We start from the raw sequence: 57,671 nt of genomic DNA on the forward strand, positions 1-57,671 counted from the left end.
TTTACCGTGGCCGGCCTTCTTTAATTCATCCAGTTTGGCATCGGCGTCGATCGCCTGGCGATAGGCGACTTGCAGATTTTCTTTCAGTTGCTCTATTAGGTGACTATGTGGCATAACAGCCTCGTATTGAAAAATTTAGCCGAATTATAAGGGGCAAGCCTGATGGCAACAAGTCGACCGCGATTATTAACCATAGGGATGTTACTGCTGACAGGGATATTGTCACTCAATGCGCTGGCAGCTCCTGAAGATAAACCTCCTTTTTATAAAATCAGTTATCAAGGCAAACAGGCCTATTTGTTGGGCTCTGTCCATGTTGGGCTGGCTGACTTTTACCCCATGGCGCCTCAGATTGAGGCGGCGTTTGCCGAGGCGGGTGCCTTGGCGGTCGAGGCTGATACCAGCAAGGCTGATATCATGGGGCTTATCCGCCAATATGGGCTGACTCAGGTGACGGCCGATGCCAAGACTCAAGCGCGGATGCAGCGCTTTTGTCAAAACCGCGCCGAGCTTTGCAATCAGCTGCAGCCCTATGCGCCCTGGATGCAGGCGATGCAGCTGAGCGTGATGCGCTTTTCGGCGCTGGGATATCAGGCGCAGTGGGGCGTCGATCAGGTGTTACAGGGTAAGAATGGATCGCGCCCGGTTATAGAGCTGGAAAGTACAGAGTTTCAATTTCAGCTGATGGCATCTTTTAATGCCAACACTCAGTGGGAGATGGTGCTTGAGGCAATCGATGCGCCGGACGATGAGATGCAGCAGTTGATTAAGGCTTGGCGCAGTGGTGATGAAGCCGCTTTGGATGACTTGATGCAAGGACAGATGTTACACGATGGCGATCAAGCGCTTATCGATAAGATGCTCTGGCAACGTAACGAGCAGATGACGACCAAGATCCTGTCGCTGATGACGAATCAGACCACGCCGTCACCCTTGTTTGTGGTGGTGGGGGCTGGCCATGTGGTGGGTGACAAGGGGATTCCTGCTAAATTTTCCCGTATTGAGGGCGTTAAGGTACAAAACTGTTGGCAGCAAGCCTGTAATTAGGGCTCAGAGGAAACTCAGTCGCTTAGTCTGTGTTTGGCTATACTGTTAAGCAAGATTACCTTAAGCCGAGTTGTCGCTGAGCGCTTTTAGCTGACACTCAAGGATGCATGGAGGCAAGATGCAGGCTGAAGCGACCCTTTTCCCAGTACGCCCGGAGTTTCAGGCGATCCCCCGCCAATGGGATTCGCGCCATGACGCCGTGGTGGCCCGTGTCGATCCCGGTAGCTTCTACGTCACCGCCCACGATGAATTAATTTTTACTCGCTTGGGGTCCTGTGTGGCCGCCTGTATCTGGGATCCTTTGTTGGGGATTGGCGGTTTAAACCACTTTCTGCTGCCTGAGCGCCAACTGCACGAAGATTGGCATCAGCTTACCAGTTATAGCTGCCGCTATGGTAACTGGGCCATGGAGCAGTTGATCAACAATATATTGAGTCTGGGTGGAATGCGTAATCGACTGAAAGCCAAAGTTTTTGGCGGCGCGCAGATGACGCAGACCAGCGTGCTCAACGTCGGTGAATCTAATATCAGCTTCGTAAAAAACTACCTCAAGACAGAGGCGATAGAGATAGTGAGTGAAGATCTCGGTGGGCCTTGGCCGCGTAAGGTGCTGTTTCACCCCAACAGCGGCAAGGTCAAGTTGATGCGTCTGTCACCAGATCGCATCACCAAGATGATGTCCGAGGAGCAGCGTTATCTCAAGCAGATCGTTACCGCGCAAGAAGATAGCCAGGTGGAGCTGTTCGACTAGAGCCTGCGCATGATGAAGTGAACGTAGCGCCCCAGGCCTACATAGGCTGGATGAGTCGAGTATTGCAGCTCCATCTCCAGCAGCTGGCTAAAGTCGCTGTTGGGGGGCTGGTGGGTTTTGAGATAATCATGGATCACTCTTACCCCTGACTCTGACACCAGCTCCATCTGCCAATCCTCTACCCATTTTCTGACATCCTGGATATAAAGAGGATAACTGGGCGTGAGTCCAACCTTCTTCTTTACCTTAAAGTCGGCGGCCACATAATCAAAGTTGCCCGAGATTAGGCTGTGAAAACGCATCGCTTCCTTGTTGTAGAACATGAGCGAAAACAGGCCATCAGGTTTTAATAGCCCAGTGAGATCGCCTAGGGTCTGCTTGGCATCACTGAGCCATTCGGCAACCGCATGGCAGAGGATAAGATCGAACTGGCCAAGTGTCTCTTGGGTCAGGGATTGAATCGGCGCGTGAATCAGGCTGATATCCAAGGTCTCGCCACTGCTCTCTTCATAGGCTTCAATCTGCGCCTTGCCCAGAGCCAACATCTCACTGGAGATATCGCACAGGGTAACGCTATGGCCGAGTTTGGCCAGTTTCTGGCTGAAGAAGCCAAAACCACCGCCGGCGTCCAAAATACGCAATGGCCCCTTGGGCAGCTGTGCCATTGCCTGGGACAGATCGCGCCAGAGCACGGCGGCACGCACTTCGCCCTTTGGGGTACCATAGATATTTTTGGCAAATTTACCGGCTAATGCATCGAAGTTTTTGTCTTGCACTGGGTGACGTCTCATGGGAAAGCTGAGTGATAACAGGGAGGCTATTTTGCCATAGCGCCGTGCCACGCGCATTAAAGAGACTTAAGGTTTAGGTAAAAAGCGTGATTTTGGGGTATAATCGCGCGCTTGCAATTTTAGGCAGAGTAAAGTTTGAAGGGTTTGGATAGCGTGGATAAAGAAATTTGTGTTGAACTAAAGGCGATGCCGTCGTTGTTGTCGCTTTATCGCAAGATCTTTTTTGGCCGAAAGCCAGGCTGGGATGAGCAACCTCTACCCCATGTCAAAGTGACCTGTCCACAGGTGGCTGTGCGTGCCGATAAGGTCGCTCAATACGCTAAGGTCTGCGGTTTCGAATTTGATGGCCAGCAGCTTCCTCTGACCTATCTTTACGTCATGGTGTTTCGTCTGCATGCCAGCATCTTTACCTTAGATGCGATTACCTTTCCCTTGCTGGGAATGATCCACCTGAAGAACAGCATCACACAGTACCGCACCACTCGCGTGGACGAACAGTTCGATCTCGAGTGTGAGTTGACCAGTAGTCAGATGACAGATTCAGGTCTGGAGTTTGAACTGGTATCGCGCGCCTTTGTGGCTGGCGAACTGGTGTGGGAGTCGCTGTCGACCTATCTCTATCGTATCGAAGGTAATGGCAAGCGTGTCCGTCCGCCTAAGGCAAGCCCTATGAGTTGGGAAAATCCGATCAACTGGGAGCTGAGCGAAGATCTTGGTCGCCGTTATGCAAAGGCATCGGGCGACTATAACCTTATTCACCTTCACCCTGTGCTCTCTAAGCGTTTCGGTTTCGATCGCGTTCTGGCCCATGGCATGTGGTCCAAGGCAAGAAGTGTGGCCCAGCTGATGCCAAAGATAGGTGACAAGCCCTGTAGCGTCGAGGTGGCCTTTAAGTTGCCTCTGCTGATGCCAGCTAAGGTGAGCTTCGACTCTGAGACCGAAGAAGCCGGCGGCTTGATGTTTGAATTACGTGACGCTAAGGGGCGTAGACCTCACCTGACAGGTCAGGTGAAGTTTCACGACTAAGCTAGTATCTGAATCGTTAAAAGCCAGCATCTTGCTGGCTTTTTTGATCTTGCTTAGGGGACGCTATGGCCGGTGGAGGCTTGCCAGATGCTAAACCACTCCTGCCTGTCCAGGCTTATCTCGCTAGCGGCAACCGCAGCACTGATGCGGCTTAAGTTACCACTGCCAATGATGGGCTTAGGTTTGGCGGGCAGGGCCATTACCCAGGCATAGATGATCTGGCTGATATCATCGGTGCCATGATTCGCGGCAATCTGACTCAGGGTCTGACGTAGCCTTTGGGCACGTTCACTCTGGCTATTGAAGATCTCACCGCCCCCCAGACAAGACCAGGCCATAGGCGAGCAGCGGTACTGCTGGCATTGGTCCAGGGTGCCATCGCTTAGTGTGTGCATCGCGAGCGGCGAGATCTCTAGCTGATTGGTGACCAGAGGTCGCTCCAGCCTAGACTGCAATAGATCGAACTGGGATGGCGTAAAATTGGATACCCCAAAGTGTTGCACCTTACCGGTTTGATAGAGCTGCTCGAAGGCCTGTGCCACCTCGTCGGCATTCATCAGGGGATCGGGCCTGTGGATCAACAACAGGTCTATCTCCTCGACCTGCAGGGCGCGCAGTGAGTTGTCGACGCTCGAGAGGATATGCTGGTAGCTGGTGTCATAGTGATTGACGTAGCGATCGGGCGTCGAGGCAAAGGCGGGCTTGATACCGCACTTGGTGACTATCTGCATCTGTTGCCTTAGTGAAGGTTTGAGCGCCAGGGCGCGGCCAAACAGCTTTTCACAGCTGTATTCGCCATAGATGTCGGCGTGATCCATGCTGGTCACGCCTAGGCTGAGGTAGTGTTCAATCAGTGCCAGGGTCTGTTGTGGCGATTGCTGCCAGCTATCGAGACGCCAAAAACCGGCGATAAAGGGGGAAAGTGTAAAGCTTTGCTGACTCATCTGAGGCTCCGTTTGGATTAATTTTTTTCACTAATAATCATTTTATTGATTTAGATTCATAAATCCTTAATTAACGCTGACAGTGGCAATGAATAGGTTTGTTGCGAGCACTATTTGCTCTATATTCGCTTCAGCTCGCTTTTTTCCTCTCTTATTTATCGTAGGAGCCCATATGCTGACTGACATCGAAATCTCACGCCAAGCCAGCTTACAACCCATAGAAAATATCGCCCAGGCTTTCGGGATCTTGCCCAATGAATTAACCCCTTACGGCAAGACTAAGGCCAAGGTCGATCTGACCATCACCGACAGAATCAAAGATAACAAACAAGGTAAGTTAGTGATAGTCACCGCGGTGACGCCGACCCCTTTTGGTGAAGGTAAAACCGTAACCAGTATCGGCCTTACCCAAGGCCTCCAAGCCATAGGTAAGAAAAGCTGTGCCTGTATTCGCCAGCCGAGTATGGGCCCAGTGTTCGGCATTAAGGGCGGTGCCGCCGGTGGTGGCATGGCTCAGGTGGTGCCGATGGAAGACTTAAACTTGCACCTAACCGGCGACATTCATGCGGTGACCAGCGCCCATAACTTGGCGGCAGCCGCCATTGATGCGCGTCTCTATCATGAGCAGCGCTTGGGTTGTGATGCCTTTCGTGAGCAATCGGGGCTCGAGCCGCTAAATATCGATCCCGAGCAGATCCTGTGGCGCCGGGTGGTGGACCAGAATGAACGTAGCCTGCGTACCATCACTGTGGGTTTAGGTGAGGTCAATGGGCCTGTACACCAGGGAGGCTTCGATATCAGCGCCGCCTCTGAGCTCATGGCTATCTTGGCACTGAGCCGGGATCTCAAAGATCTGCGTGAACGAATCGGCCGCATTGTGCTGGCGCAAAATACCGAAGGTGACTATATCAGTGCCGAGGATCTTGGGGTAGCAGGTGCCATGACAGCCATCATGAGTCAGGCTATCTCACCGACCCTTATGCAAACGCTAAGCGGTGCCCCTTGTCTTATCCACGCAGGTCCTTTTGCTAATATCGCCCACGGTAACTCCTCGATCATTGCCGATGATATCGCCTTGAAGCTGGCAGATATCGTGGTGACCGAGGGGGGCTTTGGCTCCGACATGGGCTTTGAGAAGTTTTGTAATATCAAGGCGCGTCAGTCGGGCAAGGCGCCTGATGCTGCTGTATTGGTGGTGACCATTAAGGCGCTAAAGTCACACGTCAGTGATGAAGGCTTAAGCGAGATGGATAAGCTTGCTGCCGGTTATGCCAACCTCAGCTGGCATATCGCCAATGTGGGTAAGTATGGTTTACCTGTTGTGGTGGCGATCAACCGATTTGCCGACGATACAGAGCAAGAGCTTAACTGGTTAAGGGAGCGCGCGCTGCAAGAGGGTGTGTTTGCCTGTGAGATCTGTGAGGCCTTTGCTCAAGGTGCCGAGGGCGCTGTGGACTTGGCCCATGCGGTCGTGCGCGCCACCGAGCAGCCCAATCATTTCCATCATCTCTATGATACGGATCAGTCCATTGAAGCTAAGTTGCTGACCATTGCCGAGGCCGGTTATGGTGCCAGTGGCATTAGTTTATCCGATAAGGCCAAGTCGCAGCTGGCTCAGTTGCAGCACCAGGGTTATGACAAGCTGGCGCTTTGTATCGCCAAGACGCCTATGTCGGTTAGCCATGATCCTAAGCTTAAGGGCGCGCCGCAAGGCTTTGAGCTGCCCATCACTGAACTTAAGTTGAATGCCGGCGCAGGGTTTATCACGGCGTTAGTGGGTAAGGTGATGACTATGCCAGGTTTGGGGATCCGTCCCGGCTATTTGAATATCGATATCGATGAGCGCGGTGAGATAACCGGCCTAGCCTAATTAGGACAATAGAGTAAAAAAAGCGCCTGCATTGCAGGCGCTTTTGATTTTATTTGTCTGTCTGATAGATATGGACATCTCGCTGCGGGAACGGAATCGAGATCTTCTCCTCGTCGAAGCGCATCTTCACCGCTCGGGTAATATCCCAGTAAACATCCCAGTAATCTTCCGGTTTCACCCAAGGGCGCACCACAAAGTCCACCGAGGACTCGCCAAGCAGGTGTAACTTCACCGTTGGCTCAGGCTGCTTAAGCACCTTAGGATGCTTATCCACTATGCCACGCAGCACAGTTTCGGCCTTCTCTATGTTATCGCCGTAACCTATGCCGAAGGTCATGTCGACACGGCGTTGATGCTCAACGGTAATATTGTTGATGGTGTCACCCCAGATCTTGTTGTTGGGGATGATCAAACGCTGGTTGTCCAGAGTCTTGATGGTGGTCGATACCAGACTCATCTGACTTACCCTGCCCGTCACGCCGGCGGCATTGATCAGATCACCGACGTCATAGGGGCGATAGATGAGGATCATCATGCCCGAGGCGAAGTTTGATAGTGTGTCTTGCAGGGCAAAACCTATGATGACACCGGCAACCCCGAAACCTGCCAGTAATGGACCAATCTCAAAGCCTAGTTGTGACAGGGCGATCATCAGTCCCAGAGCAAATACCGTCTTGCTCGACAGTGAGATGAAGAAGTCTTGTAGTAGCTTGCTAAATTTAAGCTTGGAGTTGCTGACCATCTTCTTAACGATCCGCTGCACCACCTTGCCCGCTAGGTGAGCGAGGAAGAGGATAAGCAGAAAGATAAACAGCTTAAACAGCAGGCCTGGCCCATTGTCCAGTGCCTGACTTTTAGCCTTGCTCCACCACTGATCCAGCAGGTTGCTGGCGACATCGACATTGAGTACATCTTGGGTGATATCTCCCGAGATGCTAAACAGGGTCTGTTTTAGGTTGGCCGTATCCTGGTTGAGGCCATCAAGTAGTTCGATTGCCATCGACAGACTGGTGCTGGTGAGGCTGAGGCGCTCATTGAGATTGGTGACCAGTGCCTTTTGTTCGCTGGTGACATCCTTACCCGCCTTGGAGGCTTCGTCCACCGCTAGCTTGAGCTTGTCCTGGGTAAAATGAACCAGGCTGTTGAGCATGTCTGAACGTTTTAACAGCTGCTCGGTCAGTTTTGCCTTAGCTGCCTGGGTATCTTCGCCCAGGGTGCTTAACCAGGTCAGCGTCTCATACTTAACACTGAGGATCTCGTCGCGCTCCCGGTCACGCATCGCCAATTTATACATGACGTTGTTATCGTCATTTTTGCCAAGCTGCTGTTTAAATTGAGCGATATCATCGGCGTAGTAGTGACTCACCTTGTCGATAAAGGCCAGATGCTTTTGCACTAAAGGTAACAGCTGCTCTTTATCCAGTGGCTCTTGGGCCATCAATAACTTGAGCTTGTCGTGCAGCTGCTGGGCATGTTCCTTAATGCGGTACTCGATAAACTGCTTCATCTCACCATGTGTATTGGCAAGTTTAGCGATATCTGAATCTATGGTGTGTTGCAGTTGGGTCAGTTCGACAAAGGGTTGTGGGGGCTGGGTAGTCTCTTGGGCGTTGGCGGACAAGTTTGCCAGTGCCATTATCGCCATCAGAGCCAAGGCTAGGGTGCGTAACATAATATCCGTCCTGTGTTAGCTAGTGCAGCGATCATAATCTCTTCTACCTGCGCTGTAAATTGACAACTCGGCGCGGCGCAATCTGGTAGACTAGCACTCTTTAGCTTAATTCGAGAATTTGTTGTGTTGTGTCCTCATTGTAGTCACTCTTTTCGCGCCGATCGTGTTGCAGCCCAACGTGGCAAGGGGCTAGCGTCTCAGATCCAATGTCCTCATTGTGATGCATGGCTAGGGAAGAGTGCCATCTTGATGCGATTGAAGATCTTAGGGTTTTATCTGGGCCTATCGATGTTGCTCGTGGGCTACTTTATGCCCGAGTGGCGTAACCTCACGACAGCGGTAGCGATCTTTTCGGCAATGATACTCTTGGTAAGTCATATGATGGACCATCTCAAGGTGATGCAGGCGCCGCCACAAAAAGTGGTGGATGACAGTGAACACAGGCGGAAGTATCGTTAATCCCAGCACAATAACGTGAGTGCAATGACGTAAGTGCTGTTACGGCGTAAGTGCTGTTACGGTAAGTGTCATCGCGCATTGAGTGGTTTAGCAGAACGGGTGGGATCGCTGGCCGGGACCAGCGAAAAGCGATTTATTCGACGGCTTATTCAATCACCTGGACTTGGGCTTCGAGTGCTGACTCGACATAGTAGATGCCACCTAAGATGGCGATAAAGAAAATCGATGTCCAAAACAGGAGTTTGAAATTCTCACGAAAAAATTCTTTCATGCTGGTATTTTCCTTTAGCCGTCAATATTGTCTGGGGGCAGATTCCCCCTTCAGTTTATGACACTTATATTAGTGTGGGTAACTTAAGTCAGACTTAATTTTAGCCAGGCCACTGTGACAGGGAACACGCTTTGGCGCTACATGTAAGTAAAATATTAGAATAACTTTTGTTACATTCCACTCCGATGCGCTGCCACTTCTGGCTTGACTTCATTTCTCTTATCCCTAAACTTGGTCGCAATTTCAATGTTCACAGCATGAGCACATGGCAATGACGGTTAAAGGCAAAGTAAGAGGAGTAGCGATATGGCTTAGTGCCCTATTGTTCTGCTTGTCTGTCTTGGCTCCGGCTCATAGCCTAGAACATATAGATGATGATGGTGCGAAGACACACTGCACCTTATGTATCCAAAAACTGCAATTAAACAGTGCCTTACCTGTAGGTGAGTTCAGTTTTAGTCTGCCTAGTCTCTCGGTGGAAGCGCCGCAGCGTGAGCTGTTAGGTTCTGCTAGCGTCCATGTCGTTTATTTCCAGAGTCGCGCTCCGCCAGCGCATTCGTAATACCTAAAAAAATCAATATTTTATTACTCTGCGCCAATTGGCAGCAGAGTCGTTTGTGTATTTTTGGAGATATTATGATGAATTTGAATGCTCGCTATTCAGCAATCGCGCTTGCCTGTGCACTGGTCCCGAGCCTGAGTTTTGCTGCCGATCCTACTCTGACTAATCCGGCGATCAGCGCCGTGCTCGATGGCTACTATCAGAGCGGCGAACGTCCTATGGCTGAACGTGTCGAAGGCTTTGGCCTGGGCCATACTGAGTTAGCACTGAGTGCCAATATCGATGATATGTTTTATGGCAAGTTGACGGCTATTCTCGAGATACATGAAGGTGAAACTGAATTGGGGCTCGAAGAGGCCTTTATTCAGACGCTAGCTATGCCTGGTGGCTTCTCCATACGTGGCGGTCGTTTCCTGTCAGATATTGGTTACCTGAATAACCAGCATGTGCATACAGATGCCTTCTCTGATCGTCCTGCGGCTTACCGTGCCTTTTTAGGCAGCCATTACTTTGATGACGGTGTGCGCCTGGATTATGTGGCACCCACAGATCTTTATTGGACCTTGGGTATCGAGGCCTTTAAAGGTGATGGTATGCGCGCCGAAGATGAACATGGTGAGCGCGAATTTAAGAATGTGGGTGTGTATACGGCCTATACTAAGCTCGGTGGCGATATCGGTGTGAGCAGCTCATGGCTACTGGGCCTGAGCTACCTGCGCAATGAAAATGGCCGTTTGACCGCCGAGGAAGAGCATGAAGAGGTGGTGGTCGAAGAGGAGGGCCATGATCATAGCCATGTGGCCAAGTATACGGGTGAGAACACCTATATCGCTGATTTCGTTTATAAGTGGGCACCTCAAGGGAACTATAAGTATCAGCATCTGACCCTGAGCGGCGAGTATTTCCGTGTCAGTGATTATGCCCCTGCGGACGACCATGACCAAGAGATAGCCGAGGATCACGATACGTCAAAGCCCGATGCACACACAGGTTGGTATGTCAGTACTGTCTACCAGTTCTCGCCTAACTGGTCGGCGGGTCTGCGTTATGGTCAGGTCGATACTCACCTGCTGCATGATGAGCACTTCGATGCCCAAAAACTGAAAGAGACTGAGGTCAGCCTGGCCTGGCATCACAGTCATTTCTCAACGGTACGCCTGCAATATACCAATCAGCAAGGTACTAATTTTGAAGGTATTTCAGACGATAATATTATTACGCTTCAATATGTTATGACTCTGGGGGCTCACGGTGCGCATCAATTCTAACTATCTTAAGGCTGGCGCTGCGGCGCTGGCGCTGAGCTTTGCCTGCAGTGCGCAGGCAAAACTGAATATTTTTGCCTGCGAACCTGAATATGCCGCTTTGGCCAAGGAGTTGGCGCCAGATGCTAAGATCTACGCCGCGACGACGGCGATGCAAGATCCTCATCAGGTACAGGCAAGGCCTAGTTTGATTGCTAAGATGCGCCAGGCGGATCTTGCTGTGTGCGCCGGCGCCGATCTCGAAGTCGGTTGGTTGCCTATGCTGCAGATGAAATCGGCCAACGCCCAGGTGCGCTCAACCGATAAGGGACTCTTCTTTGCTGCAGAGCATACTCAGACCTTAGATCAACTCGATAAGGTGGATCGTAGCATGGGGGATGTGCATTCTCAGGGAAATCCTCATTTGCATTTTGACCCTGAGCGTCTGCTGGAAGTGGCGAGCGCGCTGTCGGCTAAAATGGTGCAACTTGACCCTGACAACCGTGCGGCCTATGAGTCGGCCTTGGCTGGTTTTAGCCAGCGTTGGCAGGAAGCTATTCCTCGTTGGCAATCTCTGGCGGCACCACTTAAGGACAAGAAGGTGATCGCTTATCACACTAGCTTCCGTTACTTGTTCAATTGGTTGGGTTTGGAGCAGGTTGGCGATCTCGAGCCTAAGCCTGGATTGCCGCCAAGCACAGGACACCTGGCGCACCTGCAGGGGCGAGCCCAGCAGGGAGATGTGATGGCGATTATTGTCGCCTCCTATCAGGATGAACGCGGTGCACACTGGTTAGGAGAGCGTACAGGCTTGCCTGTGGTAACCTTGCCTATGTCAGTTGGCGGCAACGATGACGCTCAGGATCTATTTGGCCTGTATGAGAGCGTGATCCATTTGCTACTCGGTGTGAACCACTAATCCAGAGCCAAGACGGCGCCGAGCAATCGGCGTCGTTGTCAGCTTTTATCGGTACCCAATCATGTTTGATCTCGATATCTTGTCTATTTTGTTACCCGCTCTGGCCGCGGGGATCTTGGTGCTTTCCACCCATGTGCTGCTGGGCAGTCAGGTATTAAAACGTGGCATCATCTTTATCGATCTGGCGATTGCTCAGGTGGCGGCTTTGGGGGCTATCATAGGCCACACTAATCATGAGCTGGAGCACCTGCCTTACGCCAATGTCTGGATGCCGGCACTGTTTGCCTTGCTTGGGGCGGGGTTTATCGCCTGGTTAGCAAAGCGTATGGCCGATGAACTGGAGGCGATTATCGGCTGTTTCTATGTGTTGTCGGCGGTGGCGGCCATGCTGCTGCTCTCCAATGACCCCCATGGGGCCGAGATGTTAAAACAGTTGATGTCGGGGCAGATCCTTTGGGTTACCTGGTCGCAATTGGCATTACCTGCCGTGGTGTCGGCGTTGGTATTGGCCGTGATTGCCATCAGGCCTGCGATACTCAATGGTGGTGGATTCTATCTCCTGTTTGCTCTGGTGATCACCCTGTCGGTGGAGTTGGTGGGGGTCTACCTGGTCTTCAGCTCGCTGATCTTGCCGGCGTTGGCGGTTAACAAGATGCAGGGCAAAATCAGATGGCCGATGGCTTATTTGGTTGGCCTATTAGGCTATGGGGTCGGTCTGTTTTTATCGGCCAGTTTTGACCTGCCAAGTGGCGCGGCGATTGTTGCCACCTTGGCGGTGAGTGCCGTGCTATTTCGTCTGCTGCAGCCTAAGTTGTTTCGAGAAAGCTCGATTACAAAGTAAAAGGCTAACGAGTAAATTCGATATAAAAAGCCCTTAGTATGAAATCAGCGGGAGTTGCCCATGGGGTGATTCTCGCTTTTTTTCCTCGAAGCCATTCGCTAATAATTTCTTTTTCGCTGATATTTCCAAGGCTTAATTGAGCAATAACCGCTGGGCGTGGCGCTGGGTGAATGTGAGCTTAAGACTACAGGTGTAAGTCAAAAAAGCTGCTGCTATAATGTCGCCACTGAAATCACAGGAGTAAGTTGTGCTGTTAATCTTCAGATCTCTGATCTTAGCCATCATGTTGTTGCTGGCTTTTGTCTTTGGTGGTCTCTATTGTCTGTTGCGTCCGCGCCATAGAGACAATGTGCACCTGTTTGCCAAGCTTTTTTCCTGGGCCGCACCGGTACTGGGTGTAAAAGTGGTAGTGCGTAAGCCTAAGGTGGAGCCCAGCGAGCCCTGTATCTTTCTGGCGAATCACCAGAATAATTTCGATATGTTTACCCATACGGCCGCTGTCCCTAAGGGGACAGTCAGTCTGGGCAAGAAGAGTCTGGCCTGGATACCGTTTTTCGGTCAGATCTATTGGCTGTCGGGCAATATTTTGATCGATCGTAATAACCGTAATCGCGCCTTCGAGACCATGGCGCAGACGGCGAAGAAGATTAAAGAAAAGTGCCTTTCAATCTGGATCTTCCCTGAGGGAACGCGCTCCCGTGGTAAGGGGCTGTTGCCTTTTAAGTCGGGCGCTTTCCACACTGCCATCGAAGCCGGTGTGGCTATGGTGCCAGTGCTGGCCTCTAACCAAGAGCATATCAAGCTTAATCGTTGGAACAATGGCGTAGTGATCATCGAGGTGATGGACCCGATAGAGACCAAGGGGCTTGCCAAGTCACAGGTCAAGGAGCTTTCTACTCGAATTCATGCCATGATGTCGGAAAAACTGGCTCAGCTTAATCAGGAAGCTGGCGCCTTGATGGCCAAGAAAGCTATTTAATTTAGAACACTATTTTATTCGGAGAGATCCATGTCTACAGAACGTCAGTTGCAGGAACAGAAGCAGGAAAATCAGGAGATCGTCGATGCGATTCTTGCCGATGGTTCTGAGCCAGATGCTGAATACACCATAGAACATCATTTTTCAGCGTCTAACTTCGACAGACTGGAGAAGGCTGCCGTTGAGGCCTTTAAGATGGGGTTTGAAGTTAACGATGCCGAAGAGATGGAGCTTGAAGATGGTTCTGTGATCTTCTGTTTCGACGCTATCGCCCATCATAAGTTGGATGTCGCTTTATTGGATAAGGCCTGTGAGGATTTGATCCAACTGGCAGCCAAATTAAAAGTCGATTATGACGGTTGGGGCACTTACTTCATCGGTGATGACGCCGAGCTGGATGACGATGAAGAGTATGAAGAGGAAGACTCTCGCTTCCACTAAGCATCGTCTTGCTCGTCTGCCACAAAAAAGCCCATCCTTGATGGGCTTTTTTGTGGATCATTTGGCTGGGTTATCGGCTGGATTATCGGGGGTGAAGATGACGCTGCAGTTACGTCCCTGTTGCTTGGCCTGGTAGAGGGCGTTGTCAGCCTGGGCGAGCCACTGGGCACTATTGCTCAGCTGATCATCTATGCCGCAAATCCCTATGCTTACCGTCACCTTGAGGATGACGCTTTCAAATCTGAGTTCGGATGCGGCAATTTTCTCACGCAGGCGATCGGCAAAGTAGAGTGCCGAGTCGGCATTGGTATTTGACAGCACCACGGAAAACTCTTCACCACCGTAACGTCCGGCACAATCGGTTTCGCGCAGTGACTGACGCAGTATGTGGGACACATGCTGGATAACTTTGTCACCGGCAATGTGACCATAGGTGTCATTGATCCGTTTGAAATGGTCAATATCTAACATCACTAGTGTTGTGGGATCACCGTAGCGGGTATGGCGGTCAAACTCCTTCTGCATACAGAGCTGCCAGTGACGGCGGTTATGCAGCTGGGTCAGGCCATCTGTCTGGCTCAGGTGTTCCAAGCGTTCGTTGGCCGCCTTGAGCTGCAACTTGTTGATCGCCACGTCGGTGACATCATAGATGATCATACTGATATGGGTGATCTGGCCGGTCAGCGAAGAGAGCGGCAGCAGGGTGACATTCTGGTACATAAAGTCGGCGCGGCCAGTGATGGGGCGGTAGTTACCGAACTGAAACACATAAGGGCGCTGCTCCCAGCTGATAAAGGCGCGGTTTTTGAGGAGAAATACCGATTCCATCTTCTGCTTTAGCCAAGTGGCGGGCAGGTAATCGAACTGATCAAACAGGTTTTTACCTTTGATCGAGTTGGGGGAGATACCGCTGTGGTTCTCCATGAATCCATTCCAAAGTTGGATGTTGTAGTTGCGATCAAGCACCACCAAGCCAACCTCTATGGTTTGCACCATATCGATTAGCCAGTGGAGCTCGTTCATCGCGCTTTGGTCATATGCCATGTTTAAAATCCAGCTTAATCCAGCAGATAGCCAAGCTTATAGTTAAGCGTTGGCAGTGACTCTTCGGTAAACAGCAGCAGAAGGTCGCATTGAATATCATGGCCTTCGATACGGTAGTTGATCTCCATCGCCAGGGTCCGTGCCCATTTTTCCGAATTGTCGTGAATAAGATCGTTTACCGTGCAGTGACGGCCCAGCACCACAGGATGGCTCTGGCTAAACTTCATGTGTAATTGTTCTGAGATGCCGCTAAGAAAAGCGCCGATCAACACATTGCCTGTGTCTATCATCACTTCGATTTCGGTATTGGTGTCTTCCGGGTTCGCCAGTCCCATCAGTTTGGCCATATCCTGGAAGGAGGAGTCGTGAAACAGCAGCAGTGCTTCCCCCGCGACGCCAGCGCCAATAAACCCTTGGCACAGGGCGGAGACAGTACCGTACTGCTCAGTGGCCTTGAGGGTCATGGTCAGCTCGCTGACTTCCAGTACATTGACATTGGGGATAGGCAAGAGCACAAAGACATCCAGCAGCTTGGCCAGGAGATCGGCGGCACGGCCCATAGCGACGTTCGCCACCTCCTGACAGGCATCACGCAGATCCACTTCTATCATGGGGGTGTCGCTGTCCAGATCGCCCAGGGCGATGGTGAGAATGCCATATTCTTGCAGTATGTTGCTGATGGCGTCGGCACTGACCGGCTTCTGGATAAAATCCAGCGCGCCTAGGGCTTTTACCTTTTCATGGGCCTTGATCTGTATGTCGCCTGACACCACGATCACTAAGGCGGGGAGATCTTCTTTTTGAATGGTTTCCAGTACCTCATAACCATCCATGACAGGCATGTTGAGATCCAGAAAGACGACTTCGCCTTTGCCGGCCCTGATCGCCTCAATACCTTCGGCACCGTTGTTGGCGAAGGTGATCTCGACATCCCACTCTTTTGGCAGGGTTCTGGCCATCTGCTTGCGGGCGAGAGCTGAGTCATCGCATATGAGTACGGGAATCGACATCTAGTTATAACATCCTCATCTGCCTTTACTCTTGAAGATAACACCAAATCGCTTACTTGGTATTTAAAAGCTTCATCCAGAGGCAGTATTTATTGGTTTGTCTGAGGTAAATATTGGGCTTACTGGGGGGCTCTGCCGATATATTTAGCCGAAGGATCTACCCGAGCTGTGACCATTTGAATCTTTCCGTGGCAACAGAAATGACACCTTCTGTCCTAATGTCATTATCTATCAGCTTGATTAGCTGACGTAAACTGCGGGGTGACATTTTTTTGACAATCGTCAAAAATTGTTGCCATGTTATAACTTTTAGGGATATTTGCCAAATGTGTTACATTCCTTCTGGACTGACCAGTAGCAGGTTTTGAGGAGTAAAGGAATGCAACATCCCCATGTCACACTGACCATAGAACAGGGCATCGCCTGGGTAGAGCTGTCACGGCCAGAAAAATACAACGCACTCAATTATGCTTTGTTTGAGTCTATCGTTAAGGTGCAGAAAATTATCGCGAAACGCCGTGATGTGCGGGCGGTGATCTTAACTGGCAGTGGCGGTAATTTCTGCTCAGGGCTCGATGTAGGCAGTGTAATGAAATCGCCTGTGCAGGCCATTAAACTCCTGTTCAAATGGCTACCGGGCAATGCCAACCTGGCTCAGCGGGTTTCTATTGGCTGGCGCCGACTGGCTGTACCTGTGATCTGTGTGCTCGAAGGGATCTGTTACGGCGGGGGAACCCAGATAGCCTTAGGCGCAGATATGCGTATCGCTGCGCCCGATTGCCGCCTCTCTATCATGGAAGCGAAATGGGGTCTGGTGCCCGATATGGCCGGATTGGTGGGGCTTAGGGATCTGGTGGGTAAGGATATCGCTATGCAACTGACCATGAGCGCCGAGGTGATCGATGCCGACCAGGCCAAGGCCTTTGGCCTGGTGACTCAGGTGAGCGAGTCGCCGCGAGAGGTCGCTAAGGCACTGGCCCAGCAACTGTCTACGACCTCTCCCGATGCCATTGCGGCGATTAAGTTGAGCATCAATAAGAGCTGGCGCGCCGGTGAGCGTAGCCTGTTGGCACGGGAGTCCTTAAGTCAGGTGCGTCTATTGCTGGGTAAGAACCGGGTTATTGCGGCCTTACGTCAGACCAAAGATCCCGACCGTCCTTACCGCATTCGCCAAGCTTGGTGGCGTTAAGGCTGTGATGTATAAGTTAATTTCACTGTGATCTGCTTCACACAACGCTGTGCCGGGCAAGACGAAGTTGCTGAGGGCCGCTAGTATCCCGCTGCCAAATTTTGATAAAGGATACAAGCATAATGCGACAAGGGTTTGAACGATTTCTCTGGAGTAGCCGCCTCTCTGTGATGATAGGGGTGTTTGCCTGCGTGTTGGCGGCCTTTGTGGTGTTTATCATGGGGATCAAGGATGCGGTCCATATGATTGATCTGCTATGGGAATATGTGCTGACGGGTAGCTACGATGTGCGCAACGATCTCGTGATGGTGGTGGTGGAGATTTTAGATACCTTCCTGCTGGGCTCTGTGTTGCTGATTTTTGCCTTCGGTCTGTATGAACTGTTTATCAGTAACCTGCAGGCGGCAGAAGATAGTGTCGCTGGTGGCAAGATCTTAGTGATTAGCAGCATAGATTCGCTTAAGAGCAAGCTGGGTAAAGTGATCCTTATGATGTTGATCATTAAGGTGTTCTCTTACTTTAGCGAGATGAAGCCCACCTCAATGCTCGAACTGCTCTATATGGGCGTCATCGTGGTGTTGATCGCGCTGGCCTTGATGCTGAGTAAAGATAAGAAATAATCTTAAGCCTTTAGGGATTTGCTCGCTGGATACGCTGGGCGAATCCCTGAACTAAGGTCAATACCTCCTGCCAGGCGGTGGGCTGATCGAGATTCAGCGCCAGCAGTTGCTGTTCATAGCGCAAAGGCTGTCCCATAGGTGAGAGGGCTTTGCGCACTTGCTGGGTCGTCAATGAGGCGGGAAAGGCATCGGGCGATTGAATGTCCAACACAGGCAGCTCAAGTTTGGCCAAGGTTGTGGGTAATTCGCGATTTTCCGCCTCTAGCTCAAGGTAAGGGTTGATCACTACTAATAGATCTGGGCTAGGCAGCGCCGCGCCTGCCAGCATTTCGATAACCAGTCCTGCACTCTGCCCATTAGCGATCAAAATTCGCTTCCCCGGATAGGCCTGACCTAAGCTGTCGAGTTGGTTCAGGGTCTGACTCAACTGTTGTTTCTGCTTCTCTCTGAGTGCTGCCCAGGCTTGCTGGCTGTATTTAGGCAGGCTTTGATTGCCCTTTTCGCTGAGCTGCTGCTCACCCGGTTTGGGGATCTCACCGGCATCAGTAATATGGTTAGGCTGCACCGCATTCTCTGGCGCCTCAATGCTTAAGGTCGCCCAGCCCTTGGGGGCGAGTTGACGCCTGAGAAAGGCCACTAGCCCATCTGGGTCGGCATCTTCCCCCAAGTCTCCCAGCAATATTGCCGCGCCATGTTGATGGCGGCCCAGCCAGGGACGAATCAGTACCGCTTGCTCCTGCTCGCCCAGCTTAATCTTAGTCACCTCCTTGGGTGGCAGATAATCATAATCGGACGCGGCATTGCTTTGGGCAAGGACGAACAGGGGGAGTAGGCTTAGGAGTATGGTGCGTAGGTTCATCGGCGATTAGGCAATATGGCTAGGGTTAAATAGGGTTGGCTATGTCCTCAGTATAAGCCTAAGTGCTTGCCGTTGGCGATAAAATGAGGAGGAAAGAAGAGGGCACCGACCAGAAAGGTCAGTGCCATCAGTAGAGGCTTAGAGGCCCAATTAGGCGTGGCTGACCAGCACCAGACGCACGGCGTCCAGTTGTAGCAGACAGCCATCCAGGTAGTTGTTGAGCTCACTCATCTGATTTCTCAGGTGCTCAAGCTCCTCGTCACGAATGTTGGGGTTAACCGCTTTTAGCGCCTCAAGACGTTCTAGCTCGCCAGTGAGCTGCTGGGTCATCTTACTTCTGGCTTCGTCGGTCAGTTGTTGCAGCGCCGCTTGGGCAAACTCTTCACCCTTGGCAAATAAGGGGTGCAGCAGGGTTTGTGAGGCATTCACCAACTTGCTGGCGATATGACGATTGACCGCGCTGAGCTGCTTGTCGAAGTTTTCATAGCTGACATTCTCCGACAGGTTGTTGCCATTCTTATCCAGTAACACGCGCACCGGAGTCGGTGGCATGTAACGGTAAAGCTGGCTGGCCTTGGGCGCCGAGGCATCGGCCATATAGATCAGCTCCAGGAAGATGGTGCCTGCAGGTAGCGCCTTGTTCTTGAGCACCGCCACGCTGGTGGTGCCGGTTTCCGATGAGGTGATCAGATCCAGCCCCGTCTGTACCAGAGGGTGTTCCTGAGTGATCAGCGCAATATCGTCCCGAGACAGCGCCATCTCACGATCGAAGGTGACGGTAATGCCATCTTCGGGCAGACCCGGATAGGTAGGGAACATCATATGCTCGCTCGGGTGCAGTACTATAGCGTTTTCACCGCTATCTTCCTGCTCTACGCCGATAATATCCCACAGACGGATCACCGAGCCGATAAGCCCTGTGTCTTGATCCCGCGCCGCCAGGCTCTCCACTAACTTAAGCGCCTTGTCGCCGCCGTGAGAGTTGATCTCCAGCAGCTTGTCTCTGCCCTGTTCCATCGCCTTTTTCAGCGCCTTGTAACGTGTCTGAGTGTGGTTAAGCAACTGGGTAAACTGGTCATCGTCACGGTAGACCAGTTGGGTCAACAGCTCTTCGGAAAATTCGTTGAACAGTATGTGGCCGGTTGGGCAGGTCTGCTCGAAGGCATTGAGCCCCTTGTGATACCAATTCATCAGGTTTTCCTGCGCCGTATTGGCCAGGTAGGGCAGATGGATCTCGACATCGTTGGCCTGACCGATACGGTCAAGACGGCCGATGCGCTGCTCCAGCAGATCAGGGTTAAGCGGTAGATCGAACAGCACCAGATGGCTGGCAAACTGGAAGTTACGGCCTTCTGAGCCGATCTCGCTACAGATCAGTGCCTGGGCGCCGCCAGTTTCCTGAGCAAAGTAGGCGCCTGCCTTGTCGCGTTCAATGATCGACATGCCTTCGTGGAATACGGTGGCCTGAATCCCTTCGCGGGTACGCAGTGCTTCTTCCAGGCTCAGGGCGGTTTCTGCCTGGCTGGCGATGATCAGCACCTTCTTGCTGCGATGGTTCTTCAGGAAGTCTATTAACCAATCGACCCTAGGATCAAACTTCCACCAACTGGCGCTGTCGCTCTCGAACGCCTGGTAAAGCTTCTCTGGGCTCAGGGCCTGTTTCACCTTGGCGGTGAGATCAGTGTCTGCGCCCATCATGGCCGAGACTCTGGCAGCCGTCTCATATTGGGTTGGCATGGTCTGCGGGTGAGCATGGAAGAGTCGGGTCGGGAAGCCCTTCACCGAGGCACGGCTGTTGCGATAAAGCACGCGGCCGGTACCGTGTCTGTCTAACAGCTCCTGTAACAGCTCGCTGCGTGCCTGTTCGCGCAGTTCGTCATCGACACTCTCATCTTCAATCAGACGCAGCGCCGGGGTGATATCTTTCTCGTTGAGCAGTTCGGTCAGGCTGGCAACGGCTTCGTCGGGCAGACGCTTACCACTGGCGAGTGCATCGGCGGCGCTGGCCACCTCTTTATAGCTCTCCTCCTCTTTGAGGAAGGCCTGATAGTCGTAGAAACGATCCGGATCCAGCAGGCGCAGACGGGCGAAGTGACTCTGATGGCCCAGCTGATCTGGGGTCGCGGTCAGCAGCAGTACGCCGGGAACCACTTCACTCAGGGCCTCGACTACGCGGTAAGCGCGGCTCGGTGCCTCTTCGGTCCACTCCAGGTGGTGCGCTTCGTCGACCACCATAAGATCCCAGTCGGCATCCAGGGCTTGATCCAGGCGCTTCTTCTTGCGCAGTAGCTCGAGTGAACAGATCACCAGCTGCTCTGTGTAGAAGGGGTTGTCATGGTCGGCGTAGGCCTCGACACATCTGTCTTCGTCGAAGACTGAGAAGCGCAGGTTAAAGCGGCGCAGCATTTCGACTAACCACTGATGGCGCAATGTGTCTGGCACTATGATCAAGATACGTTCGGCGCGGCCGGTCAACAGCTGCTGATGTATGATGAGGCCCGCTTCGATGGTCTTACCTAGGCCCACCTCGTCGGCTAAAAGCACGCGCGGCGCAAAACGCTGGCCCACTTCATGGGCAATCCACTGCTGATGGGGGATAAGGCCAACACGCGGCCCTTGAAGTCCCAGCAGATCTGAGGTGGCTAGCTTGTGGCGCAGCAGCTGGCTCTGGTAGCGCACACCAAACCGGTCGAGACGATCGATCTGGCCGGCAAACAGTCTGTCCTGGGGCTTGTTGAAACGAATATTGTGGTTGAGCAGAGTCTCTCTCAGGCTGACCTGTTCACCAGTTTCACTGTGAATACCATGGTAGATCACCAGCTGGTCTTTCTCTTCCACCTGCTCGACTGTCAGGCTCCAGCCTTCGTGGCTTTCAACGGTATCGCCAGGGTTATAGATCACTCGGGTTAGCGGGGCATCGTCGCGGGCGAACATGCGGGTATCATCGGTGGCGGGAAACATCAGGGTAACCATACGGCCTTCTAATCCGACGACGGTACCTAAACCGAGTTCCGATTCGGTATCACTAATCCAACGTTGACCTAAGGAAAAGGGCATTTACAAATTCTCATCTACAGGGTGAATCACGAAAGGGCGCGTATGTTATCCAATCGGGGCTATGATGTCGAACATATCTGCCCCGTAATTGCCTCGTTAAAAATTCTAATTAGATTACAAATTACCCAATCAGAACCACTGCGCCCGCCTTGTCATCTTATTGTCATTTTAGGCCACCAGTCTCAAATTGGGTCGGGCGATTTTCTGGGCAAGTTTCCGTTGAAGCCGTGAGATTTTGGTGTCAGTATGGATTTAACCCCTATGTGCTTTGTTGCGCATCACCAGACTGATAGAAAAGGAGGCTAATGACCCACTGAGTTTGCCCGACTAAAAATATTATCCCCTACGCACAAGTGGAGGCGCCATGGAACAAAACGACAAGAAGTTGTTTGTACTGGATACCAATGTGTTACTGCATGAACCCTTAGCCATTTATTCGTTTAAGGAACATGATGTAGTTGTCCCCATGACTGTCCTTGAAGAGTTGGATCAGATCAAAGACAGAAAACGAGATGTTAGCCGAGATGCCCGAGTCGCCATTCGAGCATTGGAAGACATACTCGGCGGAAAGACCACCCCCGAAGAGATTATTAGCGGGGTGCCCCTGCCCAAACGTGAAGGACACGGTGACGCCATAGGTTCCCTCTCAATTTTCCCCGACCATCAACTCGAATTTACACAGGCATCCCTGCCTGGCGACAACAACGATAACCGCATCATTAACACCGCCCTGCATCTGCAAAAGCAGTTTGCCCCGCGCCACGTGGTGCTGGTCACTAAAGACATCAACATGCGCCTCAAGGCAAAAGGCGCTGGCATTAATCTGGTCGAAGACTATCGTACCGACCAACTGATCGATGATATCCGTTTTCTAACCAAGGGCTTCCATCAATTTGAGGGAGATTTCTGGGCGCGCAAAGAACATGTTAATACCGAGGGACAAGGCCGTCATACGGTACACCGAGTGCCTGTTAAAGAGGTGGGTGAAGAGAACTTCTATACCAACCAATATCTGATCGACGAAGACTCTAACTTCTGCGGCAGAGTGCTGAGCAATAACGACCAGGAGCTGGAGATTTTAGATCTCGGCCGAGATCGCCTGCTTAACTTAGATGCCTGGGGAATTAAACCTAAGAATATCTATCAGGGGATGGCGTTGCAGGCACTGCTGGATCCGGATATCGATCTGGTGATCCTCACAGGTCCCGCAGGTTGTGGTAAGACGCTACTGGCCATGGCGGCGGCACTGGAGATGGTAGTAGAGCGCGGTCTCTATGAAAAGGTTATCGTCACCCGTAATACACCTGAGATCGCCGAGTCTATCGGCTTCCTGCCCGGTACCGAAGAGGAGAAGATGGCGCCTTGGCTCGCGGCCATTACCGATACCTTAGAGGTACTGCATAAACATGATGTTAACCCAAGCGGCAGCATGAACTACATCATGGATAAGGCCAACATTCAGTTTAAATCGATTAACTTCATGCGCGGCCGCTCGATACAAAATTCCGTGGTATTACTGGATGAGTGTCAAAACCTGACGGCATCTCAGATCAAAACCATGATCACCCGTATGGGCGAGGGGACTAAGCTTATCTGTAGCGGTAACCTGGCGCAGATCGACTCTAACTATTTGACGGCGGTGACTTCAGGACTCACTTATATCGTCGAGCGTTTTAAAAACTTCGATGGCAGTGCCAACGTCTACCTCAATGGCGTGGTGCGTTCTCGTTTGGCAGAATTTGCCGAGGAAAACCTCTAGTGGGTGAAGACTAAAAGACTCCTTAATTGGAGTCTTTTGTCTAAATATAGGCAGCCGTTCCAAGCGGATTGAGGCTGAAATACTTTGGGGTGTTTGCAGCTAACTCTTTGGCGGACTGAGATCATTCTGGCAAAAGCGGTCGCCCTTTGTATTCCATTGGGCTGGCTTCCTGATACTATATGCAGAATATGATGCGCCGCTCAGGTAAAGTCCTGGGGCAGACTCTTGTTTTCAAAGGTAATCAATGAAGTCGACAGAGCCGGACTTACAGCTTAAGTCTCCGATTCAAAAAAACTATAATCGCGCGGTTTTTTATACCTATATCGGCGTGATCATCATGGCGTTGCTGACGGCCTGGATCTTCTTCGAGCGTCAGAAGACGCAGATGATGGATCAGCGCGAAGAGCTGGTTGAGCGTCATGTATTGCAGATCGACTTGTTGTTGGAGTCCAGCATCCGCGCGGTAAAGAGCCTGCGCAATGTGGCGGTGGATCACCTGCGTCTGGGTGAGTTAGTGCGTACCGACCGCCTGCCCCAATATGAAAAATTTAATGAAAGCGGTCAGTTTTTTACCTTAGAACCCAGCTATGCCCAGAGCGGTAAACCCTTTACCAACATGGGGCGCATTACCGGAGCGGGGTCGCTCAATGGTCGCAGCGATAAGTTCTATCAGGAGTTGGAGATGCTGTTCGAGCTCTCGCTCTCCTTCCCGGTCGCCAGACAGGCGGCCCCCAAGGCCTCCTCTATCTATTACATCTCCAAGCACAGGATGATGTCTTACTATCCCTGGCCATCAGATGAGCAGCGCTTTCGCGATGAACTGCTGAAGAAGCAGCAGTTCCAGCTGGTCACCCCAGCCATGAACCCTCAGCGCAGTGTGGCCTGGAGTCCGGCCTACGTAGAGCCCAACGGCAAGGGCTTGTTGACGACAGTTGGTGTGCCCATCTATCTGGAAGATGAGTTTATCGGCTCCATTAACCTGGATATGACGCTCTCCTCCCTGGATAAGCAGATCCGTCTCTACTTCAAGATGCCGGGCACAGTTATCTTGCTGGATCAGCAAAACAATATTCTCTCTCATAGCGATATCAACGCCGCCGACATCAATCGGGTGTTCCATATCAGCCAAAAGATCCCCTCGGCGCTTCACTCTGTGCCCGAGTCTGAGCTGTTCGATGCCCACGAAGGGATCATGCGCAACGGTTACTATATTCACTCGGTGGCCCTGCAAAATGCCCCTTGGCGTCTGCTCTATCTGCAGGATGAAAATGAACTGTTCAAAGATTCCTGGGAGAAGCTTGAGCTGACCTTCCTGCTCGTGGTGATCGCCCTGTCGGTTCTGGTGACCATAGTGCACTGGCAGACCCGCCGCTCTTTCGTTAACCCTGCTTCTCGCCTCTTGTCGCATCTCGAGGGGTGTTCTCAGGAGCCGCGCAAGCCACCCGCCAAGATCACCCAAGGCTGGGAACCCTGGTTCCAGCTGGTGAGTCGAATATTTGAAGAAAACCAGCAGTATACACGGCACTTGGCCGAGCAGAACCGCCGCCTGGATAATCTGGTGGCGCGGCGCACCGAACGACTGAGAGAGACCACAGAGCGACGAGAGCGGGAATACGCTTTGCTGCGCTCCCTGCTCGACTCTATCCCTGAGGCGATTGTTTTCAAGGATAAAGAGGGTAAATGTCTTGGCTGTAACAAGTCGGCCGAGCGCATGCTGGGCTTTACTGAGAGCGAGATGATAGGTCAGGATACGTTGGCGATGACCAGCAACGAGCAGTCGATGCGTATTCGCGCCGAAGATGAGCGTGTCTTGTCCGAACGCACGCCGCTTAGGTATCAGGAGAAGGTCGAGCTGGCCGGTAAGCCAGTATTGCTAGACACGCTTAAGCTGCCTTTCTACAACCGTCGCGGTGAGCTGCTGGGCCTTATCGCCGTGTGGCGTGATGTCACCCGTGAATATGAATCTGCCGAGCAGCTCAGGCTGTCGGAGGAGCGTTACCATCTGGCGATGGACGCGGTAGAAGATGGCCTGTGGGACTGGTATCTGGATTCCGAGCAGATCATCTGTAACCCGGCCTACTACACCATGCTCGGCTATAAGAGCAATGAGTTCCCGGCCCTGGTGTCGACTATAGACGATCTGGTGCATCCCGATGACCGCATTCGCGTCGAGGAGTATCGTGAGCAGTATTTGGCCGATCCTATCGGTGCCTATGATATTGAGTTCCGTATGCGCGGTAAGAGTGGCATGTATCACTGGGTTCTCAGCCGTGGCCGTGTGGTGGAGTTTACTGCTGACAATCAACCTAAGCGTATGGTGGGTACTCATAAGGATATTACCCGTCATAAGAGTAACGAGGTGGCGCTGCTGGAAGCCAAGCAGGACGCCGAATCGGCCAACCTTTACAAGAGTGAGTTCCTGGCCAATATGAGCCACGAGATCCGCACGCCGATGAACGCCATTATCGGTATGTTGCAGCTGGCCAGTCGCACCCAATTGACGCCGCAGCAGGCGGATTATCTGGATAAGGCCGGTTTCTCGGCGCAATCATTGCTGCGGATCATCAACGATATTCTCGATTTCTCTAAGATTGAGGCCGGTAAGCTTGAGCTTGAACGAGTCGCCTTCCCACTGGATAAGGTGCTGGATCACGCGCTGGATCTCAACGCCCTCAAGGCTCAAGAGAAGGGCGTCGAATTACTGCTTTACGCCCCAGTCACTGCAGGCTTGATCCTCGAAGGGGATCCGCTGCGTCTCGGGCAGGTGTTGATCAACATGCTCAGCAATGCGGTGAAGTTTACCCAGAGCGGTGAAATAGAGCTGGGCTGTGAAGATGTGGGCGAGCGCGATCATCGCATTACCCTCAAGTTCTGGGTGCGTGATACCGGCATAGGGATCAGCAAGGAGCAGCAGGAAAGCCTGTTCGATGCCTTCGCCCAGGCCGATGGCTCAACCACCCGCAAATATGGCGGCACAGGCCTAGGGCTCTCCATCAGTAAACATCTGGTGTCCATGATGGGCGGTACTATGCAGGTGCAGAGTGAATTGGGGGTCGGCAGTACCTTCAGCTTCACCATCAGCTTCGAGATCGCCGAAGAGGCCGAGGTGAAACCGCTTATCGTGCCCGAGGTGATAGGTAATCTGAAGACACTTGTGGTGGACGATAACCCGACGGCGCTACAGATCTACTCGACCGCCATGCGAGACTTCCACTTCGACGTGGATACCGCCTCCAATGGTGCCGAGGCCCTGTATAAACTGGAACACAGGCCGGTGGATCTCCTGCTGCTGGACTGGATGATGCCTGAGATGGATGGCATAGAGGTGATTCGAGCGCTCGATGCCATGGTGGCCGACGGTCGCCTTGAGAAGCGCCCGGTGATCATCATGATGACCGCCTACGCCTCCGAGCCGCTTAAGGAAGACTTGGACGATCTCGATATCTACGCCATGCTGCAAAAGCCATTTAAGGCTTCGGCACTGTTTGACGAGATCATCGCCGCCTTTATCGACAAGCCGAAGATCAATCCGGCGGTGGAGCTGCCCGCAGAGGGCAATGCCACGGGCTCGGGGCAGATATTGTTGGTGGAAGATAACTTTATTAACCAGCAGGTGGCCACCGAGCTGCTTAAGAGCGCGGGTTATGAGGTGGATGTGGCCGAAAATGGTCAGATTGCATTGGATATGGTGGATGCCAAGCAGTACGACGCGGTATTGATGGATATCCAGATGCCTGTGATGGACGGTCTGACGGCGACCAAAGAGCTACGTAAGCGTTACTCGAAGGAGGAGCTGCCGGTGATCGCCATGACGGCCCATGCCATGTCGGGCGATCGAGAAAAGAGTCTGGCGGCGGGTATGAATGCCCATATCACTAAGCCTATCGTGCTCAATGAATTGTTCGATACCTTGGCTCACTGGATAGTGCGTCACTAGCGATAGGGCGACAGAAGAGAAGGGGCTTAGGCCCCTTTTTTGTGGTTGGTGGTTTTGACGCAGGCAAAACCTAGACAGGGGAAATGTGTGCCTGAATTATTTGCACTTGAGCGAGAATTGATACCTGTTAAGCTAAGTGGTTGATATTCACGAGACCCATAATATTTGAACAACTAAGTCTCCCATCATAAGTCTCAGCAAGGAGATAACATGAGACCCTCTACACTCGCGCTGGCCCTTGCCTTAACCTTTATGCCGACCGCTTCCCTACTCGCGGTGGAAAACAGTGCTCAGGTGCTTAAGAGCAGTCAGGCCGCGAAAGGCTTTATTAACCTGTTTTATCAGCAAAGTTCGGGCGACCTTTACCTCGAAGCCACGCGGCTCAATCAACCTTTTCTGCTGGTGACCAGTCTGCCACACGGTGTGGGGTCTAACGATATCGGCCTGGATCGCGGCCAACTAGGGATGACCCGCTTGGTGCAGTTTGAGCGTCACGGCCCCTATCTCATTCTCAAACAGCTTAATACCCGCTACCGGGCGACAACAGACAACGGCGCCGAGCAGCGAGCGGTAAAAGAGGCGTTCGCCGAATCTGTACTCTGGCGCGGCAAGGTGCTTGACGGTAAACAAGCGCTGGTGGCCATCAATGAGCTGGTGCTCAATGATCTGCATGGCATCAAAGATACCCTAGAGCAGACCAAGCAGGGCCATTATCAGCTGGATAAAGAAAGCTCGCTGATTTTGCCTCAGGGTGTAAAGTCCTTCGAGCGTAACAGCGATGTCGACGTGCTGCTGACCTTCAAGGGGGCCAAGGCCGGACCTCAGGTGGCAGAAGTCACCCCAGACGGTAAGGCGCTGTCACTGCGGATGCGCTACTCCTTCGTTGCGCTGCCAGACGATAACTATCAGCCCAGAGCCTATCACCCCAACAGCGGCTACCTGTCTGATGAGTATCTGGATTACGGTACTGAGATCGACCGTGACATAGTGCAGCGTCATCTGTTGCGTCACCGCTTACAAAAAGTGACCCCGGGGAATGCGCCCAGCGAAGTCGTTAAACCTATCATCTACTATCTGGATCCCGGTGTGCCTGAGCCTATTCGCAGCGCCCTGTTAGAGGGGGCTCGCTGGTGGGAAACCGCCTTCAACGAGGCGGGCTTTATCAACGGCTTTAAGGTGCAGCTATTACCAGAAGATGCCGATCCCCAGGATATTCGCTACAACGTGATCCAGTGGGTGCATAGGGCGACACGTGGTTGGTCTTACGGCAGCGCCATCGCCGATCCGCGCACAGGTGAGATCATCAAGGGGCATGTAACCCTGGGCAGTCAGCGTGTTAGGCAAGATCATCTGATCGCCCGTGGCCTTACCGCAGGATGGGACGACAGAGACGCCGCAGAACAGGCGGTCACCGAGTTGGCCCTAGCGCGAATTCGTCAGTTGTCGGCTCATGAAGTGGGTCATACCCTGGGGCTGGATCATAACTTTGCCGCCTCAAGTAACGATAACGCCTCTGTGATGGATTACCCCCACCCTAAGGCGACACTCAAGGGCGACAAGATAGATATCTCCGCGCCTTACGATGAAGGCATTGGTGCTTGGGATAAGTTCACCATTGCCTATGGTTATGGTCAGTTTAGGCCGGCAGATCAACAGGCGAAACTCACCGAGCTGATGCAGGCAGTCGAGCGTCAGGGGCTGCGTTATATCGGCGAGGCCGACTCACGTAGCGCAGATGCCAGCCAGGCCTACGCCAGCCTGTGGGACAATGGCAAGGATCCCGTGGCCGAGCTGAGTCGCCTGGCTAAGGTGCGCGAGGCGGCTATCAATGACTTTAGCGATTCGGCGCTGCTCAGCGAGCAGCCTTATGGTGAGCTGCGCGATGCCTTGGTGCCCATCTATCTGTTGACCCGCTATCAGATAACCGCCGCCGCCAAGTTTATCGGCGGCACAGATTACAGCTATTCCATGCAGGAAGGGGGACGCACCTGGCACTATATGGCGCCAGAGTTGCAAAAAAATGCCTTAGAAACCCTGCTACAAGGATTGGACGCCGATGCCTTGGTGCTGCCGCCCAAGGTGATCGATGCCTTAGTGCCTAAATCGGGTAACTACCGCGCCACGCGAGAGAGTTTCGATGGCGCCACCGGCGTAGTCATAGATCCACTCGGTATGGCCGAGGTGCTTAGTCGTCACACCTGTCAGCAGCTGCTGCGTCCAAGCCGGTTGAATCGTGTCAATCAGGGCTATTTCGCCGACAAGGAACAGTTGTCTGTGGTGACTCTGGTGAACAAGCTGCTGGGCAAGACGCTGTTTGCCGATGCGCCGACTTGGGCCTCACAAGGGGTGTGGATGCGGGTGAATGCCGTGGTGCTCGACACCCTGCTGGCCAGTTATCATGACCAGGCAAGCTCGCCAGAGGTGAAGGCGCAGCTGGCGGGCCGCTTGGCCTTTGCCGAGAAGCAGCTCAGTCGTCTGGTGAAGCGCAGCAGCGATTATGAGTCGGCCCATTATCAATGGTTGCTTGAGGGGATAGAGAAGGGGCTTAAAGACGCTAAGTTTAAGCTGATCGACAAGCCGCTGGCCATGCCGCCTGGCTCGCCTATCTAGTCATAAAATGCCCCGCTAAGCGGGGCTTTTTTATGGGCGAGAGTATAAAAAAATGGGCGAGAGTATTGAAAACTCGCTGTGCGAGAGGCGCTGTAGTGAATCGAGGATGTGGAATGTGGTCTGCTCTTCGCGACTGGATCGATGCAGCCTTTACTGAGGCTGAGTTCAGCTGCTAGGTTGCTAATGGATAGGGGCAAACCCGTGTTGGTAGCCAAAGTCGATCGCAGCCACCGGGCTCGCCAGTTTGATCCGGTGCGACAGGTCTATTTCCTTATCTGCTTAGCTTGTGGCTAAGGTGTCCGCAACCCATGAGCGAGAGTCGCCGAGAGTCAGATATGACCCGGCAATTCGAATTAATAACAAAATTAGGAGCGAAATACTTACCATGCAAAAAGTGTAACAATTTGCATGCTTTACTGTGATCTTGTTCAAAAAATGTGACATTTGGGTTAGTATCTTTGTTAGCTAATTGTGGTCATAAAAAGATTGGAGTACATAATGAAGTTGTTAGCCAGCACGACCTTAGCTTTAGCCTCTTTACTGTTTACAACCCAGGCGCTTGCCGAGAGACCCGATTTCTCCAAGACCGCTGCGGCAAGAGCCGATTACGTTTTTGCCAACAATCCCGTCGCTCAGCATAAAGATCTGCCGCACTCGAGCAGTCGTCATGATTTTTCCAAGACGACCGCAGCCAAGAGTGAGTATCGTTTTGCCGATAATCCACCGAGCGATTTGGTGATGGATGAGCCGAGATCGACTCAGCATGATTTTTCTAAGACAGAAGCGGCAAGAAAACAGAGCTGAATATCACCCTATTGCGAAGGAGCCGACCAGGCTCCTTTTTTTATGGGCGTTTGACCAGGGCTGTAGAGCGATAGTATGCGGCCTACTCTTGTGCAGTCGTGCTCGCTTCTTGCTGCATCAGCTTTTTGCCCTGACGGTAGGCGTCAATGATCCCCACCAACCAGCCTAAGATAAAGGCCCAGGTGGCGACATCGACCCAAAAGGCCTCGCTGCCTTGGGGCACCAGGCTTATCGCCGCATAGATGGCGTTAAATTCCAGTGGCACCTCTCCCGACAGTATCTTATCTGACACCGCCTGCGCGCGATTAACCGCCTGATACAAGAGATAGACCAGCCCGACCAAGCTAATGCAGGAGAGCAGGGTGCCCGTGTTGTAACGCTTAAGGTAGAAATGGCCCGAACCTGGGCAGATGAAGGCCGACATAAGGGCGGCGGTGATAGCTTTATTCATAATATTCGCTTTGGGCCAAGTGGTTATATTCTGCATTATTCCAAGTCAATTCGCCTAATCGCCGCCTTTAGGTGCTCGGCCTGAGCACGCAGCGCCTCGGGGGCCTGGTCGCCATGGGCTGCCAGTTGACTCTCTAGGCCGCTAAGTTGTTGCACCAGCCAGCCGCGAATCATCACATAGTAGCGTGAATCCGTGCCGTAGCGGGCGATCACCTCAAGATGCTCGGCAGATGGCGTCGCGATTGCCTGCTGTAGTGCCTGCACCATGATCCCCAATTCTTGTTGCTCTGTTTGCGCTTGGGTTTGAGTTTGCACTTGGCTTTGCGCCTGGGATTCTTCCTCGGATAGCGCAGGGCTATCGGCACAGCCAGTCAGCAGAAATGCAATCAACAGGGCCAAACTAAACGGGTAACGCATCAGAGTTTCCTAGGAGATATCTTAAGGATGCGTTTGATAATAACAGGTCTTTAGTATCTGTTTATCTTGCGGGGGTAATTTTTGTTCAATCTCAAGGTATTTAGATGACCTCTTAATACAGCGCCTGTAGGCCTGCTCTCATCCCTTACCGTTAGTCTGCGTAGAATCACCGCATCACTTCGGCACTTTATTGTTTAAATGAGATAGGTTGCTGAAAAAATAAACAGGGAAGGTCAACAGACTCTAGATAAAAAGCCACCGCCTTGTGGCGGTGGTTAGCAGGTAGAAAGGCTAGTTCTGTTTAGCGCCTTCATCTATCCAACGTTTGATAATGGCGATCTGCTCGCTGCTAAGTGGCTTTCCTTCGCCTTGCGCAAATTTATCATTGTGGTGTGGTGGCATCTGGATCTTGCTGTCGACCTTGTGGTCTATCGCTAAGTAAAGTGTGCTGGATGCGGCACTGCCGGGAACCACGACTGCGCCCAGCTGAGTTCCGCGCATGACACCTTGATAGCTATCCAGCGCCAAATGAGTGCGTGACATGCCTTCACCTGAGCCTGAATGACAGCTGACACAGGAGGCGGTTAATATGGGCTGTACTTCAGATGAGAAGCTCACCGGCCGCTCACAGCCCGGCAGCGCCGTTACGGCCAATGCCGCTACAAGCAACAGGCGCCTGTCGATGGAGTGATGAGCATACATAGTATCCTCCAATAACCTTGTATTATGTACGGTTTAAGTATAGTCCCGTGAACACAAAAGCACCCAGATCCTATGCTAGGGAAGGTGAGAACAAGTCGTCGCACAGCTCTGGCTTTGATCGCAGCGACAGTTCAAGGCATTCAACTGAGGGCATGCCGAGGCCTGCTGAAGTTGAATAACGCCGAAATGGTGTTGCTATCAAAGCCCCGCAGGGCGAGGCTTACAGCGGTATTTGCTGCGTTACAGTTCTTGCGAAGGACTAGGGCCATTCGCTGCAAACTGTGCCTTGCATCTATCCACTTTAAGCACACGCAGAGCAAGCACGGGACTTATTCGCACCTTCCCTAGGACTATGTTGGCGCTCGCTTGTCTGTAAAGCTGACTTGCCGCCAAGGCTCAGCCTAAACGCCCTTTATCTTTTGCTAACGCTTATAGATCTCGACATGCTTGGGCGTGGTGTTGGGCTCTGTGATACGACTGGCCAGGATATAACAGGCGATACCCATCACGGCATTGGTAATAGGCAGTGCCAGCAAGAGTCCCTTCACCCCGCCTAGATAGGAGCCCAGCGCCGCCAGCGGCAGCAAGAGCAGGAACAGGCGGCAGAGGTTAAGCACCAGTGAACTCATCGGCCTGTGATAGGCGTTGAGCGAGGTGGCGGTGAGTATCACCATCCCCAGCGGCCCATAGGCGGCGGGCAGGGCGATAATGTAGAAGCTGAGCCACTCGATCACCTGAGGATCTTTACTGAACAGCTGGGCGATAGGCGTCGCCATGAGTGCCAGCGGCAGGTAGATGAGCGTCTGAAATATCAGCACGAAACGCAGCGACAGCATCAGGGCCTCGCGAGCGCGCTGTGTCTGTCCTGCACCCAGATTTTGGGCGATAAAGGGCACCAAGCTGGAAGAGAGCGCCATCACGGCGATCAGCAACACAGACTCCAGGCGAGTACCGGCGCCAAAGGCCGCCACCGCACTGTGATCGATGCGGGCCAGCATAGCCATGATGATGGCATTAGCCACAGGGTTGAGCAGGTTCATCAGCGCCGCAGGCTGGGCGATATGGGCAAGCTGACGCCAGTTACAACGAATGCGCTCTAAATTAAACTCGGCAAAATCCACCAGATTACGCTTGATGATCAACAGGTAACCCGACAATGACAGCGCCACTATCCAAGAGATCAGGGTGGCGATGGCCGCGCCCTGAATCTCCAGTCGTGGGATGGGGCCCAGACCAAAGATCAGCAGTGGGTCGAGCACCAGATTGATCAGAGACGCCAGCGCCATGATCTTGGCTGGTGACTTGGTATCGCCGGTGGCGCGTAGCCCCTGGTTGCCCACCATCAGCAGCACCAGCAGCGGCGCCCCGAGATACCAGAGAAACATATAGTCGTGGATCAGCGGCAGGCTGGAGTCGTTGGCACCCAGCAGAGTAAATAGCGGGTCGATAAACAGGCTGCCCAGCAAGGAGATAGCGGCGATCAGCCAGAAGGTGATCAGTAAGGCATCGTGCAAAAAGATTCTGGCCTTGGGGCTGTTACCACTGCCGATAAGGCGGCCCAAGTTGGTCGATACTCCGGCGCCTATGCCGATGGCAATACTGGAGACAATCAGGGTGACCGGAAAGGTAAAACTAATAGCCGCCAGGGCTTCAGTGCCTAGCTGACTGATAAAAAAGGTGTCTATAAGGCTGAACCCAAGAATGGTGAGAATACCAATCAGGTTCGGGAGGCTCATATTTAGCAGTACACGACCGATTGGCTGGCTGAGCAGCCCGTGTCTGTCTCTCATTTAAGTGGATTGCCTTGGTAACAGAAGGAGGGCAATTCTATCAGGAATGGCTGATGTTTTATAAAACCCAGTTAAAAAAAATCAGATTTTTTTTGTAAAGCCCTTGGATCTCATCAACCCCATCCCCATATATCGAACATCCCGCGGCGAAAGGTATGTCGCCGCACTTTATTTTGATAAACCGCCAACGTTTGTTGGGCAAAAAAATCATTAGGAGAGTCCGTAGATGAATATTCGTCCATTACATGACCGCGTCATTGTTAAGCGTTCTGAAGTTGAATCAAAATCAGCCGGTGGCATCGTACTCACAGGTAGTGCAGCCGAGCAGTCAACTCGCGGTGAAGTTCTTGCTGTAGGCAATGGCCGAATTCTTGAAAATGGTACTGTGCAGCCACTCGACGTAAAAGTGGGTGACATAGTGATCTTCAACGAAGGTTATGGCGTGAAGAAAGAGAAGATCGACGGTGAAGAGGTCTTGATCCTTTCTGAATCAGATTTAATGGCTGTAGTGGAATAAACCACTAAGTTACTTACTATCCCGTTTAAACCAGAATTTTATTAAAGGATACAGAACATGGCAGCTAAAGAAGTTTTATTTGGTAATGATGCTCGCGTAAAAATGCTTGCGGGCGTAAACGTACTGGCTAACGCAGTTAAAGTCACCCTGGGCCCTAAAGGCCGTAACGTAGTGCTAGACAAGAGCTTCGGCGCACCACTGATCACCAAAGATGGTGTATCGGTTGCTAAAGAGATCGAACTAGAAGACAAGTTCGAAAACATGGGCGCCCAAATGGTGAAAGAAGTTGCTTCTAAAGCCAACGACGCTGCTGGTGACGGTACTACTACCGCTACCGTACTGGCGCAAGCTATCGTGACCGAAGGTCTGAAAGCCGTTGCCGCTGGCATGAACCCAATGGATCTTAAGCGTGGTATCGACAAGGCGGTTGTTGCTGCTGTTGCCGAGCTGAAGACCCTGTCTCAAGAGTGTAGCGACACTAAGGCGATTGCTCAGGTAGGTACTATCTCTGCTAACTCTGACGAGTCAATCGGTGAAATCATCGCAACTGCGATGGAAAAAGTCGGTAAAGAAGGCGTGATCACCGTTGAAGAAGGTCAGGCGCTAGAGAACGAGCTGGACGTGGTTGAAGGTATGCAGTTCGACCGTGGTTACCTGTCTCCATACTTCATCAACAAGCCAGAAACTGGCAGCGTTGAACTTGAAAACCCATACATCCTATTGGTTGACAAGAAAATTTCTAACATCCGTGAGCTACTGCCAATCCTTGAAGGCCTGGCGAAAACGGGTAAGCCACTGATGATCATCGCCGAAGACGTTGAAGGCGAAGCCTTAGCGACTCTGGTTGTGAACAACATGCGCGGTATCGTTAAGGTTGCTGCGGTTAAGGCACCAGGTTTCGGTGACCGTCGTAAGGCGATGCTACAAGATATCGCTATCTTGACTGGCGGTACTGTGATTGCCGAAGAGATCGGTCTAGAGCTTGAAAAAGCGACTCTGGAAGACCTAGGTACAGCTAAGCGCGTTGTGATCACCAAAGATGACACTACCATCATCGACGGTAATGGTGAGCAAGAGCAGATCTCTGCCCGTGTTGCCCAGATCAAGATCCAGGCAGAAGAATCTACTTCTGACTACGACAGAGAGAAGCTACAAGAGCGTATGGCTAAGCTAGCCGGCGGTGTTGCAGTGATCAAAGTTGGTGCGGCTACCGAAGTTGAAATGAAAGAGAAGAAGGCTCGCGTAGAAGATGCGCTACACGCGACTCGCGCCGCCGTTGAAGAAGGTGTGGTTGCTGGTGGTGGTGTTGCCCTGATCCGCGTTGCCTCTAAGATCGGCGAAGTTGAAGTGGCTAACGAAGACCAGAAGCACGGTGTAACTATCGCACTGCGCGCCATGGAAGCGCCTCTACGTCAAATCGCAACCAACGCGGGTGAAGAAGCCTCAGTGGTAGCGAACAACGTGAAGAACGGCTCTGGTAACTATGGTTACAACGCTGGTAGCGACGTATACGGTGACATGCTAGAGATGGGTATCCTTGACCCAACTAAAGTGACTCGTAGCGCACTACAGTTCGCGTCATCTATCGCAGGTCTGATGATCACTACTGAAGCTATGGTAGGTGAAGTTCCACAAGAAGCTGGTGCCGGCGATATGGGCGGCATGGGCGGAATGGGTGGTATGGGCGGTATGGGCGGCATGATGTAATTCTAGCTGGTTAAAATCGTCTATAGCGGCGTTATCTTGCCACTCGTTTAGACAGCTAAACGTCGCGGCAAGATGCCTTGCTCTAAAACGATTTTTCCTACGCTAGAAACAATGCTGGTCAGAAGCTTAAAAGCCTAAAACCAAGTTAATAAAAAACCGATACTGGAAACAGTATCGGTTTTTTTATGGCTAAGTTTGCGTGACTTTATTGTTTGGAGTCACTTTGCCTCAACGTGAGTTAAATCAATATAGTGAAGTATACAGATGATCCACACCTTAGCGTGTGATCTGCGCCTGGCAGAAGCTGTCCGAAAACAGCGATACATAAATGTATGCGATGTGAATCACCTGAAGTGTTGAGTCTAAGGCATTTAGTAAGGGCTTCGCAATTCCTTTTTCATTAATATTTGAGCCAAATTATCTCGTTGCCAAGTAAAAAACCATTCTCGGCTTTTAATATATTCAAGCACGTTATCATTTGATAATGGTAGCTCTAACTTTACGCAGACGTTAGTAAATAACGTTTTTTTAAACGTTTCACTAAAGAATGGATTAGCGAAGCTATCAAACATCATACAAGTTAGGTCAGTAGAGCTTTTAATTTTCTCGCTATCACTAAGAGCGAATACTTTTAATATTTCTTTTTCTATAAACGAATTGATCGCACGGTGTTCAGACTTGTCTTCAATAAAACTCGATAAGACCATTAGTTGGAAATACCCAAGCTGAGCATCTTCCTTTTTCGTTATTAGTTTTGTTTGCTCGTCGCGTTTAAGATCAAATAAATCGATCAATTTAGATTCTGAAATAGGGTAGTCATCAAAGTTTGTTCTTATAGAAACCAAAAGATTCAAAGTTTCAATAGAGTTGGCCTTTCCTTTATCTTTCATTTTGGAAAGCAGTAACACCGATTCATCGTATATTTTCTTGCGAATATTATCTTTGAATGAAGCATGAGTTACTTCAGTGATCGTGTTCAACCTGACAACTATTTGAGTAATGATGTAAGTTGTTCTTACTCGAATATCCATACTGTAAATAAAAAATGAAATTTCTAAAACAAATAACAATAATTTTAGCAATTGTTCCGTCTTCTTTTCTTCTAAAGATGACTTAACTCTTTCATCCTCAAGTATGCGATAAAGCTTTCGCCTTATTTCACCTAGCGTATAGCCACTTAAACTCTCGTAGCTCACATCATTGTCTTTCACTAGCCTCTTTAAGTTTTTTATAAATCTGTTCGCTTCCCTAGATGGGCTGATAGATTTGATAAAAGAAACATCTTCTTTTTGCTCATGACCATCAGCTAGTAAGTTGTCAAAAGTCTTTGAAATCAGGTCTTTTGCATCCATTTTGGCAATTGTCAAACCTGTAATAAATGGTACTTCAACAAATTCAGTTTTTGATTCGTTTACAAACAGTTTAAAGTCTTCAAGTTCGCCTAAAACCACATCGAGTATTTTCTTTGCCGTCGTTTGGCTTTTTGTATACAGGAAATAATCGTCAACATAACGTCTAATTGTGTAGTCGCTGTCAAACCGCAGTTTTAGCTTACTTTTCACCTTTTCTATAATATTAAGATCGATACGCTGTAAAATAATTTCTGCAAATATTCTAGAAAATTCTGGACCTATTATTATTCCACTGTCTTCATCTTCATTAGCCTTTAGCATTAATTGCTCAAACTGCGATTCTACTGAAAAATATTTAGAGTAACGCTTAGCAAATTCTTTGCCTTTTATCGCCCATCCAAAGCTAGGGACAAATATGTTATGAAAGCATTTTGAAATATCAAACCGTGTTAAGTGTTCAAACTTTTTTTCTATTCTGTGTGATTCATATGAATCATAATACTTATAAAGGAAATTGTATTTCTTGTAGGTAAAGTAAGAACTTGCAAACTTAGATTCCTTATCAAATCCATCTTTTTCTATTTCTACACCTTCACGGGTTTCAGGCTCTGAATAATTAACAAGCTCTTTTTCATAGAACCTAGAAGCGACACGACTTGGTGCTCGCAAACTCATTGGGCTTCTAGAGCAAAGCTCTGTAATTAGTGAGTCATAATCTCTATATAAGTTTGAAATCTTAATCTGAACGGCGGGGTGTGGGACTGATAATAGTCTTTTACTTTTTGAGTTCTTATGAATTCTGTAGTTGTATGGCTTCGTATAATTATCATAGTCGAAGAACTTTTTAATGAAATTGGCGATTGATGGTTCAACTGAGCTTGAAGGAGCCTCTTGCCCTTTAAGATAGTGGTAAACACCTTCATTTAGAAAGTTAATAGGAACTTCATACGGTAGGGTGTCTGTAAGTATAACTCTAAGATGATCGTGCTTATCAATTTTAACTTTACCCATTACCAACACCTCTTTATTTTTTTGTTTAAGTCATTGGTAAAGCTGTTCATTACTCTATTTTTAAAACCAAATTGAAAAGATATAGCTTCAATTTGTTTAAGCCTAGCGTCGCTGATAGTACCACCGTGATTTTTTATTAATTTCATTGCAGAATAAGCTGGTTCTTTACTTGAGTTTATAAACTTTCGATAAAAATCGTCGAGCTCTTTCAGCTGAGAATGATTGTTTATTAAAGGGTAGTTATAGTAAATTCCTGATTTTAATTTAGTTCTTTCAATATCGCCGATAATGTATTGATTAGCGCTTAAAAATTTCAGTCTGGCTAATAAAAGATTAAATCTCCTATCTCTTGAATAAGCGCGAAATGCTCGACGAACGCGCTCTTTTACTTTGTTAACTTTTTTATTACTTATGAATACTTCAACTTTTCTTTCGATTCCAGGCTTCCTGGAGTAATTGTTTATCCGTAATTTGTAACCAAGATAGTCAATATCAGCCGACGCTCCATTGCTTGGATCATTAAGTACAGTGTAAAAACTTTTATCAGTGTTTAGTGTTAGTTCCTTCGCGGAAACCTCAAGCCTTTCCTTCATCATAGATTCAAGCTGAGAGAGTTCACCTGAGTAAAACACTATGATGTCGTCAACATACCTAGCATAAAAGTAAACTTCACTATCAAGCTTCATTTGCTTATCAAAATGACGAATCCTAATTTCTGATAATGTAGAACTAAGCGACATCCCTCTAGGTAATCCTTGAATTCCTTGACTAGCAAGCTGCTCATCCCATTGTTTCAGTACCATCCTATTTTGGTGTGATAGTAGCCATTCCTCAGTAATGAATTTTACAATGGATGTTCGATCTAATGATTCATAAAAGTCTTTGATATCAAGACGAGCGATGGAAACTGGCTGAGAGTCTTTGGCTAAAGCTATAGTCTGTTTGACTATGGCATGTCGATCAGATGGTCTAACTTTAAACAGTCGGCGAATATTATCATTTAGTTTTTTAGCGACTAGCTCATCGGCGGCACTCGCAAATCCCCAACCATCTTTACCCTTAAATGACTTTTTTACGAACTGAGAAAATTGGTACTCGTCAGCAGTGAACTTTCCTTCAATTTGCTCGTAGGTATCAGCAACAAAATGTGTATATTCAGTACCTGGTTGAAATTTTTTCCACGTATTAATACCTAAAAGCTTTATCGCTTTTTCAGAAACTGATTGATCTAGCATGTAAAAATCCTTTTCTTTCTATTGTTGTTGCTCGTCCTTCGAGACCACTAAAGCTAGATAGTTATAATAAACAGCTTCTTCCATATGGTTCTTAAAAACTTGAGAGCGTTTTAAAAATTGATAGGCGCAAAAGGCTAACAAAGCATTAATAGAAATGTTGATACAGTCGAATTTAAAAAGGATACAGTTAATTATAAATATTAGAGCTAGCAATACACTCATACTTCTGTAAAAACCAAATCTAGCCAAAAATATATCGTGATTTGAGTTTTGAAATTTAAGCTCAACAACTGCTTTGCAATACCTATATAAGTTAACTGAATCGATTTCATCATCAGGGAGGTGACTTTTTACTGTATTAACTAAGGATTCTTTGTTTCTTATTTTTCGTGGCTTAAACCAAGTAAGTTTTTCGATATGTTTAACTAGCCAATTTGCAATAGGCTCAATAAACATGCCGACTAATAAAAATACTATCGGAACTATAATTACTAGGCTTCCAGAAAAGTCTTTTAAGTTTTTTGCCCAGCTAGGGAAAGGAATGGATAAGCCATAAAATAGATAAAATGCGGCTGAGAAAGATGCAAAGCAGCCTACGGTTAAGTAGGTGCCGATATCCCAAAATGATAATTTCCCCTTTTCAAACATAATTAATTATCCTCTTGATTTTTATTATTTGAATTAGCTGTTGAGACTGTGTAATTTAGCTAATAATGTTCTGTAGTGAATCATAACAAGATTAGATATGAGCTACTACAGATAAATTGATTGTGAAAAATCTGGAAAGTGTTACGTTGAGAGCTGATATTTTAGGAAAAATATTCGTAAACAGCTATTTTTCTGGTAAAGGTTTACAAGTTTTAGTTTATAAAGCTTTCTAGATTTATTTTAGAAACCACCAGTGTTGGTTCCTTGAGAATTACAGTTAACATCAACCCCCGCTCGAAGGAGATTTCCGCTTCGTCTCGGGTCGCAAGGGATTGATAAGGGCTATTGCTCGTAGAGCGTTTATGAGCGCGAACCATGGATGGTGAGCTGGCTCTTTTGCATGGACGCAATTGCCTGTCGAAACGGCCCCTTTCCCTCGGTGTGGTGTGGAACACCACGACTTTAACCAAGCGTGGCTTGGCGGCTATCCGATATTCGACAGCGATAGCTACCGCAGAGAATCCTAGCTATCCCAGAGCGATAAAAGATCAGATTAATCTAATAAAAACATAAAGCTATCAAGCTGCCGCAGATAAAACCTTATCCAAGGTCACAAACTGTGCAGTTTGCTTAATGTGCTTTGCTATTGCGTTAAAGTTGGCTGAGTCAGAGCCAGAGAGGGGAGTTTGAGGTGAGGTGTGAAAAGCTGTCCTTGCCTTATGCAGCTCTTTTAAGAGCGGCGCCATCCCTGACATTCATTCGCGTACTTTAGTGAACGCTTAAATCTTGTTTTATCAACAAAAACTTAACTTATCCTACAATATCGCCGCCGCGTAAGGCAATAGTTAGCAAGGTACTGCTTTGGTATAGTCGGCTATTGCCTGTGTTGCGTTACCGGTCAAGTTACCTGTTTATATCCATTTAGGGTTCGGGCCTGGCGTTTGTTGAAAGTAAAGTTCGATATCTAATTCTTGCTCGTTAATCCTAAATCACCCGCTGACTAAAGCTGCAATCTTGGCAGTGTAGCGTGTAAGTTTCTTGTCTTTTCTGTACTCGGGTAAGTTTGCTTTGGCATTGAGGACAGTCCTGTTTCATGGGCGTGTTTTTAGTGCACTGGTTGCAGTGGATGTAGTATCCGTACTTACCATACATTGGCTTGTAATTGGCTGATTCACCGCAGTACTTGCACGTCAGTTTTAATTGAGGGACTGCATGATTTTGTGGCGTAAGATAAGGGGGATGGGCTTCTTGTAGCTGCATTATGGGCTGTGGCTGAGCTGCCTGTTGCAACGATTGCGTCTCTAGGAATATAGCTTCAGCTTCTTTGATTTTTGTTGGTTCTTCTGTCGACTCTCTCGATTCGGATTGCTCTTGCGTGCGCTCGCTATTGATGTCTTGATTAATTAAGAAGTCGCCAATCGAGTTGAGTTCATTTTGGCTAAAGTCCGCCCGTGTATCGGTAAAATCAATTAGTCGAGTAAGCTTGCTCTTGAGATTCATTATCTCGTTGAGCTTATCGACCAGAAACTCGGTTTTCACTAGCTTTTCTGAGACTTTCTTAGGCATGGTGTTGCGATTGATTATTGCATCGCTGGATACTGCGCAAAGGTGATCCCATCTTCGCAGTCTAAAGCCCTGCTGTTTGATGCCCAAAAGCTTCCCTAGAATCTCACTGCTGTGATGCCTCAATAATTGCAGCAAAAGCGCCTGTTGGAGTTCGACTTGTTTGATGGGTGATGCCATACCAAACCAATTGCCCTGGTGGCTGCGAGTCCACTCTTCCTGTTGGTTGACTTTAACCTGACCTTTGATGCTCTTTGACTCAATTAATACAAAACCATAGGTGTAGATAATCAGATGGTCGATCTGCGCCGTTTCATCATTAAACCTGAATTTGAAGTCATTGATGACCAACACTTGGGGATGATCTTTGAAGGCGCGGCGTAGAAAGAAAGCAACGTCCTGTTCTTGCTTTTGTCCAGCATAGGCTTGTGCGGAATGTACTGTTTGAAGTGACTTGTTTTTCAGAATCATTTATCAATTGCATCCATTCACTGCTCAATAATGAGCAAACTGATAATGGGCAAGTGTATCTGATTTCATCTAGGTGACAAAGCATTGAAGAGTATTCAGGATTTTCTATATGGATAAAGAATATGCGTTAAGAGCTAATGTTGCTGTTGTTGATAACCAAGGCGCAGGTGCTGTTCGTAGGGATAATGCTGTTGGTCCTAGGGCTTCGATAACACTTTCTCATTCTGTACGACTCAAAAAGTGTATGTTGCTACACTTTTATGTTGAATCATTCCTTTATCGTGGCTAAAGTGTAGCAAAGTACACTTTATGATGATCTTATGAGCTCCTCGTTAAACCAAGATTCGTTGGGATTACTGATTAAAACCCGCAGGAAGGAAGCGGCGCTGACTCAAGAGGTGGTGGCAATGTTGTGCGGTGTCACTAAGAAAACCTTAATTCGTGTCGAGAAGGGGGAAGATGTCTACATCTCTACCCTATTCAAGATACTCGATGGTCTGGGGATTCGGCTCTCTGTTGAATCAAAGTCGGATGCCGGCTCAAGTGAGTGGTACTAGCTATGGCTGAATCACCAATCCTTGTGTTAGATATGCTTCTCTGGTTGCAGACTCTGGGGGTGAGAACTCCACTAGATCAAACTCTATCAGGTAGTTCTTTAAGCACGTCAATGGCTACATTCGAACGACAATATCAAGCGTAACCTAGCCTAGGTAGCCTGTTCTTTTTCTCACCCGTATTCAACTTGTGATCTTAAAAACTTGCAACTATCTTAAATATTGCTTGGTTAAATTTTATGCAATCAAGGTGTGTATTGCATACTTGTTTAAAGTAAGGATCACACAATGAAAAAGCTCAGTTTTATCCTGATTACCATGGTACTTGCCGCCTGCGCATCGTCTCCAGAGCCTGTAACTTGGAAAGGTATGTCAGAACGAGATATTGTTGCTTGGAAAGACATAGGCTTTAATGCTGAACAGGCACAAGCTTGGCGACAAAACGGATTCACTCCCGAGCAGTCTAACACTTGGTCTAAAGCCGGATTCGATCTCAATAGTGCAATTGCATGGAGTAAGCAGTCTTTTAATGCAGAAGAAGCAAGTAACTGGAAATCAGGTGGTTTCGACTTAGAAACCGCGATTAAGAGTCGAGAACAAGGCCTGACACCGCTCAAAAAAGAGATGTGAATCAGTCTAAGATAACTTGTTTCTCACATAACATGCTGAATCAGTAAGTTTTAATAAGGTAACTTTCGGGAGGGCAAATACGGCAGTATTTGCCCTCGTCATTTTCTTGCGCGTTTATCCAATAGATGGGGCAGTTATTACCTTACGAATGAGAAGTGGGGGCTTAGTCAGGCTCCTTAAATCAAGTCGCTTTAACCACGTGCTATAGCGCACATACTGAGGACACCTTGGTGGTATCCTCGACTCTGTCGGTAGTATGCTCGGCGATGTCCATTAGGCATTTATAGTAAAGGTACGTAAATGAACGAGGTATTACTACAGATAAAGGCGCTCACCAATGGCGACCCTTTGTTGACGGCTGTAATTGTTGGAGTATTAACGTTCGCGTTAATTGGACTCACAGGCTACATACTAAAAGATATCTTCACTAAGGTGTTTAGTTGGCTCGGTAGCCTGCTGTTTATACGGCTGACAATCGATGACAGCCATAATGCGCGCACAGAGGTATTCAATAAACTGTCCTTCTTGATCAGTAATACTACCATTCCGCTTTTTTCACGCTCTATCTCTGAGGCTGTTTACTTTGACTACAGTGTGAATTATGACGGCCGTATCAGTGTTAAGTCTATCGGCTATGGTATGCACCTGTTTAAATACCAAGGCTGCTACATGTTGGCGACTCGCGCTAAGGTCGCTAGCACTATGGCATACGACACCATTACTGTTATCGCACCATGGTGGGCAAAAGATAAGCTACATAATCTTTTAGAAGATACGCGTGGAGACATATCGACTGCGCCAAAAGTGAGTATTTTCGAGGAAACCGAATGGTGCCGCTATGGCACATTGAAATCAGAGGGTTTCAGTGAACTAGTGCTAGATGCAGGGTTCAAACAGGAGTTTATGGGGGAAGTTGATAACTTCGCCAGTAGCGGTAAAGGGGTTGCAAGTAAGCTCACCATATTGTTACACGGAAAAACGGGGACGGGTAAGACGGGTATCGCCAGAGCCTTAGCCGTTGAGTATTGCCGCGATCTATACATATTGAACCTATCGACTGTCAATGATGCCACGATTCATAAGGCCATCAGAAAGGTACCGCCCGGATCTATGCTGTTGATAGAAGACTGTGACTGTGTAAAGGCGACGGTATCACGGGCTGCTGAAAGTAATGTCGATAATCCACCATTAACCTTAGGCGGCGTGCTAAACGCCTTAGACGGAGTCATTCCACTGGATGATTGCCTGGTCGTCATGACCACAAACCATGTTGAGAATCTCGACCCCGCGCTGATACGTAAAGGTCGTGTCGATGTCAGCATTGAAGTCCCGCTTATCAGTGCAAAACAAGTTAACGAAGATTACTTTGAGCGTTATGGCGCAGTACTTAACAGAACTGAGCCAATGCTAGGGTGTGAGGTTTATGAACTGCATCGTCGAGCAAACTTAAGATACAGTGTGTGTTGCAAGCCTTTGTAACCGCTTCCTCTTAGTTAGACTCATTGAGTGGTCAGCTCATGTTGGCCACGCCTTTCACAAATTAAGTACTTATTAGGGGCTGAGTAGGTTTTCCTCAGACCCTTCGGCTGTATCAGTGGGCTCATAATAAGCGGGGTCATCATCAGCGGAGCCAGAGTCAGCGGGGCCAGAGAAGGCTTTATGTGGCCTTACAGGGGCGACACACACGCTTCCAACCTGCCGATTATCGCCAGGCACAGATAAACGAATCGTCACTGATTTCCTTTTCTCGTTTTTACTCATCTGTCAGTAAGGCTGAACGGGTAAATCGTACTATTCTGCGCCACTCCCTTTGATTGACCAGGCCAAGCCAAGCATTACAAAACACCAAGCGTTACAGTTAGGGCACTTTTCGTCGGACTCTGTGTTTAGAAAGCCCTGCGTAGAGCGCTTTGTAGCTTGTTGGCGCTTAAATCATATGGATTGATTTAACTGTTTTTAAGATTTGTCTCAGCTTATTGGGTTAGCATGATGACTATATCGTGTTTGGAATAGTCATTAAGGGAGTGAGCATCATGGATAATCAGCAATTAAACGGCGTTAAGCGAGGGCCTTGGGTAGCCATTGGCGTGAGCTTGGCAGTCGTCGCGCTGATCGGTTTGTTGCTGGCGATGATGCCAAAAGGGTTTAAGGCGACCCATGAAGAGATAGGTACAGGTAAGCCTGCTGTGGTGTTTGTTTACGATCCTAACTTGGCGGTGAGCCATAGTCAGACCGAGCAGATGAACGAAGCGCGAGGTCACTTAGGCGACAATGTGCTGTTTTTACTCGCCAGAGTCGGCACGCCAGAGGGCGATAATATGATCGCTAAGTACCGTGCTGGGTCCGCCGAACTGCTGTTATTTGATGGCTCGGGTAAGCTGGTAAAACGTCAGTTTGCAGTGCAAGACGCCAATCAATTGATGCGCTGGGTGCGCTAATCTTCTGTTGAGGGTGTTAGCCATCTGTTGGGTGAGCGGGTTATTGTGGCGCTCACCCTATTAATATCTTAATCCGCTCGTTCAACCACTTATCCTAAGCAGCTTTGCTGTGTCTCTGTTTCCCCGTTTACTGAACATTTGTTAATCGAAAAAGTCGTTGTTGAAACCCGCAGGGGTGTTAAAATGCCGCTCGGTTTGCCGTCGCTGTTGTTGCCATCGTCGTGAGTAACAGTTTTAAAAGCGTTTGTTTGCCTGATTACATCTTATTTTTTACTAATCATTAGAGTCTCTATGAAACGGATTTTATGCTTATCCCTGCTGGCCTGTTCTCAAATGGCCATGGCCGTCGAACCTTTGATTCAAACCCCAAAAGATATGGAGCCCACCTGGGTCGATGAGATCCTCGACGTGTTTGGCGCCGACGGTGAATTTGATGACAGCAAGCCCATAGATATGAGTTACCTGCCGACCGCCTATTACACCCCCGAGAAGAAGTTCGGCGTGGGCCTCTTGATGGTCGGTCTGTATAAGACAGAGGGCGCGGCGCCCGAGGAGCAGCCTTCATCATTGGTGCTCAACTCTTTTGTGTCGATGAACAACTCATACGGCGTTGAAGTGGAAAACATGACCTTCTTCAACGGTGGTAAGCAGCGATTGCTACTGGGGCTGGAGCTACATAACGAGGCGTCTGTTTACTATGGCCGCGGGATTGCCGATGGCAATATCGACAGCAATCACCATGAGTTTGACGAGCAGCTCTACAGCTTTACGCCGCGTTGGATGACCCAGGTGGCCGACAACTATTTTATCGGTGTGGGCGCCGACTTTACCTATGTCAGCGCCGACAAGTTCACCCGGGTAGAGGGGGATATTCCTCTGCCATCTGATGGCATTTTGCCGGACAACTTTAGTTCGGGCCTGGTGGTGACCAGCATCTATGATTCGCGCGACTATCGCCTCAATGCCACCAAGGGCTGGTTGTTCCAGCTCGATGCGGGCTTGTATCAAAATAGCGAGTACGACAGCTTCGCCAAGTATGATCTTGAGCTGGCCAACTATATCGATCTCAGCAGCACTGCTTTGTTAAGCAATATGCCTGGGCTTATTGCCTGGCAGGTACAGGGCCACTTTACCAGTGGTGATGTGCCGTGGAACATGCTGCCTGATCTTGGTGGTTCCAGTGCCATGCGTGGCTATATCAAGGGACGTTATCGCGACAAGCAGATGATGATGGGCCAGGTCGAGTATCGCCTGCCTATCTTCCAGCGTTACGGCATGGTGTTCTGGGGCGGCGTGGGTAGCGTGGCCGATAAGGTAAGCGAGTTAAGCGATGAGCTGCTGACCTCTTACGGCGCAGGTTTCCGCTTCAAGATTAAAGATAACATCAACCTGCGTTTCGACGTGGGTGTGGGTGAAAATGAGACCAATTTTTACCTTAATGTGAACGAAGTCTTCTAAGTATGCCTGATTGTTCTGAGCCCAAGACTTGGCAATGGCCAAGGTCACTATCCTCACTCCTGGCAGTCGCCGTTTTTGCGGCGAGCCCGCTAGCGCTTGCTGGTACGAATGAGGTCGCCTCTGGCGGCGCACCGATGAGTGAGGACAGAGTGCTTGCGGAACAGGCACTTGAGCAAACGCCTGAGTGCACGCGCAGCTCAGAATACGACATCTATCTTAGCGGCATACACACAGGCACAATGAGCCGCACCGAGCATTGGCAGGGCCAAAGCGCCGTGGTGACCTCTAACAGTGAGGCCAGCATCTTAGGCATAGGCACTCGCTATCGGCAGCGGGCTGAGCTGGCGTGGTCGCGTGATACTCAAGAGTGGATCACCCAGGCGTTTCATCAGCAGGTGAGCGGTTTTCGTAGTAGAGACATGCAGGTGCGTTTTAGTGATAATGGCCGCGCCGCACGGGTGGATCTGGACGGCGAGGTGACCCACTATCGCTCCGATGAAACGGCGCTGCGCGATGTGGATACTCTGGCGCTAGAGATCCGCCGATTGTTAATGCAGGGGCGGAGCCAGTTTGCCTTGATCCGCCAGGCATCGGATGCGACCGAGCGCTATCAATACTATGTTAAGGCGCCGCAGCCGGTAGAGGTGGCCCCTTGGGGGGAACTGATGCTGGTGCCGGTGGAGCAGACGGGGGCCGAAGAGGTGACCTACTACTTTGCTCCAGAGCTGGACTATCAGCTTATCAAGGCGCGCTATCATGGCATCTTGCTGCAAGGCCTTATCCAGCTTAATCACTACAGTTCTACTTGCGACTCAAGCCCTTCGGTGTGAGTCGCTCACCTCATGATGACATCAAATGATGTCAGCCAAGTTTAGTTGCCAGGCGCCTAGCCATTTTCATAGTGGGCAATGGGCAGCTGGCTGACGCTATCGAGCCGCCAGGCGCCCTTTTCATACACAAAGCTGACACTATGCAGGGCATCTTTGAAGTCATAGCGTGTGCGCGAGTCCGGCAGTGCATGGTTAAATTCAACCTGAATGTGTTGATAGCCATCGCTAAGGGACAGTTTGCCTAGATGGTTGGGCAGGTCAATCAAGCGGCTCAGCGCCTTATCTAATTCGCGATCTTGTATGGGCAGTTGCTGTTTAAAGCGTTCGCTAAACAGCGATGCGAAAGCCTGTTTATCTTTGCTGTGGGTGTAGGCGGCAATCGTCCAATCGGCCAGTAGTAGATCGAATGCCTTGTCGGCCTGAGTCAGAGAAGCGATGGGCGTCTTGTTGTCGTTGGAGAGGTAACGATTGAGTGTCGATTCGGCCTCTTTGACCGCGTCGGTGAAGATCTGCGCCACCTTGCTAGCCGCCGGTTGCTGGCTCGCCTTAAGTTCAGCTGTTACTGCCAAAATGGCATCAACGCGAGCCAGCCAGCTGTCGAAACCTTTCATGAGCCCTTCGAGCGAGGCCTTATGTTGCTTCATTACCTCGGCAACGGCAGCATCGTCTTTACGGGCTTCCCTTGCCTTAGTGCCGACATAATCGCTATAGGTGCTGCTTAGCAGGCTCTGGGGCGAATCGAAGTAGAGACCCGCGCCGCTATAGGGGTCGACCCAGAGATCTGAGGTATCAATAGGTGCTATGGACTTGGGTGACATGCCGTCAAAGTAAAGGTTAGCCAGTGTCGTCTTGTGTTTATTGATGAAGTTGCCTTTGGCTTTGCTGTCTGAGGCGGGCAGCTGTTGGTACTGGGTTGCCAGTTGTTGCAGCGCCGTTGATGTTTGGATTCTCTGGCTGGCATAGTAGCCACAGCGCAGGTCACAGGCTCGCTGGGTGAGGCTAGAGGCCGCTCCTAAGTTGATCGCCTTGCTTTGCACGAACACTTCGGCGGTATAGATGCCTCTGGGGAGTGCGCCGCTCTTATCCTTCAGGTAGATCGTGTTGTTGGGGCTGTGACGTCCCACAACTTGGAGATCTTGCTTACTGACGCAGAGGGAATAGTCGCGGCTGGTGACTGGCAGTTCCTTGTTATAGGTGGAAACGACCAGCTTATCCAGGCTGACGCCTTCGGGCACTGTACCTGTGATGCTGAGGTCACACTGCTGGGCGTTGGCACTCAGCGCCATCGCGCCTAAACCTAGGCCGATAATTAGACATCCTTGTTTCATGGAGCTTCCTTGTCATTGTTGATTTAAATAGGTTCTGCGTGATCCCTTAGCGACACCACTGTCGTTCACAGGGAATGCCATCGCCGTCGCCATCCATTTGGGTATCGGGACAGTTGCGATTGTAGTAGGTGGCCTCTTCGCAGGAGCGCATCTGGCTGCAATGTGTCTTGCCTGCCTCGCAGCGAAATTTGGGTGTGGCCGGTTGCCACTCTTGGGTGTTTAACTTAGGCAAATCCTCGTTGGTGATGATTGGCGTCGCATTAAGCGCCTGATATTGTTTGAAGCCAAAGCTGCCGATACTCACCAGCAAGATAATGAAGATCACCCGCTGCAACAAGGAGCCGGAGCGTCGATGAGAATAGTGGGACGACGGCGTACGGTCTCTACTTGGTGCGGACTTTGGTTTGGGAGTGTTAGCCCGTCCTGACACTACGCCAGAGACTACGGCGACGCCTTCGATACTCGCCTTAACGGCTTTAAATTTGCCATCACTTTGCTGCTGGCGTTGGTAGATGATTTCATCACCCACCACAGGCTTTCTCGCCATCTGTTTCAGGGCCGAGATATGGATAAATACGTCTTGGGCATTGGGCGTGTTTGGCTTGATAAAGCCAAAGCCTTTGTCGTCGTTCCAGCGAACTAGGGTGCCTCTTTCCATGGCGGCTAGTGTCCTTTATATGTGTTATTTGTATGTCTATTCAGTGGCTAAGGGGAGTCACCGCGCTTATGCTAGCGTGAAACGACCTCTTTTGTCATCAGCTAAGGGTGATTAGGTTTAGCACCCAGCCCATTAGGGTAAAGGCGACCAGAAGCAAAGCAAACAACAGGGCCAACAGGCGCCACTGCATTACCTGTTTGAGCATCACAAATTCGGGAAAGCTGGCGGCAACGGTACTCATGCAAAACGCCAAGGTTGTGCCCAGAGGAACGCCTTGTATCAGCAGGCTTTCCAGTACCGGGATCACTCCTGTGGCGTTGGCGTAGAGGGGGATCCCCATTAGCACTGCAATAGGCACTGACCACCACTGGCCGTCGCCTAAATTGGCCTCCAGATAGCCGGCGGGGACAAAGCCGTGCAGCGCCGCGCCTAAACCGACACCTATGATGACCCATTTCCACACCCGGCTAAAGATATCCCGCGTTTCCGCCTTGGCAAATTGATGACGCTGGCGCCAGCCCATGGACTGGCGTTGCTGGCTGCTGGTGGCGCTTTGTTGTGGCTGCGCCTGTCCACGGTTGTAGGCGTTGGCGGCAAGGGGTTGCAACCAGCGCTCGGCGTGCAGCAGGTCCAGCAAGGCGCCGCCGAGCATGCCTATGGTGATGCCGGTAAGAAGGTAGAGCAGGGTGATCTTAGCGCCAAGCAGGCTAAACAGCAGCAGTATGGCAACCTCGTTGATTAGCGGTGAGGTGAGCAGAAACGCCATGGTGATCCCAACCGGGATGCCTGCAGAGGTAAAGCCGAGAAATACGGGAATGCTGGAGCAGGAACAGAAGGGGGTGATGGCGCCAAAGCCTGCGCCCATTCCGTAGCCGAGAAACTTAGGTTTGCCCGCCAGATAATCCCTTACCCGCTCGACATTGAGGGAGGCTCGCAGCCAGCCAATGCCATAGATCATCAAGATGAGCAGGGCGAAGATTTTAGTGGTGTCTTCGACAAAGAAGTGCAGCGCCTGCCCCAAACGGGTATCACTGGATAAGCCTAAGAGGCCATACACCAGGCCGTCGGCGAGTAGTGTAAACCAGGCGAACATAGACACTCCTTAGTGAATGTATGGTATGCGCTTTTGCTTGGACCCTAGGTGGTGGGTCCAAGCTATCGCGCAGTAGTTATCGCGCAGTAGCTATCGCGCTAGGGCGAATTAATTACGCCTGATTGGCTTGATTTAGCAACAGGGCTAACTCAGCTTCTGACGGAACATGGCCAGAGGTCACCACCTTGCCGTCGATCACGATCGCCGGGGTCGACATCACGCCATAGGCGGCAATCTCAACCATATCGGTAACTTTTACCAGTTCCATCTCAATCTTTAAGCTATCGGCCACCTTCTGTATGTCGTTGGCCAGGTTGGTGCACTTTTTACAGCCACTGCCTAATACTTCTATCTTCATCTGTTTTTCCTTATCTGACGGATTGAATTTTCATGCCCGGCGCCCTTGAACAATGACGAACTATTACTTACCGCAGCAGCTGTCAGGCGTTTGCGTATCAAGGGCGGTCTCGATACAGCTCAGCATGCTTAGCAGGCAAGGCGTTTCCAGGCGGTAGTAGATTTGCTTGCCCTCACGGCGACTGGTGACGATCCCCGCTTTTTTGAGCTGTGATAGATGCTTGGAGACGGTGGAGATGTCGGCATCGACCCCGTCGGTCAGCTCGCAGACGCATCGTTCCTGGTGTTCCAGCTGTTCAACCAGCCAGAGACGAGTAGGGTGGGCCAGCGCCTTGAGTAAGCCAGCGCGGGCATTGAGCCTGGTTTGCTGTGTTTGCGTCATCTTAGGATTCATCGCGCGCCTTAAAAATGTGTTGGCTTCATTTGGCATAATAGCCAAATGTTTTTTGGGAGAATAGTTTTTCATCAATGGCTTAGGGCTAAATCGTGATGGGTGTTTCACTTTTTATGGCTTTGTGAACTGGGTGTGAATCCTGTTTTGCGCTATTTGAAATTGCGCTTTTTCTTAGAGGTTGTGCTTATTTTCTTGAGACTGGGGTAAGGAGATTGCGACGGGAGAAAAGGGCTACAGCTTTGTTATCGATAGCGCTAAGGTAGTGGGGTTAAGTTTGGTTTAAGTTTAAGGCACGATCATCTAGGCTAAATCAAAATAAAAACAACTTGAAGGAGAGGACGCGTGAAGAAAATAGTCACCCTGTTACTGTGCATCTTGATGCCGGTAACAACTGTGTTTGCCGAGACGGGCAAGCCACTGTCGGTGGAGGTGCTCTGGCAGCTCAGCCGTATTGGCAATCCTAGCATCTCCCCCAATGGCGATTACATCATCGCCCCTGTGACTGAGTACGATGTGCCAGAAGATAAGGGCAATACTCAGTTGTGGTTGTTCGATAAAGACGGTGAGCAGCAGCGCGCCCTGACCGCTAAAGGGATGCGGGTTAGCGAGCCGGTATTCTCACCAGACAGCAAGACTCTGGCCTTTATCAGTAAGCGTGATAAGGATGAAGCGGGTCAGATCTACCTATTGCCTATGGATGGTCCGGGCGAAGCTCAGCGCTTGAGTGAGGTGCCGAGCGGTGTCTACGGCCTTAAGTGGGTGGGTGAGCACCTCTACTTCATCAGCTCGGTTTATCCCGGTAAGAACTGGACCGAGATAGGCGAGCAGCTCAAGGCCGATAAGGATGACAAGGTGTCGGCTCAGCAGTGGAACGCGCTGCCCTATTCTAGTTTCGACCACTGGATTGATGAAGGCCGTCAGGCTCATGTGTTCCGTATTCCCGCTAAAGGCGGTGATGTGGAGGCGATTACTCAGCCCCTAAACATTGAGCTGCCGCGCTCATACCAAAGTGCGGGAAGCTATGATATCAGCCCGGATGAAAGCTGGATTGCCTTTAACGCCAACGGCAGTGATGATCAGGTCAACCCTAAGATAGATATCTTCCTGGCGGCTATTGGTAGCGGCAAGGCTGAGAATATCACCCCAGACAATCTGGCACCGGACAGCAACCCTAAGTTCAGCCCTGACGGAAAAACCTTGGCCTTCACCCGCCAGCACATTCAGGGTTTCTATGCCGACACCGCCAAGCTGATGCTGTTTGATCTGAACAAGCGCAGCACTAAGATGCTGGCCAAAGAGTGGGACCGCTCGGTTTCGCGCTGGGTGTGGACGCCAGACAGTAAAGGCTTTTACGGTGCCATCGACGACGCGGCCACCGTTCGCCTTTATCATATCAATGCTAAAAACGGTAAGGTGAAGGCCATTACCAAGGCGACCAACTTCGGTCAGCCTGCTGTGGCAAATGACGGCACGCTCGTGGTGGCCAACGATAGCTTCTTATATCCGGCGCGTCTGGTGAAGCTCAACCCCAAGAACGGCAAGATGACGCGTTTAGACCGCTTTAACGACGAGATCCTCGCGGATGTCGACTTAGGTACCTATGAGTCTGTGACCTACAAAGGTTATCAGGACAAAGAGATCCAGATGTGGGTGCATTACCCACCAGGGTTTGATCGCAGCAAGAAGTACCCTTTGATGATGCTGGTGCACGGCGGGCCACACAACGCCATCTCTGACGGTTTCCACTATCGCTGGAATGCTCAGACCTTTGCCTCTTGGGGCTATGTGACAGCCTGGCCTAACTTCCATGGCTCTAGCAGCTTCGGTCAGGAGTTTGCCGACAGCATCAACCCAGACTGGAAAAATAAGTCACTGGAAGATGTGCTCAAGGCGGCCGATTGGTTTAAGCAGCAATCCTGGATCGACGATAAGCGCATGGTGGCTGGTGGTGCCAGCTACGGCGGTTACCTGACCTCTATCATTCTGGGGCAGAAGCATCCCTTCAACGCCCTGCTGATCCACGCTGCCGTATACAACATGTATTCGCAGATGGCGGCAGATTTTTCTGTGCATAGTCCACGCTTTGGCAACTACTGGGATAACCCAGAGATCTATCAGTCTATCTCGCCTCACTATGGCGCGGCTAACTTCAATACGCCAACCCTAGTGATCCACGGTCAGCTGGATTATCGCGTGCCTGTGGGCCAAGGCTTTGAGCTGTTTAGAACCCTGCAGACCCGTGGTGTGGAGTCGCGCATGATCTACTTCCCTGACGAGAATCACTGGATCATGAAGCCCAATAACTCCATCTACTGGTATAACCAAGTGAAAGATTGGATGACCCGCTTCGCCGAGCCGGGCGGAAAATAATCCGTTTGTAATAAAAAAGGCTGCCCCGATTTATTCAGGGCAGCCTTTTTTTCACTCATCTGGCTTGATTAAGGTTGCTGTAGCTGGGCCTTGGCCGCCTCTACCTTGGCGAAATCTAATCCCAGCTCGGTCACGGCTTCTTTGATAAGGGCCGGGTTTTGCATCACCAGCGCCATAAGCTGTTGCAGTTTTTCAGGGGCGATGCCCAGCTGGCCAATGGTACCCATCGCCATCAATGGGTTTTCGGTCAGGGCCTGAAACAGCTCCTGGATCTGAGTGTCGCTGACATTGTGTTCTTTTAAGATCGCAATAATGGGATTCATTGCATTACCTTATCTTGGTTAAAAGTAAAACAGGCCGCAAGTTTAGCATCCTCTGCGACTAGCTCAAGCCATTCTCCTTAAAGCAGGCGACAAAAGCCTTGTCTTCCTTTTGGATATGCTGGCTGAGCCAGTTTTTTAGAAACGCCATCAACTCATCACCAATATCTTCCCCCTGTTCGACCCGGCGTTGAAACGCCAGCACCTTGCCTACCAGTTGGTGGTGGAAGTCGGTATGTTGCTTGTCCTGGGGATAGCCGAATTGTTCAAACAGCGTCTCTTCATATTTAAAGTGGTTGGCGGTGTAATCGATCAGCCCCTGTACCACCCGCTTGATAGAGGCCAGGCCATAGTTGTGATGGAGTAGGTAATAGAGTTCGTTGATCAGGTGTATCAAGGTTTGGTGCTGGCGATTGATCTCGGCCAGATTAAGATCCAGTGCGTCGCTCCATTCGATCAGTTTCTCGCGGCGCTTATCTTCGCGGGCTATCTGTTCGCTGTCGGTGGCAAAACGATGCAGTAGTGAGTCGATTTCGCCCGCCAGATTTCGCACTGTGATACTGGCCAGTAGGGTTTCCTGAGTTGCTTTAACATTCTCATCTGACACCTTATCCACTTCCACCAGACAGGTATCCAGCAATTGAGTCTGTTCAACCTGTTGTTGCGAAGCCTCGGCGATCTGATGGCCTAGTGTGTCTATGCTTTCAATTTGTGCCACGAGTTGTTCGAAGTGGCTTTCAGCCTCTTCGGCGACAGATTGCGAGTGCTGCACGCTCTGGCGATTTTTCTGCATGGTGGTAATGGCGCTACTGATCTGAGTTTGCAGGTTAGCGATCTTGTTGCTGATATCTTCTGTGGCTTCCTGGGTACGCTGTGCCAAAGATCGCACCTCGTCGGCCACCACGGCGAAGCCTCGACCCAATTCGCCTGCCCGGGCGCTCTCGATAGCGGCGTTGAGGGCTAGCAGATTGGTCTGCTCGGCGATGCTACTGATGGTTTCTATCACCTGACCAATTTGCAGACTCTCCTGCTTCAGCAGCTCGAAGTTTTCATCTGAGGCGGCAAACTGTTCGCCCACCTCTTCCAGCGCCAGCTCAAGGGAGCGCATCTCTTTCTTACCTCTATCTGCCTGAAGTTTCGACTCGCTGGCGAGCTGCGAGGTGGACTCACAAAAGCTAGAGACCTCGGCTGTGGTTTCAAATAAGCGAGCGACGATCTGCTTGGCCTCCAAAACATCGGCCTTTTGCCGTATCGCGCCGCCTTTCGAGGTCTCTGAATCTGTCTGTACCGTATCGGCCACATTGACCAGTTTCAGGGTCGACTTATTGAGGGAAAACAAGGTGCGAGAGAGGTCTTCGCCTATTTGATTGAAGGCCTTGAACAGCGGGCCGCCAATGGCGGTTTGAGTCTCTAAGCGGACGCGTAGATCGCCCTCAGAAAGCTGAATTGCGGCGTTGCGCAGTGTGTTTAACATGTTACGCATCGACACTTGCACAGAGAGAATAAGCAGAAAGTAAACCAGTAGTAATAATAACCAGGGCCATTGGCCTTGTTGCAGGAGGAGATAAGCTATCGGTAGTAGGGGAACGCCGAGCAGCAGACTCCATTGAAAGGCTGTCAGCGAAGCGATCCTTTTCGCCATTTTATCAATCATTCCGAAACCTTATGTTGGGTAGGACTCCTTAAAATTTAGTCTAAATTTACCAAATGGGTACTATTGCGAATGATTCAACCGCCGGACTGCGAGTTGATAGCAGTCCGGCGGTTTGCGAGACAAGCCTAAGGGGGCTATCTGCCCCTGTCAGCTTTAGAGGAGTGGATCGCTGGATTTGCTCTCGACTTGGCCAATGATTTCGATATCGCTGAGGGTAGAGAGTACGCCCCATTGCTGAATCGTCATCATATCTTTAACCTCTTGGGCCTTAAAACTCAGTCTCAGGCCATCTTTACGGTATTCCTGTGCTAGGTTCTGCGGCAGGATCTGGCGGCCATCGTCTGTGATAATGCCCCAAAAACCGCCTTCGAGATTGAAATATCTAACCGTGCCTTGTGTCATATTGATGCCCTTATCCGGTGAATGGGGTTGCTCGGCTGAGAGGCCATTAGGAACTGCGGTGAGCTCATCGGCGCTGGGACGTTCGGCCTTAGGAGCCACTTGTTCTACTGGGGCTTTTGTTTGTTCCGCTGGGGCTTTTGTTTGTTCAGGCGTGGATTGCTGTTCTTGATCGCAGGCGGTTAAGGCGAATGCGGCGATTAGGGGAAGCGAGATTTTGGTAATGATACCCACAGATTAATTCCTCATATTCGAAATTGACAAGGAATACTGTAACAGAAAGCAGACCAATGCCTAGCTCAACGGCGGATAATTTAACGGTAACAGTGAGATGACGGTGGCGCATAGCCGGGGCTGAGGTTAACCTAGGGCTATATTTTCTTCTGCTCGCTGGCCAAGTAACATAGCCAACAAGATATAGACTCTATAAGCAATTGCCGACTCGATTTTGGCAAAGGCAAGGAAGGCGTGATGTTAACTTACAATTTGAACTTTGCTAAGGGAATGGGCCGTCAACCGGGGGCAAGCACAGTGCAGATCCTCTTGATCGTGCTGCTGACCATAGTGCTGACCGCTGTGGCGAGTTTTTTCATTATTCGCACCTACATTTTCCCGGCGC

The 57,671-nt window shown here is 50.3% G+C and carries 53 protein-coding genes (2 of these 53 cut by a window edge); 28 read left to right on the forward strand and 25 right to left on the reverse strand.

The annotated features are described in order from the left end of the window. Window positions 1-114 carry the 5' end (the start) of a hypothetical protein gene (locus CFF01_RS02130; protein WP_033539033.1) on the reverse strand. Its footprint begins 198 nt before the window's first position, so 114 of the gene's 312 nt are visible here — the first part of the coding sequence; it begins with the start codon at window positions 112-114; the stop codon falls past the left edge of the window. A gap of 48 nt (window positions 115-162) precedes the next feature. Here CFF01_RS02130 and CFF01_RS02135 point away from each other — a divergent pair, with 48 nt between their 5' ends. Together CFF01_RS02135 and CFF01_RS02140 are read left to right on the forward strand one after the other, a co-directional pair. Then, on the forward strand, window positions 163-1,047 hold the full coding sequence (locus CFF01_RS02135) for a TraB/GumN family protein (RefSeq protein ID WP_088903703.1): 885 nt from the start codon (window positions 163-165) through the stop codon (window positions 1,045-1,047). 118 nt (window positions 1,048-1,165) lie between these two features. Continuing rightward, window positions 1,166-1,798 carry a chemotaxis protein CheD gene (locus CFF01_RS02140; RefSeq protein WP_088903704.1) on the forward strand — a complete coding sequence of 211 codons (633 nt, stop codon included), beginning with the start codon at window positions 1,166-1,168 and terminating at the stop codon, window positions 1,796-1,798. Here the strand turns inward: CFF01_RS02140 and CFF01_RS02145 are convergent. Further along, on the reverse strand, window positions 1,795-2,574 hold the full coding sequence (locus tag CFF01_RS02145; protein WP_088905851.1) for a methyltransferase: 780 nt from the start codon (window positions 2,572-2,574) through the stop codon (window positions 1,795-1,797). The genes CFF01_RS02140 and CFF01_RS02145 overlap by 4 nt on opposite strands. A 201-nt stretch (window positions 2,575-2,775) precedes the next feature. Between CFF01_RS02145 and CFF01_RS02150 the strand changes: the two genes are divergently transcribed. Further along, window positions 2,776-3,615: a MaoC/PaaZ C-terminal domain-containing protein gene (locus CFF01_RS02150; RefSeq protein ID WP_088905852.1), complete on the forward strand. Its 840-nt coding sequence runs from the start codon at window positions 2,776-2,778 to the stop codon at window positions 3,613-3,615. Between the two features lie 53 nt (window positions 3,616-3,668). Here CFF01_RS02150 and CFF01_RS02155 read toward each other — a convergent pair whose 3' ends face one another. Next, the gene (locus CFF01_RS02155; RefSeq protein WP_088903705.1) at window positions 3,669-4,559 is read right to left on the reverse strand and encodes an aldo/keto reductase; all 891 of its coding nucleotides are present in this window, start codon (window positions 4,557-4,559) and stop codon (window positions 3,669-3,671) included. A 172-nt stretch (window positions 4,560-4,731) separates the two neighbouring features. Here CFF01_RS02155 and CFF01_RS02160 point away from each other — a divergent pair, with 172 nt between their 5' ends. Next, on the forward strand, window positions 4,732-6,429 hold the full coding sequence (locus tag CFF01_RS02160) for a formate--tetrahydrofolate ligase (RefSeq protein WP_088903706.1): 1,698 nt from the start codon (window positions 4,732-4,734) through the stop codon (window positions 6,427-6,429). Between the two features lie 49 nt (window positions 6,430-6,478). Here CFF01_RS02160 and CFF01_RS02165 read toward each other — a convergent pair whose 3' ends face one another. Next, complete coding sequence (locus CFF01_RS02165) at window positions 6,479-8,101, reverse strand: mechanosensitive ion channel family protein (protein ID WP_088903707.1); 1,623 nt, start codon at window positions 8,099-8,101, stop codon at window positions 6,479-6,481. Between the two features lie 123 nt (window positions 8,102-8,224). Between CFF01_RS02165 and CFF01_RS02170 the strand changes: the two genes are divergently transcribed. Further along, entirely contained in the window at window positions 8,225-8,560 is a 336-nt protein-coding gene (locus tag CFF01_RS02170; protein WP_033539027.1) for a hypothetical protein, read from the forward strand. Window positions 8,561-8,705: 145 nt separating this feature from the next. Here CFF01_RS02170 and CFF01_RS19345 read toward each other — a convergent pair whose 3' ends face one another. After that, window positions 8,706-8,831, reverse strand: a complete 126-nt coding sequence (locus CFF01_RS19345; protein ID WP_258311744.1) for a hypothetical protein — start codon at window positions 8,829-8,831, stop codon at window positions 8,706-8,708. A gap of 265 nt (window positions 8,832-9,096) precedes the next feature. Between CFF01_RS19345 and CFF01_RS19100 the strand changes: the two genes are divergently transcribed. The 6 genes from CFF01_RS19100 (at window position 9,097) to rraB (ending at window position 13,817) form a co-directional block, all read left to right on the forward strand. After that, window positions 9,097-9,393, forward strand: coding sequence for an ABC-type zinc uptake system zinc chaperone (locus tag CFF01_RS19100; protein ID WP_140946856.1), 297 nt, complete (start codon window positions 9,097-9,099; stop codon window positions 9,391-9,393). A gap of 74 nt (window positions 9,394-9,467) precedes the next feature. Next, window positions 9,468-10,661 (forward strand): membrane protein, encoded by a 1,194-nt coding sequence (locus CFF01_RS02175; RefSeq protein ID WP_033539026.1) that lies wholly within the window; start codon window positions 9,468-9,470, stop codon window positions 10,659-10,661. Continuing rightward, a complete protein-coding gene (locus CFF01_RS02180; RefSeq protein WP_088903708.1) occupies window positions 10,645-11,556 on the forward strand; it encodes a metal ABC transporter solute-binding protein, Zn/Mn family in 912 nt (303 codons plus the stop codon). The genes CFF01_RS02175 and CFF01_RS02180 overlap by 17 nt, the downstream gene beginning before the upstream one ends. Window positions 11,557-11,617: 61 nt before the next feature. Further along, window positions 11,618-12,397 carry a metal ABC transporter permease gene (locus tag CFF01_RS02185; RefSeq protein WP_088903709.1) on the forward strand — a complete coding sequence of 260 codons (780 nt, stop codon included), beginning with the start codon at window positions 11,618-11,620 and terminating at the stop codon, window positions 12,395-12,397. Between the two features lie 247 nt (window positions 12,398-12,644). Then, window positions 12,645-13,376, forward strand: coding sequence for a 1-acylglycerol-3-phosphate O-acyltransferase (locus CFF01_RS02190; protein WP_033539023.1), 732 nt, complete (start codon window positions 12,645-12,647; stop codon window positions 13,374-13,376). A 30-nt stretch (window positions 13,377-13,406) separates the two neighbouring features. Beyond that, window positions 13,407-13,817, forward strand: a complete 411-nt coding sequence (gene rraB / locus CFF01_RS02195; protein ID WP_033539022.1) for a ribonuclease E inhibitor RraB — start codon at window positions 13,407-13,409, stop codon at window positions 13,815-13,817. A 57-nt stretch (window positions 13,818-13,874) separates the two neighbouring features. Here rraB and CFF01_RS02200 read toward each other — a convergent pair whose 3' ends face one another. Both CFF01_RS02200 and CFF01_RS02205 read right to left on the reverse strand, forming a co-directional pair. Beyond that, entirely contained in the window at window positions 13,875-14,861 is a 987-nt protein-coding gene (locus CFF01_RS02200) for a GGDEF domain-containing protein (RefSeq protein ID WP_088903710.1), read from the reverse strand. A 14-nt stretch (window positions 14,862-14,875) separates the two neighbouring features. Further along, window positions 14,876-15,871, reverse strand: coding sequence for a response regulator (locus CFF01_RS02205; RefSeq protein ID WP_088903711.1), 996 nt, complete (start codon window positions 15,869-15,871; stop codon window positions 14,876-14,878). Between the two features lie 379 nt (window positions 15,872-16,250). Here CFF01_RS02205 and CFF01_RS02210 point away from each other — a divergent pair, with 379 nt between their 5' ends. Further along, window positions 16,251-17,060, forward strand: a complete 810-nt coding sequence (locus tag CFF01_RS02210) for a crotonase/enoyl-CoA hydratase family protein (protein WP_088903712.1) — start codon at window positions 16,251-16,253, stop codon at window positions 17,058-17,060. 122 nt (window positions 17,061-17,182) lie between these two features. After that, window positions 17,183-17,680 (forward strand): YqhA family protein, encoded by a 498-nt coding sequence (locus tag CFF01_RS02215; RefSeq protein WP_033539018.1) that lies wholly within the window; start codon window positions 17,183-17,185, stop codon window positions 17,678-17,680. A gap of 10 nt (window positions 17,681-17,690) precedes the next feature. On the opposite strand, the gene CFF01_RS02220 is transcribed toward CFF01_RS02215, so the two are convergent. Then, window positions 17,691-18,539 (reverse strand): DUF3530 family protein, encoded by an 849-nt coding sequence (locus tag CFF01_RS02220; protein WP_088903713.1) that lies wholly within the window; start codon window positions 18,537-18,539, stop codon window positions 17,691-17,693. A 150-nt stretch (window positions 18,540-18,689) separates the two neighbouring features. Beyond that, window positions 18,690-21,596, reverse strand: a complete 2,907-nt coding sequence (gene rapA, locus CFF01_RS02225; RefSeq protein WP_088903714.1) for an RNA polymerase-associated protein RapA — start codon at window positions 21,594-21,596, stop codon at window positions 18,690-18,692. A gap of 364 nt (window positions 21,597-21,960) precedes the next feature. Between rapA and CFF01_RS02230 the strand changes: the two genes are divergently transcribed. The 4 genes from CFF01_RS02230 to CFF01_RS02245 all read left to right on the forward strand — a co-directional run bounded on the left by CFF01_RS02230 (window position 21,961) and on the right by CFF01_RS02245 (window position 30,706). Beyond that, window positions 21,961-23,355, forward strand: a complete 1,395-nt coding sequence (locus CFF01_RS02230) for a PhoH family protein (RefSeq protein WP_088903715.1) — start codon at window positions 21,961-21,963, stop codon at window positions 23,353-23,355. Window positions 23,356-23,599: 244 nt separating this feature from the next. Beyond that, on the forward strand, window positions 23,600-27,292 hold the full coding sequence (locus CFF01_RS02235; RefSeq protein ID WP_033539014.1) for a response regulator: 3,693 nt from the start codon (window positions 23,600-23,602) through the stop codon (window positions 27,290-27,292). Between the two features lie 210 nt (window positions 27,293-27,502). After that, window positions 27,503-29,902, forward strand: coding sequence for a zinc-dependent metalloprotease (locus CFF01_RS02240; RefSeq protein WP_088903716.1), 2,400 nt, complete (start codon window positions 27,503-27,505; stop codon window positions 29,900-29,902). Between the two features lie 498 nt (window positions 29,903-30,400). After that, window positions 30,401-30,706, forward strand: a complete 306-nt coding sequence (locus CFF01_RS02245; RefSeq protein ID WP_033539012.1) for a hypothetical protein — start codon at window positions 30,401-30,403, stop codon at window positions 30,704-30,706. An 82-nt stretch (window positions 30,707-30,788) separates the two neighbouring features. On the opposite strand, the gene CFF01_RS02250 is transcribed toward CFF01_RS02245, so the two are convergent. From CFF01_RS02250 to CFF01_RS02265, 4 genes are all read right to left on the reverse strand, one after another. Continuing rightward, complete coding sequence (locus tag CFF01_RS02250) at window positions 30,789-31,157, reverse strand: DUF6677 family protein (RefSeq protein ID WP_088905853.1); 369 nt, start codon at window positions 31,155-31,157, stop codon at window positions 30,789-30,791. Between the two features lie 35 nt (window positions 31,158-31,192). Further along, window positions 31,193-31,573, reverse strand: coding sequence for a hypothetical protein (locus CFF01_RS02255; RefSeq protein WP_088903717.1), 381 nt, complete (start codon window positions 31,571-31,573; stop codon window positions 31,193-31,195). A 291-nt stretch (window positions 31,574-31,864) separates the two neighbouring features. Further along, a complete protein-coding gene (locus CFF01_RS02260; RefSeq protein WP_033539010.1) occupies window positions 31,865-32,275 on the reverse strand; it encodes a c-type cytochrome domain-containing protein in 411 nt (136 codons plus the stop codon). A gap of 422 nt (window positions 32,276-32,697) precedes the next feature. Continuing rightward, a complete protein-coding gene (locus CFF01_RS02265; protein WP_088903718.1) occupies window positions 32,698-34,065 on the reverse strand; it encodes an MATE family efflux transporter in 1,368 nt (455 codons plus the stop codon). A 226-nt stretch (window positions 34,066-34,291) separates the two neighbouring features. On the opposite strand from CFF01_RS02265, the gene CFF01_RS02270 reads away from it, so the two are divergent. Then, entirely contained in the window at window positions 34,292-34,582 is a 291-nt protein-coding gene (locus CFF01_RS02270; RefSeq protein WP_033539005.1) for a co-chaperone GroES, read from the forward strand. Between the two features lie 57 nt (window positions 34,583-34,639). After that, window positions 34,640-36,289: a chaperonin GroEL gene (gene groL, locus CFF01_RS02275; protein WP_088903719.1), complete on the forward strand. Its 1,650-nt coding sequence runs from the start codon at window positions 34,640-34,642 to the stop codon at window positions 36,287-36,289. 371 nt (window positions 36,290-36,660) lie between these two features. Here groL and drt3b read toward each other — a convergent pair whose 3' ends face one another. The 4 genes from drt3b to CFF01_RS02295 all read right to left on the reverse strand — a co-directional run bounded on the left by drt3b (window position 36,661) and on the right by CFF01_RS02295 (window position 42,569). After that, the gene (drt3b, locus tag CFF01_RS02280; RefSeq protein WP_088903720.1) at window positions 36,661-38,652 is read right to left on the reverse strand and encodes an antiviral reverse transcriptase Drt3b; all 1,992 of its coding nucleotides are present in this window, start codon (window positions 38,650-38,652) and stop codon (window positions 36,661-36,663) included. Next, window positions 38,652-39,887: an antiviral reverse transcriptase Drt3a gene (gene drt3a, locus CFF01_RS02285; RefSeq protein ID WP_088903721.1), complete on the reverse strand. Its 1,236-nt coding sequence runs from the start codon at window positions 39,885-39,887 to the stop codon at window positions 38,652-38,654. Before drt3a ends, drt3b begins: the two co-directional genes overlap by 1 nt. Window positions 39,888-39,905: 18 nt before the next feature. Continuing rightward, on the reverse strand, window positions 39,906-40,535 hold the full coding sequence (locus tag CFF01_RS02290) for a hypothetical protein (protein WP_088903722.1): 630 nt from the start codon (window positions 40,533-40,535) through the stop codon (window positions 39,906-39,908). A gap of 984 nt (window positions 40,536-41,519) precedes the next feature. Then, a complete protein-coding gene (locus tag CFF01_RS02295; protein ID WP_088903723.1) occupies window positions 41,520-42,569 on the reverse strand; it encodes a nuclease-related domain-containing protein in 1,050 nt (349 codons plus the stop codon). Window positions 42,570-42,678: 109 nt separating this feature from the next. Here CFF01_RS02295 and CFF01_RS19105 point away from each other — a divergent pair, with 109 nt between their 5' ends. The 7 genes from CFF01_RS19105 to CFF01_RS02325 all read left to right on the forward strand — a co-directional run bounded on the left by CFF01_RS19105 (window position 42,679) and on the right by CFF01_RS02325 (window position 48,479). Continuing rightward, window positions 42,679-42,858 carry a hypothetical protein gene (locus tag CFF01_RS19105; RefSeq protein ID WP_157704925.1) on the forward strand — a complete coding sequence of 60 codons (180 nt, stop codon included), beginning with the start codon at window positions 42,679-42,681 and terminating at the stop codon, window positions 42,856-42,858. A 31-nt stretch (window positions 42,859-42,889) separates the two neighbouring features. Further along, window positions 42,890-43,126 carry a helix-turn-helix domain-containing protein gene (locus CFF01_RS02300; protein WP_088903724.1) on the forward strand — a complete coding sequence of 79 codons (237 nt, stop codon included), beginning with the start codon at window positions 42,890-42,892 and terminating at the stop codon, window positions 43,124-43,126. 285 nt (window positions 43,127-43,411) lie between these two features. Then, window positions 43,412-43,753, forward strand: coding sequence for a hypothetical protein (locus CFF01_RS02305; protein WP_033538999.1), 342 nt, complete (start codon window positions 43,412-43,414; stop codon window positions 43,751-43,753). Window positions 43,754-44,053: 300 nt separating this feature from the next. Beyond that, the gene (locus CFF01_RS02310) at window positions 44,054-45,232 is read left to right on the forward strand and encodes an AAA family ATPase (protein WP_088903725.1); all 1,179 of its coding nucleotides are present in this window, start codon (window positions 44,054-44,056) and stop codon (window positions 45,230-45,232) included. Window positions 45,233-45,786: 554 nt separating this feature from the next. Continuing rightward, entirely contained in the window at window positions 45,787-46,191 is a 405-nt protein-coding gene (locus tag CFF01_RS02315; RefSeq protein ID WP_033538823.1) for a hypothetical protein, read from the forward strand. 291 nt (window positions 46,192-46,482) lie between these two features. Then, window positions 46,483-47,649, forward strand: coding sequence for a BamA/TamA family outer membrane protein (locus CFF01_RS02320; protein WP_088903726.1), 1,167 nt, complete (start codon window positions 46,483-46,485; stop codon window positions 47,647-47,649). Between the two features lie 134 nt (window positions 47,650-47,783). Beyond that, window positions 47,784-48,479, forward strand: a complete 696-nt coding sequence (locus CFF01_RS02325; RefSeq protein ID WP_088903727.1) for a hypothetical protein — start codon at window positions 47,784-47,786, stop codon at window positions 48,477-48,479. A gap of 56 nt (window positions 48,480-48,535) precedes the next feature. Here the strand turns inward: CFF01_RS02325 and CFF01_RS02330 are convergent, their stop codons facing one another. The 5 genes from CFF01_RS02330 to CFF01_RS02350 form a co-directional block, all read right to left on the reverse strand. Then, window positions 48,536-49,807 (reverse strand): hypothetical protein, encoded by a 1,272-nt coding sequence (locus tag CFF01_RS02330; protein ID WP_088903728.1) that lies wholly within the window; start codon window positions 49,805-49,807, stop codon window positions 48,536-48,538. 46 nt (window positions 49,808-49,853) lie between these two features. After that, the gene (locus tag CFF01_RS02335; protein WP_088903729.1) at window positions 49,854-50,465 is read right to left on the reverse strand and encodes an excalibur calcium-binding domain-containing protein; all 612 of its coding nucleotides are present in this window, start codon (window positions 50,463-50,465) and stop codon (window positions 49,854-49,856) included. 97 nt (window positions 50,466-50,562) lie between these two features. Then, window positions 50,563-51,558: a permease gene (locus CFF01_RS02340; protein ID WP_088903730.1), complete on the reverse strand. Its 996-nt coding sequence runs from the start codon at window positions 51,556-51,558 to the stop codon at window positions 50,563-50,565. A gap of 112 nt (window positions 51,559-51,670) precedes the next feature. Continuing rightward, a complete protein-coding gene (locus CFF01_RS02345) occupies window positions 51,671-51,916 on the reverse strand; it encodes a thioredoxin family protein (RefSeq protein WP_033538817.1) in 246 nt (81 codons plus the stop codon). Between the two features lie 63 nt (window positions 51,917-51,979). Continuing rightward, window positions 51,980-52,297, reverse strand: a complete 318-nt coding sequence (locus tag CFF01_RS02350; RefSeq protein WP_198387110.1) for an ArsR/SmtB family transcription factor — start codon at window positions 52,295-52,297, stop codon at window positions 51,980-51,982. A 354-nt stretch (window positions 52,298-52,651) separates the two neighbouring features. Here CFF01_RS02350 and CFF01_RS02355 point away from each other — a divergent pair, with 354 nt between their 5' ends. Next, complete coding sequence (locus CFF01_RS02355; RefSeq protein ID WP_088903732.1) at window positions 52,652-54,679, forward strand: S9 family peptidase; 2,028 nt, start codon at window positions 52,652-52,654, stop codon at window positions 54,677-54,679. A 68-nt stretch (window positions 54,680-54,747) separates the two neighbouring features. On the opposite strand, the gene CFF01_RS02360 is transcribed toward CFF01_RS02355, so the two are convergent. The 3 genes from CFF01_RS02360 to CFF01_RS02370 form a co-directional block, all read right to left on the reverse strand. Next, window positions 54,748-55,002: a DUF2999 family protein gene (locus tag CFF01_RS02360; RefSeq protein ID WP_033538815.1), complete on the reverse strand. Its 255-nt coding sequence runs from the start codon at window positions 55,000-55,002 to the stop codon at window positions 54,748-54,750. A gap of 58 nt (window positions 55,003-55,060) precedes the next feature. Then, complete coding sequence (locus CFF01_RS02365) at window positions 55,061-56,653, reverse strand: bacteriohemerythrin (protein ID WP_033538814.1); 1,593 nt, start codon at window positions 56,651-56,653, stop codon at window positions 55,061-55,063. A gap of 153 nt (window positions 56,654-56,806) precedes the next feature. Further along, window positions 56,807-57,286, reverse strand: a complete 480-nt coding sequence (locus CFF01_RS02370) for a hypothetical protein (protein ID WP_088903733.1) — start codon at window positions 57,284-57,286, stop codon at window positions 56,807-56,809. Between the two features lie 237 nt (window positions 57,287-57,523). On the opposite strand from CFF01_RS02370, the gene CFF01_RS02375 reads away from it, so the two are divergent. Next, window positions 57,524-57,671, forward strand: partial view of an arginine N-succinyltransferase gene (locus CFF01_RS02375; RefSeq protein WP_088903734.1) — the 5' end (the start) only. Its footprint extends 539 nt past the window's final position; the window shows 148 of its 687 coding nt (coding positions 1-148); the start codon lies at window positions 57,524-57,526; its stop codon lies beyond the right edge, outside the window.

It is taken from the genome of Shewanella marisflavi (assembly GCF_002215585.1).
Classification (GTDB): Bacteria; Pseudomonadota; Gammaproteobacteria; order Enterobacterales; family Shewanellaceae; genus Shewanella; species Shewanella marisflavi.

Coding starts and splice junctions, on each gene's coding strand:
- CFF01_RS02135 (WP_088903703.1), top strand. CDS start 163: ATGGCAACAAGTCGACCGCGATTATTAACCATAGGGATGTTACTGCTG.
- CFF01_RS02140 (WP_088903704.1), top strand. CDS start 1,166: ATGCAGGCTGAAGCGACCCTTTTCCCAGTACGCCCGGAGTTTCAGGCG.
- CFF01_RS02150 (WP_088905852.1), top strand. CDS start 2,776: ATGCCGTCGTTGTTGTCGCTTTATCGCAAGATCTTTTTTGGCCGAAAG.
- CFF01_RS02155 (WP_088903705.1), bottom strand. CDS start 4,559: ATGAGTCAGCAAAGCTTTACACTTTCCCCCTTTATCGCCGGTTTTTGG.
- CFF01_RS02160 (WP_088903706.1), top strand. CDS start 4,732: ATGCTGACTGACATCGAAATCTCACGCCAAGCCAGCTTACAACCCATA.
- CFF01_RS02165 (WP_088903707.1), bottom strand. CDS start 8,101: ATGTTACGCACCCTAGCCTTGGCTCTGATGGCGATAATGGCACTGGCA.
- CFF01_RS19345 (WP_258311744.1), bottom strand. CDS start 8,831: ATGAAAGAATTTTTTCGTGAGAATTTCAAACTCCTGTTTTGGACATCG.
- CFF01_RS19100 (WP_140946856.1), top strand. CDS start 9,097: ATGGCAATGACGGTTAAAGGCAAAGTAAGAGGAGTAGCGATATGGCTT.
- CFF01_RS02175 (WP_033539026.1), top strand. CDS start 9,468: ATGATGAATTTGAATGCTCGCTATTCAGCAATCGCGCTTGCCTGTGCA.
- CFF01_RS02185 (WP_088903709.1), top strand. CDS start 11,618: ATGTTTGATCTCGATATCTTGTCTATTTTGTTACCCGCTCTGGCCGCG.
- rraB (WP_033539022.1), top strand. CDS start 13,407: ATGTCTACAGAACGTCAGTTGCAGGAACAGAAGCAGGAAAATCAGGAG.
- CFF01_RS02200 (WP_088903710.1), bottom strand. CDS start 14,861: ATGGCATATGACCAAAGCGCGATGAACGAGCTCCACTGGCTAATCGAT.
- CFF01_RS02205 (WP_088903711.1), bottom strand. CDS start 15,871: ATGTCGATTCCCGTACTCATATGCGATGACTCAGCTCTCGCCCGCAAG.
- CFF01_RS02210 (WP_088903712.1), top strand. CDS start 16,251: ATGCAACATCCCCATGTCACACTGACCATAGAACAGGGCATCGCCTGG.
- CFF01_RS02215 (WP_033539018.1), top strand. CDS start 17,183: ATGCGACAAGGGTTTGAACGATTTCTCTGGAGTAGCCGCCTCTCTGTG.
- CFF01_RS02220 (WP_088903713.1), bottom strand. CDS start 18,539: ATGAACCTACGCACCATACTCCTAAGCCTACTCCCCCTGTTCGTCCTT.
- rapA (WP_088903714.1), bottom strand. CDS start 21,596: ATGCCCTTTTCCTTAGGTCAACGTTGGATTAGTGATACCGAATCGGAA.
- CFF01_RS02230 (WP_088903715.1), top strand. CDS start 21,961: ATGGAACAAAACGACAAGAAGTTGTTTGTACTGGATACCAATGTGTTA.
- CFF01_RS02235 (WP_033539014.1), top strand. CDS start 23,600: ATGAAGTCGACAGAGCCGGACTTACAGCTTAAGTCTCCGATTCAAAAA.
- CFF01_RS02240 (WP_088903716.1), top strand. CDS start 27,503: ATGAGACCCTCTACACTCGCGCTGGCCCTTGCCTTAACCTTTATGCCG.
- CFF01_RS02245 (WP_033539012.1), top strand. CDS start 30,401: ATGAAGTTGTTAGCCAGCACGACCTTAGCTTTAGCCTCTTTACTGTTT.
- CFF01_RS02250 (WP_088905853.1), bottom strand. CDS start 31,157: ATGAATAAAGCTATCACCGCCGCCCTTATGTCGGCCTTCATCTGCCCA.
- CFF01_RS02255 (WP_088903717.1), bottom strand. CDS start 31,573: ATGCGTTACCCGTTTAGTTTGGCCCTGTTGATTGCATTTCTGCTGACT.
- CFF01_RS02260 (WP_033539010.1), bottom strand. CDS start 32,275: ATGTATGCTCATCACTCCATCGACAGGCGCCTGTTGCTTGTAGCGGCA.
- CFF01_RS02265 (WP_088903718.1), bottom strand. CDS start 34,065: ATGAGAGACAGACACGGGCTGCTCAGCCAGCCAATCGGTCGTGTACTG.
- CFF01_RS02270 (WP_033539005.1), top strand. CDS start 34,292: ATGAATATTCGTCCATTACATGACCGCGTCATTGTTAAGCGTTCTGAA.
- groL (WP_088903719.1), top strand. CDS start 34,640: ATGGCAGCTAAAGAAGTTTTATTTGGTAATGATGCTCGCGTAAAAATG.
- drt3b (WP_088903720.1), bottom strand. CDS start 38,652: ATGGGTAAAGTTAAAATTGATAAGCACGATCATCTTAGAGTTATACTT.
- drt3a (WP_088903721.1), bottom strand. CDS start 39,887: ATGCTAGATCAATCAGTTTCTGAAAAAGCGATAAAGCTTTTAGGTATT.
- CFF01_RS02290 (WP_088903722.1), bottom strand. CDS start 40,535: ATGTTTGAAAAGGGGAAATTATCATTTTGGGATATCGGCACCTACTTA.
- CFF01_RS02295 (WP_088903723.1), bottom strand. CDS start 42,569: ATGATTCTGAAAAACAAGTCACTTCAAACAGTACATTCCGCACAAGCC.
- CFF01_RS19105 (WP_157704925.1), top strand. CDS start 42,679: ATGGATAAAGAATATGCGTTAAGAGCTAATGTTGCTGTTGTTGATAAC.
- CFF01_RS02300 (WP_088903724.1), top strand. CDS start 42,890: ATGAGCTCCTCGTTAAACCAAGATTCGTTGGGATTACTGATTAAAACC.
- CFF01_RS02305 (WP_033538999.1), top strand. CDS start 43,412: ATGAAAAAGCTCAGTTTTATCCTGATTACCATGGTACTTGCCGCCTGC.
- CFF01_RS02310 (WP_088903725.1), top strand. CDS start 44,054: ATGAACGAGGTATTACTACAGATAAAGGCGCTCACCAATGGCGACCCT.
- CFF01_RS02315 (WP_033538823.1), top strand. CDS start 45,787: ATGGATAATCAGCAATTAAACGGCGTTAAGCGAGGGCCTTGGGTAGCC.
- CFF01_RS02320 (WP_088903726.1), top strand. CDS start 46,483: ATGAAACGGATTTTATGCTTATCCCTGCTGGCCTGTTCTCAAATGGCC.
- CFF01_RS02325 (WP_088903727.1), top strand. CDS start 47,784: ATGAGTGAGGACAGAGTGCTTGCGGAACAGGCACTTGAGCAAACGCCT.
- CFF01_RS02330 (WP_088903728.1), bottom strand. CDS start 49,807: ATGAAACAAGGATGTCTAATTATCGGCCTAGGTTTAGGCGCGATGGCG.
- CFF01_RS02335 (WP_088903729.1), bottom strand. CDS start 50,465: ATGGAAAGAGGCACCCTAGTTCGCTGGAACGACGACAAAGGCTTTGGC.
- CFF01_RS02340 (WP_088903730.1), bottom strand. CDS start 51,558: ATGTTCGCCTGGTTTACACTACTCGCCGACGGCCTGGTGTATGGCCTC.
- CFF01_RS02345 (WP_033538817.1), bottom strand. CDS start 51,916: ATGAAGATAGAAGTATTAGGCAGTGGCTGTAAAAAGTGCACCAACCTG.
- CFF01_RS02350 (WP_198387110.1), bottom strand. CDS start 52,297: ATGACGCAAACACAGCAAACCAGGCTCAATGCCCGCGCTGGCTTACTC.
- CFF01_RS02360 (WP_033538815.1), bottom strand. CDS start 55,002: ATGAATCCCATTATTGCGATCTTAAAAGAACACAATGTCAGCGACACT.
- CFF01_RS02365 (WP_033538814.1), bottom strand. CDS start 56,653: ATGATTGATAAAATGGCGAAAAGGATCGCTTCGCTGACAGCCTTTCAA.